Origin of the sequence: Vibrio sp. S234-5, assembly GCF_000960595.1 — a bacterium.
Classification (GTDB): Bacteria; Pseudomonadota; Gammaproteobacteria; order Enterobacterales; family Vibrionaceae; genus Vibrio.
In genome coordinates, this window is the sequence record NZ_JZAM01000209.1 from 1 (window position 1) to 57,671 (window position 57,671).

At 48.7% G+C, this 57,671-nt stretch carries 49 protein-coding genes and 18 tRNA genes (1 of these 67 running past the window's edge); 50 read left to right on the forward strand and 17 right to left on the reverse strand.

The features are described 5' to 3' along the window. Positions 1 to 24: 24 nt before the first annotated feature. Entirely contained in the window at positions 25 to 1,281 is a 1,257-nt protein-coding gene (locus UF06_RS11680; protein ID WP_045570618.1) for an integrase arm-type DNA-binding domain-containing protein, read from the reverse strand. A 735-nt stretch (positions 1,282 to 2,016) separates the two neighbouring features. Between UF06_RS11680 and UF06_RS11685 the strand changes: the two genes are divergently transcribed. Beyond that, positions 2,017 to 2,523, forward strand: coding sequence for a hypothetical protein (locus UF06_RS11685; RefSeq protein ID WP_045570619.1), 507 nt, complete (start codon positions 2,017 to 2,019; stop codon positions 2,521 to 2,523). A 124-nt stretch (positions 2,524 to 2,647) separates the two neighbouring features. On the opposite strand, the gene gltX is transcribed toward UF06_RS11685, so the two are convergent. Then, the gene (gene gltX / locus UF06_RS11690) at positions 2,648 to 4,075 is read right to left on the reverse strand and encodes a glutamate--tRNA ligase (RefSeq protein ID WP_045570620.1); all 1,428 of its coding nucleotides are present in this window, start codon (positions 4,073 to 4,075) and stop codon (positions 2,648 to 2,650) included. A gap of 241 nt (positions 4,076 to 4,316) precedes the next feature. Between gltX and UF06_RS11695 the strand changes: the two genes are divergently transcribed. Both UF06_RS11695 and UF06_RS11700 read left to right on the forward strand, forming a co-directional pair. Continuing rightward, complete coding sequence (locus UF06_RS11695; RefSeq protein ID WP_045570621.1) at positions 4,317 to 7,028, forward strand: copper-translocating P-type ATPase; 2,712 nt, start codon at positions 4,317 to 4,319, stop codon at positions 7,026 to 7,028. Beyond that, on the forward strand, positions 7,028 to 7,471 hold the full coding sequence (locus UF06_RS11700) for a DUF411 domain-containing protein (RefSeq protein ID WP_045570709.1): 444 nt from the start codon (positions 7,028 to 7,030) through the stop codon (positions 7,469 to 7,471). Before UF06_RS11695 ends, UF06_RS11700 begins: the two co-directional genes overlap by 1 nt. A 77-nt stretch (positions 7,472 to 7,548) precedes the next feature. On the opposite strand, the gene UF06_RS11705 is transcribed toward UF06_RS11700, so the two are convergent. Next, positions 7,549 to 10,200, reverse strand: coding sequence for a beta-N-acetylhexosaminidase (locus UF06_RS11705; protein ID WP_045570622.1), 2,652 nt, complete (start codon positions 10,198 to 10,200; stop codon positions 7,549 to 7,551). A gap of 408 nt (positions 10,201 to 10,608) precedes the next feature. Here UF06_RS11705 and UF06_RS11710 point away from each other — a divergent pair, with 408 nt between their 5' ends. After that, a complete protein-coding gene (locus UF06_RS11710; RefSeq protein ID WP_226972351.1) occupies positions 10,609 to 11,478 on the forward strand; it encodes a TraB/GumN family protein in 870 nt (289 codons plus the stop codon). Positions 11,479 to 11,792: 314 nt separating this feature from the next. Here the strand turns inward: UF06_RS11710 and UF06_RS11715 are convergent. After that, positions 11,793 to 11,869: transfer RNA gene (locus UF06_RS11715), tRNA-Pro, on the reverse strand. A gap of 257 nt (positions 11,870 to 12,126) precedes the next feature. Between UF06_RS11715 and UF06_RS24415 the strand changes: the two genes are divergently transcribed. The 3 genes from UF06_RS24415 (at position 12,127) to rluF (ending at position 14,149) form a co-directional block, all read left to right on the forward strand. Then, entirely contained in the window at positions 12,127 to 12,267 is a 141-nt protein-coding gene (locus tag UF06_RS24415) for a DUF3149 domain-containing protein (RefSeq protein WP_045570623.1), read from the forward strand. A gap of 145 nt (positions 12,268 to 12,412) precedes the next feature. Further along, entirely contained in the window at positions 12,413 to 12,997 is a 585-nt protein-coding gene (gene smrA / locus UF06_RS11725; protein ID WP_045570624.1) for a DNA endonuclease SmrA, read from the forward strand. A 105-nt stretch (positions 12,998 to 13,102) separates the two neighbouring features. Beyond that, positions 13,103 to 14,149 (forward strand): 23S rRNA pseudouridine(2604) synthase RluF, encoded by a 1,047-nt coding sequence (gene rluF, locus UF06_RS11730; RefSeq protein ID WP_045570625.1) that lies wholly within the window; start codon positions 13,103 to 13,105, stop codon positions 14,147 to 14,149. A 60-nt stretch (positions 14,150 to 14,209) separates the two neighbouring features. Here the strand turns inward: rluF and ybaK are convergent, their stop codons facing one another. From ybaK to hemA, 8 genes are all read right to left on the reverse strand, one after another. Continuing rightward, a complete protein-coding gene (gene ybaK / locus UF06_RS11735) occupies positions 14,210 to 14,683 on the reverse strand; it encodes a Cys-tRNA(Pro) deacylase (protein ID WP_045570626.1) in 474 nt (157 codons plus the stop codon). A gap of 103 nt (positions 14,684 to 14,786) precedes the next feature. Beyond that, positions 14,787 to 16,448, reverse strand: a complete 1,662-nt coding sequence (ushA, locus tag UF06_RS11740) for a bifunctional UDP-sugar hydrolase/5'-nucleotidase UshA (protein WP_045570627.1) — start codon at positions 16,446 to 16,448, stop codon at positions 14,787 to 14,789. Between the two features lie 325 nt (positions 16,449 to 16,773). Further along, positions 16,774 to 17,625, reverse strand: a complete 852-nt coding sequence (gene kdsA, locus UF06_RS11745) for a 3-deoxy-8-phosphooctulonate synthase (RefSeq protein WP_045570628.1) — start codon at positions 17,623 to 17,625, stop codon at positions 16,774 to 16,776. 18 nt (positions 17,626 to 17,643) lie between these two features. Next, positions 17,644 to 18,453 carry a SirB1 family protein gene (locus tag UF06_RS11750; RefSeq protein WP_045570629.1) on the reverse strand — a complete coding sequence of 270 codons (810 nt, stop codon included), beginning with the start codon at positions 18,451 to 18,453 and terminating at the stop codon, positions 17,644 to 17,646. Positions 18,454 to 18,459: 6 nt separating this feature from the next. Further along, positions 18,460 to 18,843: a SirB2 family protein gene (locus UF06_RS11755; RefSeq protein WP_045570630.1), complete on the reverse strand. Its 384-nt coding sequence runs from the start codon at positions 18,841 to 18,843 to the stop codon at positions 18,460 to 18,462. Positions 18,844 to 18,861: 18 nt separating this feature from the next. Next, positions 18,862 to 19,728, reverse strand: coding sequence for a peptide chain release factor N(5)-glutamine methyltransferase (prmC, locus tag UF06_RS11760; RefSeq protein ID WP_045570631.1), 867 nt, complete (start codon positions 19,726 to 19,728; stop codon positions 18,862 to 18,864). Between the two features lie 4 nt (positions 19,729 to 19,732). Continuing rightward, the gene (gene prfA, locus UF06_RS11765) at positions 19,733 to 20,821 is read right to left on the reverse strand and encodes a peptide chain release factor 1 (protein WP_045570711.1); all 1,089 of its coding nucleotides are present in this window, start codon (positions 20,819 to 20,821) and stop codon (positions 19,733 to 19,735) included. Positions 20,822 to 20,849: 28 nt separating this feature from the next. Next, positions 20,850 to 22,109, reverse strand: coding sequence for a glutamyl-tRNA reductase (hemA, locus tag UF06_RS11770; protein ID WP_045570632.1), 1,260 nt, complete (start codon positions 22,107 to 22,109; stop codon positions 20,850 to 20,852). Between the two features lie 158 nt (positions 22,110 to 22,267). Between hemA and lolB the strand changes: the two genes are divergently transcribed. The 22 genes from lolB (at position 22,268) to UF06_RS11880 (ending at position 28,727) form a co-directional block, all read left to right on the forward strand. Beyond that, positions 22,268 to 22,879: a lipoprotein insertase outer membrane protein LolB gene (lolB, locus tag UF06_RS11775; RefSeq protein ID WP_045570633.1), complete on the forward strand. Its 612-nt coding sequence runs from the start codon at positions 22,268 to 22,270 to the stop codon at positions 22,877 to 22,879. Then, on the forward strand, positions 22,876 to 23,748 hold the full coding sequence (ispE, locus tag UF06_RS11780; protein WP_045570634.1) for a 4-(cytidine 5'-diphospho)-2-C-methyl-D-erythritol kinase: 873 nt from the start codon (positions 22,876 to 22,878) through the stop codon (positions 23,746 to 23,748). Before lolB ends, ispE begins: the two co-directional genes overlap by 4 nt. 29 nt (positions 23,749 to 23,777) lie before the next feature. Beyond that, a complete protein-coding gene (locus UF06_RS11785; RefSeq protein ID WP_045570635.1) occupies positions 23,778 to 24,725 on the forward strand; it encodes a ribose-phosphate pyrophosphokinase in 948 nt (315 codons plus the stop codon). 131 nt (positions 24,726 to 24,856) lie between these two features. Next, complete coding sequence (gene pth / locus UF06_RS11790; RefSeq protein WP_045570636.1) at positions 24,857 to 25,447, forward strand: aminoacyl-tRNA hydrolase; 591 nt, start codon at positions 24,857 to 24,859, stop codon at positions 25,445 to 25,447. Positions 25,448 to 25,457: 10 nt separating this feature from the next. Next, the gene (gene ychF / locus UF06_RS11795) at positions 25,458 to 26,549 is read left to right on the forward strand and encodes a redox-regulated ATPase YchF (protein ID WP_045570637.1); all 1,092 of its coding nucleotides are present in this window, start codon (positions 25,458 to 25,460) and stop codon (positions 26,547 to 26,549) included. 279 nt (positions 26,550 to 26,828) lie between these two features. Next, a tRNA-Met gene (locus UF06_RS11800) sits at positions 26,829 to 26,905 on the forward strand. 37 nt (positions 26,906 to 26,942) lie between these two features. Next, positions 26,943 to 27,027, forward strand: a tRNA-Leu gene (locus tag UF06_RS11805). 26 nt (positions 27,028 to 27,053) lie between these two features. Continuing rightward, positions 27,054 to 27,128 (forward strand) — tRNA-Gln (locus UF06_RS11810). Positions 27,129 to 27,204: 76 nt separating this feature from the next. Further along, a tRNA-Met gene (locus tag UF06_RS11815) sits at positions 27,205 to 27,281 on the forward strand. A 22-nt stretch (positions 27,282 to 27,303) separates the two neighbouring features. Next, positions 27,304 to 27,390 (forward strand) — tRNA-Leu (locus tag UF06_RS11820). Positions 27,391 to 27,408: 18 nt separating this feature from the next. After that, positions 27,409 to 27,493 (forward strand) — tRNA-Leu (locus UF06_RS11825). Positions 27,494 to 27,519: 26 nt separating this feature from the next. Next, positions 27,520 to 27,594, forward strand: a tRNA-Gln gene (locus UF06_RS11830). A gap of 45 nt (positions 27,595 to 27,639) precedes the next feature. Next, positions 27,640 to 27,724: transfer RNA gene (locus UF06_RS11835), tRNA-Leu, on the forward strand. A 22-nt stretch (positions 27,725 to 27,746) separates the two neighbouring features. Beyond that, positions 27,747 to 27,823 (forward strand) — tRNA-Met (locus UF06_RS11840). Between the two features lie 21 nt (positions 27,824 to 27,844). Continuing rightward, positions 27,845 to 27,931, forward strand: a tRNA-Leu gene (locus UF06_RS11845). 18 nt (positions 27,932 to 27,949) lie between these two features. Then, a tRNA-Leu gene (locus tag UF06_RS11850) sits at positions 27,950 to 28,034 on the forward strand. 26 nt (positions 28,035 to 28,060) lie between these two features. Beyond that, a tRNA-Gln gene (locus tag UF06_RS11855) sits at positions 28,061 to 28,135 on the forward strand. 44 nt (positions 28,136 to 28,179) lie between these two features. Continuing rightward, a tRNA-Leu gene (locus UF06_RS11860) sits at positions 28,180 to 28,264 on the forward strand. Between the two features lie 28 nt (positions 28,265 to 28,292). After that, a tRNA-Gln gene (locus UF06_RS11865) sits at positions 28,293 to 28,367 on the forward strand. A gap of 44 nt (positions 28,368 to 28,411) precedes the next feature. After that, positions 28,412 to 28,496: transfer RNA gene (locus tag UF06_RS11870), tRNA-Leu, on the forward strand. A 26-nt stretch (positions 28,497 to 28,522) separates the two neighbouring features. After that, positions 28,523 to 28,597 (forward strand) — tRNA-Gln (locus UF06_RS11875). A gap of 45 nt (positions 28,598 to 28,642) precedes the next feature. After that, positions 28,643 to 28,727: transfer RNA gene (locus tag UF06_RS11880), tRNA-Leu, on the forward strand. 122 nt (positions 28,728 to 28,849) lie between these two features. Here the strand turns inward: UF06_RS11880 and UF06_RS11885 are convergent. Next, positions 28,850 to 29,998: a 2-octaprenyl-3-methyl-6-methoxy-1,4-benzoquinol hydroxylase gene (locus UF06_RS11885; protein WP_045570712.1), complete on the reverse strand. Its 1,149-nt coding sequence runs from the start codon at positions 29,996 to 29,998 to the stop codon at positions 28,850 to 28,852. 305 nt (positions 29,999 to 30,303) lie between these two features. On the opposite strand from UF06_RS11885, the gene miaB reads away from it, so the two are divergent. From miaB to lnt, 5 genes are all read left to right on the forward strand, one after another. Beyond that, positions 30,304 to 31,728, forward strand: coding sequence for a tRNA (N6-isopentenyl adenosine(37)-C2)-methylthiotransferase MiaB (gene miaB, locus UF06_RS11890; protein WP_045570638.1), 1,425 nt, complete (start codon positions 30,304 to 30,306; stop codon positions 31,726 to 31,728). Between the two features lie 71 nt (positions 31,729 to 31,799). Further along, on the forward strand, positions 31,800 to 32,912 hold the full coding sequence (locus UF06_RS11895) for a PhoH family protein (protein ID WP_045570639.1): 1,113 nt from the start codon (positions 31,800 to 31,802) through the stop codon (positions 32,910 to 32,912). Then, complete coding sequence (gene ybeY / locus UF06_RS11900; protein WP_045570640.1) at positions 32,902 to 33,366, forward strand: rRNA maturation RNase YbeY; 465 nt, start codon at positions 32,902 to 32,904, stop codon at positions 33,364 to 33,366. Before UF06_RS11895 ends, ybeY begins: the two co-directional genes overlap by 11 nt. A gap of 78 nt (positions 33,367 to 33,444) precedes the next feature. Beyond that, positions 33,445 to 34,344: a CNNM family magnesium/cobalt transport protein CorC gene (gene corC, locus UF06_RS11905; RefSeq protein ID WP_045570641.1), complete on the forward strand. Its 900-nt coding sequence runs from the start codon at positions 33,445 to 33,447 to the stop codon at positions 34,342 to 34,344. Between the two features lie 39 nt (positions 34,345 to 34,383). Next, positions 34,384 to 35,901, forward strand: coding sequence for an apolipoprotein N-acyltransferase (gene lnt, locus UF06_RS11910; RefSeq protein WP_045570713.1), 1,518 nt, complete (start codon positions 34,384 to 34,386; stop codon positions 35,899 to 35,901). Positions 35,902 to 35,981: 80 nt separating this feature from the next. On the opposite strand, the gene UF06_RS11915 is transcribed toward lnt, so the two are convergent. Then, the gene (locus tag UF06_RS11915) at positions 35,982 to 36,452 is read right to left on the reverse strand and encodes a zinc ribbon-containing protein (RefSeq protein WP_045570642.1); all 471 of its coding nucleotides are present in this window, start codon (positions 36,450 to 36,452) and stop codon (positions 35,982 to 35,984) included. 122 nt (positions 36,453 to 36,574) lie between these two features. On the opposite strand from UF06_RS11915, the gene leuS reads away from it, so the two are divergent. From leuS to UF06_RS11980, 13 genes are all read left to right on the forward strand, one after another. Then, positions 36,575 to 39,151, forward strand: a complete 2,577-nt coding sequence (leuS, locus tag UF06_RS11920; protein WP_045570643.1) for a leucine--tRNA ligase — start codon at positions 36,575 to 36,577, stop codon at positions 39,149 to 39,151. Positions 39,152 to 39,326: 175 nt separating this feature from the next. Next, on the forward strand, positions 39,327 to 39,845 hold the full coding sequence (gene lptE, locus UF06_RS11925; protein WP_045570644.1) for an LPS assembly lipoprotein LptE: 519 nt from the start codon (positions 39,327 to 39,329) through the stop codon (positions 39,843 to 39,845). Between the two features lie 5 nt (positions 39,846 to 39,850). Further along, on the forward strand, positions 39,851 to 40,876 hold the full coding sequence (holA, locus tag UF06_RS11930; RefSeq protein WP_045570645.1) for a DNA polymerase III subunit delta: 1,026 nt from the start codon (positions 39,851 to 39,853) through the stop codon (positions 40,874 to 40,876). Between the two features lie 69 nt (positions 40,877 to 40,945). After that, positions 40,946 to 41,263 carry a ribosome silencing factor gene (gene rsfS / locus UF06_RS11935; RefSeq protein ID WP_039424530.1) on the forward strand — a complete coding sequence of 106 codons (318 nt, stop codon included), beginning with the start codon at positions 40,946 to 40,948 and terminating at the stop codon, positions 41,261 to 41,263. 4 nt (positions 41,264 to 41,267) lie between these two features. Beyond that, on the forward strand, positions 41,268 to 41,738 hold the full coding sequence (rlmH, locus tag UF06_RS11940; protein WP_039424527.1) for a 23S rRNA (pseudouridine(1915)-N(3))-methyltransferase RlmH: 471 nt from the start codon (positions 41,268 to 41,270) through the stop codon (positions 41,736 to 41,738). 30 nt (positions 41,739 to 41,768) lie between these two features. Beyond that, a complete protein-coding gene (gene mrdA / locus UF06_RS11945) occupies positions 41,769 to 43,661 on the forward strand; it encodes a penicillin-binding protein 2 (RefSeq protein ID WP_045570646.1) in 1,893 nt (630 codons plus the stop codon). Next, positions 43,661 to 44,782 carry a rod shape-determining protein RodA gene (gene rodA, locus UF06_RS11950; protein WP_045570647.1) on the forward strand — a complete coding sequence of 374 codons (1,122 nt, stop codon included), beginning with the start codon at positions 43,661 to 43,663 and terminating at the stop codon, positions 44,780 to 44,782. Before mrdA ends, rodA begins: the two co-directional genes overlap by 1 nt. Further along, positions 44,782 to 45,576: a septal ring lytic transglycosylase RlpA family protein gene (locus UF06_RS11955; protein WP_045570648.1), complete on the forward strand. Its 795-nt coding sequence runs from the start codon at positions 44,782 to 44,784 to the stop codon at positions 45,574 to 45,576. Before rodA ends, UF06_RS11955 begins: the two co-directional genes overlap by 1 nt. A gap of 91 nt (positions 45,577 to 45,667) precedes the next feature. Beyond that, positions 45,668 to 46,849, forward strand: coding sequence for a serine hydrolase (locus UF06_RS11960; protein ID WP_045570649.1), 1,182 nt, complete (start codon positions 45,668 to 45,670; stop codon positions 46,847 to 46,849). 120 nt (positions 46,850 to 46,969) lie between these two features. Next, on the forward strand, positions 46,970 to 47,248 hold the full coding sequence (gene ybeD, locus UF06_RS11965; protein WP_039424513.1) for a DUF493 family protein YbeD: 279 nt from the start codon (positions 46,970 to 46,972) through the stop codon (positions 47,246 to 47,248). Between the two features lie 178 nt (positions 47,249 to 47,426). Then, positions 47,427 to 48,083 carry a lipoyl(octanoyl) transferase LipB gene (gene lipB, locus UF06_RS11970; protein WP_045570650.1) on the forward strand — a complete coding sequence of 219 codons (657 nt, stop codon included), beginning with the start codon at positions 47,427 to 47,429 and terminating at the stop codon, positions 48,081 to 48,083. After that, positions 48,080 to 49,045, forward strand: coding sequence for a lipoyl synthase (lipA, locus tag UF06_RS11975; RefSeq protein ID WP_045570651.1), 966 nt, complete (start codon positions 48,080 to 48,082; stop codon positions 49,043 to 49,045). Before lipB ends, lipA begins: the two co-directional genes overlap by 4 nt. A 193-nt stretch (positions 49,046 to 49,238) precedes the next feature. Continuing rightward, positions 49,239 to 49,574, forward strand: coding sequence for a hypothetical protein (locus UF06_RS11980; RefSeq protein ID WP_039434173.1), 336 nt, complete (start codon positions 49,239 to 49,241; stop codon positions 49,572 to 49,574). A 75-nt stretch (positions 49,575 to 49,649) separates the two neighbouring features. Here UF06_RS11980 and glyA read toward each other — a convergent pair whose 3' ends face one another. Further along, complete coding sequence (gene glyA / locus UF06_RS11985; RefSeq protein WP_045570652.1) at positions 49,650 to 50,900, reverse strand: serine hydroxymethyltransferase; 1,251 nt, start codon at positions 50,898 to 50,900, stop codon at positions 49,650 to 49,652. Between the two features lie 346 nt (positions 50,901 to 51,246). Between glyA and UF06_RS11990 the strand changes: the two genes are divergently transcribed. The 3 genes from UF06_RS11990 (at position 51,247) to UF06_RS12000 (ending at position 54,582) form a co-directional block, all read left to right on the forward strand. Beyond that, positions 51,247 to 51,846 carry a YitT family protein gene (locus tag UF06_RS11990; protein WP_039442517.1) on the forward strand — a complete coding sequence of 200 codons (600 nt, stop codon included), beginning with the start codon at positions 51,247 to 51,249 and terminating at the stop codon, positions 51,844 to 51,846. An 84-nt stretch (positions 51,847 to 51,930) separates the two neighbouring features. Further along, positions 51,931 to 53,478 (forward strand): winged helix-turn-helix domain-containing protein, encoded by a 1,548-nt coding sequence (locus UF06_RS11995; protein WP_045570653.1) that lies wholly within the window; start codon positions 51,931 to 51,933, stop codon positions 53,476 to 53,478. Positions 53,479 to 53,670: 192 nt separating this feature from the next. After that, positions 53,671 to 54,582 carry a hypothetical protein gene (locus UF06_RS12000; RefSeq protein ID WP_045570654.1) on the forward strand — a complete coding sequence of 304 codons (912 nt, stop codon included), beginning with the start codon at positions 53,671 to 53,673 and terminating at the stop codon, positions 54,580 to 54,582. A 50-nt stretch (positions 54,583 to 54,632) separates the two neighbouring features. On the opposite strand, the gene treC is transcribed toward UF06_RS12000, so the two are convergent. Beyond that, complete coding sequence (gene treC, locus UF06_RS12005; protein WP_045570655.1) at positions 54,633 to 56,318, reverse strand: alpha,alpha-phosphotrehalase; 1,686 nt, start codon at positions 56,316 to 56,318, stop codon at positions 54,633 to 54,635. 69 nt (positions 56,319 to 56,387) lie between these two features. After that, positions 56,388 to 57,671, reverse strand: partial view of a PTS trehalose transporter subunit IIBC gene (gene treB, locus UF06_RS12010; RefSeq protein ID WP_045570656.1) — the 3' portion only. 141 nt of this gene lie beyond the right edge of the window; 1,284 of the gene's 1,425 nt are visible here — the last part of the coding sequence; its start codon lies beyond the right edge, outside the window; it ends in the stop codon at positions 56,388 to 56,390.

Consider the following 57,671-nt stretch of genomic DNA (forward strand, 5'->3'; position numbering starts at 1 on the left):
GAGTCGGCAAACGAGAGACTGGAGTTATATCGATGAGGTGTACTTGAACCCTGAAAAGTGTGCAGCGTAATCATTCACGTTACTAAATTGTAAAAAAGACGACAACTTGCTTGAAAAACAGCGGAAACGAGCGATCGCAATCACCGAAATACGCACTAGCATGATGTTTTTTACCGAACGTCTGAGATCTCGCGGCTGAAAAGCCTGAAAACCAGTCAAATTACAAAATTTGCGAACCTGTTTTGAAACATCGTTTGGATCAATATACCCAAGCTTGTTATTTGCAGAGAATAACTTGTCGCTCTCCATCGTACTGGTAAACCGCAACTCTTCAACTTCTTCAATTATTTCTAAAGCAGTACCACCTTTAACAAGTAAGTTTGGACGCTCAGTTTTTACATCTTCAGCATCGAGGAAGAACTTTTTCTTGTGCGCCAAATAAGTACTTCGCTTTGATAGCAATAATTCCAAAGGTCGCTGTCCTCCCATGAAAACAGCTAGCTTTAACAGTAAAAATATCCTGCGGTCAAAGTATTTAGCACTCTCATCGCTAAAAAGTAGGCCCAGCTCTTCAAGGGTCAAGCTTCTTCTACGAGGTTTACTTTGATTCTGCTTTTTTATCCGTGCTGCTGGGTTTTTATCTAACCTAAACTTTATCGGGTTATCACTCGTCATCGGGTCATCATCATAATCCAGCGCAATTTCAAACATACGTCTGATGATAGATAGAACTTTATCCCCTTGAACAGGAGCTGTTTTGACGATTTGACCAATGAGCTTGATCAGTTCGGGCTTAGTGATCTCGTTGACTTTCTTGTCGTCTGGAATTTTCCCTCGAATGTAAGCTTCAATGTGTTTTTGATGAGCTTGTAAACTGCGTTCTAGACGAGCACCGCTTCGAGTACGTTTTAAATATGCGTAAAACTCGTCGATCAGTTGGCCGAAGGTGCCTGTCTCTTCTTCAATCTGAGCTTGCTCTCGCTTTTGACGCTCCTGCTCTTCTAGGTGCGCTTTCGGACAAATGCCCTTATCTAATAGCGCCTTGTATTTATCTCGAACATCTCGTGCTTCTGCCAGAGTCATCGACTCAAAGCACCCTACTTTTAAGAAACGAACTTTTCCATTGAAGAAATATTTGAAGTAGAAGATCTTCGAACCTGACCTTAAGATTTTGCAGCCAAGCCGCCCTGTTCCCCTTGTTCGGGTAGAGTCCCAGATGTAGTAGTCATAATCGCGTGTTTTTTGTTTCTGTATCTCTTGTACTGTTAGTAGTGTAGACATAATCATTATTCCTAATTCTGTTTATGATTATGTATTCTGCTTTTGCAACACCGAAGCTTGTAGAGTGAACAAAACCCATAAAAGGGTTGACAATCGCGGTCACGTAACAGGTCATGTTACAAGTTAATTTAGCGAAACCTAACGTAACTATAATTTTGGTGATAATTTGATAAAGTCACTAAAATACAGACAGTTAAGATAGAAATGATATCAAGTGGAACTCTGTGAAATCATCTACTGCGCCCGCTCCTAAGGGGCAGGTCACAGGTTCAAATCCTGTTGGGAGCGCCATATTGAATGAAGACTGGTTAGCCTAGGGTCTGTTGACCTTTTGAGATGATTTTTGCAGCAGTTTGTGGGTTCTTTGTGCAAGGCAGAGGCTTTGAATTGTAGTGGCCTACATGATAAGCCGATAACGCAGCAAAAAGGAGCTACAAACGCTGCCCGAAGGGTTCGGCTAAAAGCGTTTTACTCTTTGTTGAGAGGTGTTTTGCTTAGAATGACTAGGCTACAAACCTCTTGTCGCGATTAAAACGCTTTTATCTCGAACAAAATTTAACCGCAAAAGGTCAACAGACCCTAGCTACCTGTCTTTTATTTTGCGGTTTGAAAATATCCCACCTCAATTTTCTGATGCCCATACAAAATTTTGCGTTAGTTAGGCTTTTACTACTTTAATTATTTCTAATATTTTCTTACTCTAAACATATATTAATAAAAGTATTAGTTAGAGTTATGACTAAGAGCAATCTGATAACGAACACTGGTCACCGTTTTATCTCCAAAGGTAGAACCGCGTTTAAGATCCATATCCATACTCCGGACGATAGCGTGCTGCATCGCTCGATCGGCTTTATTAAAATGGGTGAAAAGAAAGCGCTGCAAAAAGCGATCAAAATGCGCAATGAACTTGGCAAAGAGATGTGGGGTAAATTTTGGCGCCGTCTCCTTAAAGACCCCTATCTGATGACGCGCCTGCCTCACAGTTTAGAGCCCAAGATTGTTCATAAGCCGAGCCCTACACAAAACGATCCAAACAACCGAGACACGTGTTACATCGCTAAGTGGCGAGAGCTGAACGACCAAGGTGAGTATCGCTACAAAACTGTTGTTCGCTCTATCAATAAGTACGGCAAACTCGCCGCTTACTCGCAAACCAAAAAAGCGCTGCTTGATGCTCATAAAGAGAATCTTGAGATCCTGACGTTTATGGGCCGGCTGAGCAGTATTGATTTGAAATAACCTACCTTAAGATTGCTCGTTCGTCAGTGCGCAGTGGCTGATTCTGTGCTTTTAAAAGTCGCCAAATTCCGCACAATAAAAAACCGCAGCAACTGGGCTGCGGTTTGCTTTGGGAGCGCTGTTCTTATTGAGCGTTGGCTTCGCGCTCAGCGATAAACGCCAGCGCCATCTTAATACGCGCAACCACGCGCTCTTTACCAATCAGTTGCATTACCGCATCCACCGATGGCGACTGACCACCGCCAGTCACTGCAACGCGCAGCGGCATACCAATTTTACCCATACCGATCTCAAGCTCTGCACATACATCCGCAATCACTCGATGCAGGTTTTCAGTGGTCCACTCTGTCAGTGCTTTCACTTTCGCCAAGGCAAGCTCCAGCGGCTCTTTTGCCACACCGCGTAGGTGCTTCTTCGCGGCATCTGCATCAAACGCATCGAAATCTTGGTAGAAGTAAGCGATTTGCTCGGCCAGTTCAACCAGTGTATTACAACGCTCACCGACCAGTTTAATTACCTCGGTAATCGCAGGGCCGTTGTCTTTGTTGATGCCTTTTTGATCTAAGTGCCATTGAAGGTGCTCAGCGACGTACTCGGGCTCAGAGGTTTTGATGTAGTGGTTGTTCAACCAAAGCAGTTTGTCGGTGTTAAACGCGGAAGCCGATTTTGAAATCGCATTCAGGCTAAACAGATTGATCATCTCTTCTTGCGAGAAAATCTCTTGGTCACCGTGAGACCACCCTAAACGCACTAAGTAGTTATTCAGCGCAACTGGCAAGTAACCCATGTCGCGGTACTGCATAACCGAGACCGCACCGTGGCGTTTTGACAGCTTGGCACCATCGTCGCCGAGAATCATGGCACAGTGAGCGAAAGTCGGTACTGGCGCGCCCAAAGCTTCATAGATGTTAATTTGACGCGGCGTGTTGTTGATGTGGTCTTCGCCACGAATTACGTGCGTAATGCCCATATCCCAGTCGTCAACGACCACACAGAAGTTGTAGGTTGGTGAGCCATCGGTACGACGGATGATCAGGTCATCCATTTGACTGTTGCTGATCTCAATACGACCACGAATTTGATCGTCGAACACCACGCTGCCTGATTTCGGGTTGCGGAAACGAATCACACAAGGGTCGCCCTCTTTTGCCGCGTCGTTAACCGCTTTGATTTTCGGGTGATCCGCATCGTAACGAGGCATCTCTTTGTTTGCTTCTTGCTCTGCACGCACTTCGTCCAGCAGCTCTTTAGAAGCGTAACATTTGTAGGCTTTATCTTCCGCCAGCAGCTTATCAACCATTTCGTTGTAACGGTCAAAACGTTGTGTCTGGAAGTAAGGACCTTCGTTCCATTCCAGTCCAAGCCATTGCATACCTTCAAGGATGGCGTCTACCGCCTCCTGAGAGTTACGTTCTAAATCAGTATCTTCAATACGCAGAACGAATTCACCACCTTGGCTTTTTGCGAACAACCAAGAGTAAAGTGCGGTGCGCGCACCACCAACGTGAAGGTAGCCTGTTGGGCTAGGAGCAAAACGAGTTTTAACCGTCATCAGAATTCCTTAGGGATAAAAGGCAGCATTCAAGGTGATTGCTGCGCGTTCAAGGATAAAAGTGGCGACATTTTACCACCGCAGAGCGAATCTACAACATGGATATCGCATTCTGCACCCGCCTAATCCGTACTTCTCGCGCGGCAAATCAAGCGTTAATTTCTCACCAAAAGAATGCTTGACCTTCCCCCGAAGGAAAGGTTTATCGTGTTCAACACACTCTTTCGTTGGGAACCAAAAGATGACCTATTACACCCTGCCTTTATCTGGGCTCAACTGCATGGGCTGTGCGCGTAAAGTGGAGAAGGCGCTGCAGCAGGCGCACTCCGTGAACATTACTGTCCTTTCTCCTACTGAAATGACTTTAGAAAGCGAGACGCCACTGCGCGACCTCGTGGCCACCATTGAAACTTTGGGTTACCAAGCCGGACATCAGTATCACTTTGCTCTGCAAGGACTAAGCTGTGGCGGCTGCGTGAAAAAACTCACCACGCTATTAAATGCGCAACCTAACGTAGTGCGTTTTGATGCGAGCAAAAACGAGCTCACTCTCACCACCAGCTTAAGTGAAGCCGAGGTGGTGAGTTTGATTGCCACGCTGGGCTATCAGGCGCAGCCGTTTGCAAACCGGGGGTTGGAGATCACCGAGCCCACACAACCCTCTTCTGCGCCAGACCATCAGACTGAAGTAAAGAGCACGTCCTCCGCTCATACCCTACATTTACTGATCCAAGGTATGACCTGCGCAAGCTGCGTCTCTTCTGTGGAAAAAGCCTTAAGCTCGGTGGCTGAGGTCGACAAGGCTCAGGTCAACCTTGCCGAACAAAGCGCGCTGGTTTTTACCCAGTCAGATACTGACGCATTGCACAACGCCTTGGTCGCCGCCGTCAAGCAAGCCGGTTATCAAGCCGAAGTGGTGCTGGACGCCGAACTCACTCAGCAAAAACAGAACGAGCAAATGCAACAAACTCAGCGCAAACACCAAAACAGCGCATTGGCAGGCATTGTGTTGGGTGCACCTTTAATGCTGTGGGGCGTGCTGGGTGGCAGCATGACGATTACCAGCACACAAGACCAAGTGGCTTGGGGAGCGGTCGGTCTCGCCTGTTTGCTCTTGCTTGCCACCGCGGGCAAAAGTTTTTTCATCAATGCGTGGCAAGCACTGATGCACAAACGCGCGACCATGGATACTCTAGTGGCGCTTGGCACAGGCACCGCTTGGCTCTACTCGATGCTGGTCGTTATGGTGCCCGATTGGTTTCCGCTCGCGTCACGTCATGTTTACTTTGAAGCCAGTGCCATGATTGTTGGTCTTATCTCTTTGGGGCACTATATTGAAGCCAAAGCGAAGGCCAGAACCACACAGTCGCTGCAAGCCTTGGTCAATCTGCAGCCGCAGGTGGCGACCTTAGTCACCGAGCAAGGCGATCAAAGTATTGAAGCCAAAGCGATTCAATTGGGTATGCATCTGCGAATCAAACCGGGGGAAAAGATTCCCGTTGATGGTGTGGTGCTCTCTGGTGAGTCTTTCCTTGATGAATCGATGCTGACCGGCGAGCCCGTACCGGTGCTGAAAAAAGCGCAGGACAAGGTCTCCGCGGGTACCATCAATAACGATGGTAGCCTTATTATTCAAGCCACAGGCATTGGTGCCGACACCATGCTGGCGCGCATCATTCGTCTGGTTCGCCAAGCACAAAGCAGCAAACCAGCGATGGCCAAATTGGCCGACGAAATTTCGGCGGTTTTTGTTCCCGTGGTGGTTGCCATCGCACTCTTTGCCGCCGCGATCTGGTTTGTGTTAGGCCCAGATCCGAAAGCGAGTTACATGTTAGTGGTCACGACGACGGTGCTGATAATCGCTTGCCCGTGTGCCCTTGGTTTAGCCACGCCGCTCTCTGTCACTGTCGGCGTTGGTAAAGCCGCCGAGATGGGCATTTTGATCCGCGATGCCGACGTACTGCAATCGGCCAGTCGCATCAATACTGTGGTGTTTGATAAAACAGGCACTTTGACCCAAGGTGCGCCGAGCGTACAACAACTGTTTGCCTTCAATCACGACTCATCCTCTTTGCTTTCGCAGCTACTCAGTGCAGAGCAGCACTCAGAACATCCGCTGGCCAAAGCGATCGTCAACTACGCCAAAACGCAACAAGCCACGGCGCAAACGCTAGAACAATTTGAAAACTTGCGCGGCAAAGGGGTACGCGCCGTGGTAGCAGGGCAGACTCTACACATTGCCTCTGTGACGCATTTGCAATCGCTCAAGGTTGATTTTAGCCAAGCGCAAGATGCGCTGAACACTTGCCAGCACAACGCTTGGACCACAGTCGCTGTCGCACTAGACGGCCAATTAATCGGCCTAGTGGCTATTGCCGATCCGGTCAAACCCGATGCCGCCAACGCGATTGCCGCATTAAAAGCGCAGCGCATTCATACCGTGATGCTGACCGGAGATAACTTGCATGTTGCCAGCGCACTCGCGAAGGAGCTCGGCATTGATGAAGTGATCGCTGGGGTGCTGCCCGATGAGAAAGCAGACCATGTCGCACGCTTGCAACAGCAAGGACGCCACGTCGCTATGGTGGGCGATGGCATTAACGATGCCCCCGCCCTAGCACAAGCCGACATCGGGATTGCCATGGGCAGCGGCAGTGATGTAGCGATTGAGAGTGCACAAATGACGCTGCTCAACCCATCGCCAATCGCCGTCATCAACGCCATTGAGCTGTCCAAAGCAACGGTGCGCAACATGAAACAAAATCTATTTGGCGCATTTGTCTACAACTCATTGGGCATTCCTCTTGCCGCAGGCGTACTTTACCCTGTGTCGGGCTTTTTGCTCAGCCCAGTGATTGCGGGCGCTGCGATGGCTCTTTCTTCCATCACGGTGGTGAGCAACGCCAATCGATTACGTCTTTTTAAACCCACAACCAACACTGAGAGGTCATGATGAAACTCAAATCTCTAACCCTGCTGATGCTGACTGCGCTCTCTGCCAATGTGCTGGCAACGGAGGTCATCAACCATAAATCGCCCTATTGCGGCTGCTGTAGTGATTGGAGCAAACACATGCAAGATAACGGCTTTGAGGTGAAAGACATGCTGCATGACGACATGAACAGGGTGAAAAAACAACTGGGTCTCAAAGACAGCAAACTTTACTCCTGCCATACGGCAGAAATTAACGGCTACGTTTTCGAAGGCCATGTGCCGGCCAAGGATGTCAAGGCATTCTTAGCCAACCCGCCGCGCAATGCAAAAGGCTTGACGGTACCCGGAATGCCGATGGGATCACCCGGTATGGAATATGGCGAGAAGCAAGAGAGTTACTCGGTTTATGCCTTTAATGAGGACGGACAAGTGTTTGAGTACAGCCACTACAAGGGAAACTAATCGCAAACATTGGGCAGAAAAAGGCAAAAACAAAACCCAGCGACGGCTGGGTTTTGTACTCACGAGACATTTGCGAGTTATTTTACGCTAGTTACGCGGCTGCTTTTCTCTCCGGTGGCCGATACCGAACGGATGAACACTTCGCCAGTGACCGCAGGACGAACATCATCCGCGTAGGTCAGCCAGTTTTTACCATCTAGCGAGTATTGAAGCGTGACGCCAGGGAACTGAACGTTCATTGTAAGCGTTCCCTGTTCGACTTTCGCACCCGGTACAGGTAGGCGGTAATCAATGCCTGCTTTTTCCAGTTTTGCCAATTCTCGCTGGCCAAGCAGGTTAGCAAAGCGGTTGTAATCTTGATTCAGCGCCGATTTGTTCACTAGGTTGGTATTTTGCGAGTATTCCACTCCGACTTTATAGTCGTTTTCCCACTCTGCACGGTGCCATGCACGCTCAGCAGCGGCCAGTACGCGAGGGAATACCATGTACTCATATTGCTCATCGTTACGCACGGTCTCAGACCAAAGCTGTGCAGACAACCCATAGAACGGCTTACCTTGGACATCGCCTTTACCAGAGAAGCCGTTGCCATCACGATCGAGTGACGTTTCCGCATTTTGCGGCATGTTTTCTGGTGCAAAGCCAAACATCTTACGCGTATCGGTAGCTCGGGTGGCCCAGTAGTAGCCGCGCTCTTTCGGGTCCACTTCGTATGGCATATCCATGTAAACGTAATCTGGGTTAGAGACAATCACGTCGTAACCTTTATTCGCCCACTCATACACGGATGAGGTACCGCCCCAGTACAAGACATCCCAGAAGTTAACGCGGGTCGTCTCGGTGGCGAACGCCGCTGGCCCTTCACTGTATTTCAAGCCATCTTGCCAAGCTTGGAAGTTAGCAATGCCCTTCTCGGCCACAATCTTCGACACTTGTTCAGCAAAATGGCTTGGCAGGTGACCGAAGTCACTGACTGTACCATCGGTAATGAGCGTCTGACATTGTGGAGACTGTGCGAATGGCTTGTCTTGCTTAGAGAGGTCAATCGTGCCTTTCCAGCTTACTTTGTCTTGCGCGTTTACGTCTTGGAAACCAGCACCTAGCTTGATGTTCTTCGCTTCGTCACCACCAAAGTGCCATGTCGTTAGCGGTGCGCCTGCCTCAGCATGCATGGCTGCCACTTCTGAAATCACCTTGTCAACAAATCGCGTTGACGATTCCATACATGGGTTGATAAAGCTTTGCTTATCGTAGAACTGAACGGTCGTCACGTTCGATGTATCTTGAGGATCCATCAGACGGTATTCGTTCGCTTGTGCTTCTTTCCCTTCTGCCATGAGACGGTCGTAACGCGCTTCCATCGACACCACGGCAGCACGTGCGTGTGCTGGCATGTCGATTTCTGGAATCACTTCGATGTTACGTGCTTTCGCATACTTAAGGATTTCCACGTAGTCCGCTTTGCTGAAATAACCCGAGCCAAAGTTGTCTGAGGTTGAACCCGAGCCAAGCTGAGGCAGTAGACAGCTTTTCTCTTCAACGTCGAAACAACGGTTAGCACCCACTTCTGTCAGCTCAGGCAAACCTGGGATTTCTAAACGCCAGCCTTCATCATCGGTTAGGTGAAGGTGTAGTTTGTTCATCTTGTACGCTGCCATTTGATCAAGCGTTGCAAGGATTGCGTCTTTAGAGTGGAAGTTACGAGCCACATCCACCATCACACCGCGGTAATCAAAACGAGGCGCATCTTTGATGGTCAGTTGAGGTAGAGAATGAGCACTCTGGCTATCTATCAGGCCAAAGATAGATTGCACTGCGTAGAAAGCACCTGCTTGGTCAAACGCTTTAATCACAATACCGTCGCCTTTGATGCTCATCTCGTAAGCACCCGATTTTGCTAATTCACCTGTGAAGTCCGCTGGAACAAGCGTGATGCTAACCGGAACATCACCGCGAACATTCACACCAACCACTTCTGCGCGATCTTGAATTGCTGCAAATTGCGCCGCATCGAATACGTCTTTAGGCAGCGCAATACCCGACACGATATCAACGGTGCTCTTGCCTGCTTCCACAAACAGTGGCGTTGGTAGCAAGGTAGTGGATACGTCTTGTTTTGCTAGGTCTTGGTTCTTCTCGAAGCGAGACACAGCACTAGCGAATACGTTGTTGTCATCTGGCGTACGTTTTAGGTTGTTACCTTCAAGACCGGCCACGAAGGACGCTACATCTTCCGTGTTTAGAGAGGCAATCATCTTTGGCTCTGCGTTTGGCGCAGTGACAAACGCACCTGGCATGAAGTCGGTTTCGAACAACGTCCAGTATTCGCCAATTAGAGGCAGTACCACTTCTTCACCCGCGGCAAAACCATCAAATTTATCCGTCGGTTCTAATTTGTGTAGGTCACCCGTGACGCGAGAGATTTTAAACTGGTCATTCTCAACATCCAGAATCAAACGAATGCTATGGAAGTAAATCGCCCAATCTTTCGAGTTGACCGCTTTGCCTTGATTCACTAGCGTCATATTCACTCGGTTACAAGAAGCCCATTCGGCCTCCATATCACCACAGGCCAGCCCCTCGTTCGCACCATGATTTGTCATAACTTGGTATTGAATATCCAAATTATCCGCTAATGAATTGACAACACGTTGCTCATCACTTTGTAATGTAGAGCAGCCCGCTAAAGAAGCGATAACCGACGCAGCAATAAAAGTTTGTTTCAACATCTTACTTACCCTAAAACTCAGAAAACCAATACAGCCAAAACGGCTGTTACTTACCAATGCATTCAACATACAGTGAGTTATTTCTAAGCGTAAAATTAATCAGCAGAATCGGTGATCCAGTTCAAAACAGACCTCAACTAAGAAAATATAAAAACTTTAATATCAATAAGTTAAACAATACGTTAAATTCGTAACTTATTTTTTGACGTGTATTTACTCTGTCTCGATCACAAAAAATCGCCAATAAAGAGCGGATCCAGCCTGAGTGTGTGCCATCATTTGCGTGTCATAGAAGAAAGGCTTAAAAAAATTGAAGGTAAATTTGCCAACTGGATCGCAGTTTACGACTCGTCAAAAGCCGTCAAAAAACTCAATATCAACGATTTTGCCGCAAGCAAAGGAAAAGAGATGAAGATGATAAATAAGCTGTGGGTGAACATGCTCGCCCTGACATTAAGCCTGCCCGCTTTCAGCGAACCTTTAGTGTGGCAAGTCTCCAGCGGCGTGACCGAGTTTCGCATCACAGGTTCAATTCATGTCGGCAGCCAAGCACTCTACCCCTTACCCAAAGAAATTGAACATTTTTTGCCAACGAGCAAAGGATTGATAATTGAAGCCGACCTCACAGAAAGCAGCGAGGTGCAATATCCGATACCGCGCTACACCAGCGAGCAAGTACTCGATAAAGAGCAGAAAGCAATGCTTGAGCAGATTGCCCATACGCTGAACCTGCAGCTTGATCAAGTGCGCCTCTCCCCTCCTTGGGTAAGCGCACTGACGATTCAAATCGCGCAAATCGCACAACTCGGCTATCACGCTGAACTTGGCGTCGACAACTATCTGATTGAACTGGCGAAACAACATCAATTACCCCTGATCCCGCTTGAAAGTGTCCAATTTCAAATCAACCTGTTGGCGAGCATGCCACAAGATGGCAAAGAGCTTCTGATTAGCGCTCTTGAACAGTACACCCAAGGTGAGCAGTTGCTCTCTTGTCTCATCGAAAGTTGGTCTAAAGGCGATGAGTCAAACCTTGGCAAATTTGCCGATGTGTCAGAGCTATCCCCTCAATTGGAAAAAGTAATGATGACCGATCGCAATCACGCGTGGGCAGAGCAACTTGAGCAACGCGCTCAGCAGCAGCCGGGGAAATACACTGTGGTGGTCGGCACCTTGCATTTGGTCGGCAAAGAGAACTTGCTTGAGCTGATGGAAGCAAAAGGTTTTCGTGTGGTTCAACTCACCCAAAATCAGCAAGCGAAGTGTGCATTTGACTAAGGCACTATGATCGCCTTGATGAAGACTAGAAAAGCGTAAAATGACGAAAGCCCTACAAAGCAGGCCTTCTAAAAGTGGTCGCTGGAGAGGGATTCGACGCGGCTGGTCTTCCATCGGACTGGCGCACCAGACCCCGACTCTCTGGCCCCAAACACATATCACCAAATACGAAAAAGGCTCTACATTTCTGCAGAGCCTTTTCCTGAAAATGGTCGGTGAAGAGGGATTCGATCGGACTGGCGTTCCAGCCCCCGTGCTCTACACCCAAAATATTGCAAAAAGGCCCTGCATTTCTGCAGGGCCTTTTCTTAATATGGTCGGTGAAGAGGGATTCGAACCCCCGACCCTCTGGTCCCAAACCAGATGCGCTACCAAGCTGCGCTATTCACCGATATGTTTAACAGGGACTTTGCCGTGCCAACGGATGGCTATATTACGGATAATCGGCCTAGACGCAAGAGCAAAAGCGCATTTTTTTACACTTCGACTGCTGATTGCTCAATCTGACAGCAGCGAATGATAAAATGTGAGCAAAAACACACCTACCAGAACATGTCGTTAACTTATGCAACACAATTGATCCAGATCAGTGTGCAAATCGCCACCAACTTTTAACTTAGCTCCTGTCTTCAACCCTTGGAGGAAACTATGGACTTCTGGCTCGATCTGCTATTTGGTAATGCGGTGGGACTTTCATCTATGATTGTCATCTTTGGTGCACTAGGTCTAATGCTGTTTTACGGCGGTTTCTTCGTTTACAAGGTCATGGATGACAAATCTCCTCACTAGATATCGCCAAGCTCTATTATCGGTATAAAGCTTTGCACCGGAATGGGTTGTCTGCCTGTTCCGGTTTTTTATTTACAGTTTGATCGTTTTACCTCTTCCGTTGGTATACTTCTGCAATCTTTCCGTTAGCTATTGAGATGCCGTTATGTCTCACGAAGATGATCTTGATCTGTTCCAACAGATGATGGGCGACGTAAAACCCATTTTCCACGACACCACCGAACATAAAAGAGCCCATCGCGCTTCAGAAGCCCAACTCGCCAGAAGAGAAGCCGCTATTTGGCTTGCGCAAGATAATCCTGAACATTTAAGTATTGACCATGCTGAGATGCTAAAACCCGACGACATCCTTGAATACAAACAAGATGGTGTACAAGATGGGGTTTACCGCAAGTTACGTTTAGGCAAATATCCCTTGCAAGCCCGACTTGATCTACACAAAAAGTCCATCAAGGAAGCTCGTGATGAACTGGCATCCTTCCTGAAGCAATGCATGCAGATGGACATTCGCACTGTGGTCATCGCTCACGGCCGTGGCGAGCTTTCCAATCCACCAGCAAAAATGAAGAGCTTTGTCTGCGCTTGGTTAAAGCAGATCAAAGAGGTCCAATGCTTTCACAGTGCGCAGCGTTTTCATGGTGGAACAGGCGCGCTTTACGTGCTGCTACAAAAAAGTGCGGAGAAAAAGCTGGAAAATCGCGAGCGCCACATGAAGCGACTCGGCAGTTGAAAGTGGAATTGTGCTTTGTATCAACGCCAAACCTGCTACACTGTCGCCCCCCTGCTACTAAGCAGATCATACTGGATTTCCGTTGGGAAACGTTGAGAGAGTCATATGTCCGAAGAGAACGCAAAACGCTTAAACAAGTTCATTAGTGAAACGGGGTATTGCTCGCGCCGCGAGGCCGATAAGCTAATTGAGCAAGGCCGTGTCACGATTAATGGCCAGCAGCCAGAAATGGGTACCAAAGTCCTCCCTGGTGACGATGTTTGTGTCGATGGCACACCACTGCAAGCCAAAGAACGCCCGGTGTATATAGCGCTGAACAAACCAACCGGTATCACCTGTACGACCGAACGGGATATTCCGGGCAACATTGTGGATTTCATCGGCCATAAGAAACGCATCTTTCCAATCGGTCGCTTAGATAAGCCGTCTGACGGATTAATCTTCCTCACCAACGACGGCGATATCGTTAATAAAATCCTCCGTGCTGGGAATAACCACGAGAAAGAGTATGTGGTGCGTGTCGATAAACCTCTCAGCGACGAGTTCATTAAAGCGATGTCCAGCGGTGTGAACATTCTCGATACCGTAACCCTGCCGTGTAAAGTGACACGAGAAACCAAGTTTTCATTTCGTATTGTGCTGACTCAAGGGCTGAATCGGCAAATTCGCCGCATGTGTGAGGCACTGGGCTATGAGGTGTTTAAGCTGCGCCGTGTACGCATTATGAACATCACGTTAGATGGCATTCCCAACGGTAAATGGCGTTACTTAACCGACCAAGAGGTTGCCGAGATCTTGGCGATGTGTGAAGACTCGGTAGGGACCGAAGAAGCTTCTCGCCTCGCTAAAGGCAAACGCATCCGTAAAGCAACCGACGCCAAGTTGTTTGACAGTCGCGAAGAAAATCAAGCTTCAACGGCAAGACGCAATCAAAAAGCGAAAACCTTCCGCGGGCACAATGCCGATGAGTTTCGACATGCGCCAAACTCGAAAAAAGGTCAGCAAAAACGCGGCCAACAAGAAGGCAAAGCGGCTCACGCTCAAGAGCGCGACAAGAAACCGAGCTCAACAGCCAACAAAACCCGCTATGATAATCCGAACGCAGCGAAACCAGCCAAACCTTCAAACGGCACCTTGAGTTTGAAAAAATAACTGAATCAAATCATGTCGATAGATCGAAAAGGACGCAAACGCGTCCTTTTTCATTGAGAGTCACAGACAAAGCTCGGCAAACTGCCCGCGAGTTAGCGCCAGTAAATCCCGTGGCGCCAGTTCAATTTCTAGGCCACGTTTACCGGCGCTGACGCAAATAGTGTTTTGTGGCTCAGCGCTAGAGTGCAAAAAAGTCGGCAACGCTTTCTTTTGTCCGAGCGGGCTAATCCCACCAACCACGTAACCAGTGATTTTTTGTGCGACCTCAGGATCGGCCATGTCGGCCTTTTTGGCGTTGGCCGCTTTGGCAGCAAGCTTAAGGTTAAGTTTCTGATCGACAGGAATAATCGCGACAGCGAGATTTTTCGCTTCTCCATTCAGGCAAAACAGCAAAGTTTTAAATACTTTCTTCGGATCTTGGCCAAGCACTTGCGCGGCTTCTAATCCATAACTGGTCGCACGCGGGTCATGTTGATATTCGTGAATGGTGTGGGCAATTTTCTTCTTTTTCGCCAAATTGATCGCCGGTGTCATGGTTTTCTCCACTACAAACAAAAAGCGCTGCTCCCGATTTGGGAAACAGCGCTTTTAGTTAAAAAGATCAGTGCGTTTGAGTCAAACGCTTTCTGAGGGAGAATTACTTGTAAACAATCTCACCCGCTGAGGCAAACTTGTTGACATCGATTGGACTGTTCTTCTCCATGAAATCTTTCAGTACTTCCGCATCCACAAAGCCAGTATTGACGTAACCTGGGTGATCGCTCACTTTTGGATAGCCATCACCACCTGCCGCGTTGTAGCTTGGGATAGTGAAACGATAAGTTTGGTCAAGACGCAGCTGCTGACCGCGGATGAATACGTCAGCGACTTTGTCTTTGTATACTGTCATTGAAATGCCAGCAAACTGAGCATAAGCACCTGAATCAACGGGTTTTGTCGCAACAACGTTCAGGTAATCAAGCACTTCTTTGCCGCTCATGTCAACGTAAGTCACGATGTTGCCAAATGGCTGTACGGTCAGTACATCTTTGTAAGTGACTTCGCCCGCTTCAATCGAGTCACGCACACCACCGGAGTTCATCACAGCAAAATCGGCTTTCGCGCGATCCATGTGCGCGGCAGCAATCAGACGGCCTAGGTTAGTTTGCTTGAAACGAACGACGTTACGGTCACCTTCCAACTTACCGTTAGTTTCAGCAATTTTCACGTTCAGTTGTGCTTGACCTTGCTCTTGGTAAGGACGCAGGAACTCAAGCATCGCGTCGTCTTCTTTGATTTCGGATTCAATGAAGACACGCTGGCTCTTGCCATTCACATCCACTTTCTTTTTCAGGTTCACAGGAATCAGATCGTAGCTCACCATTCTCAGTTCACCGTTACGGAACTCATAGTCGGCACGACCAACGTATTTACCCCACTCGTGCGCTTGAACAATGTAAGTGCCGTTTTGTTGATCAGGCTTACACTCATCGGATGGTTTGTAGTTTTTCGTCACCACATTCGGTGCTTCCATACACACTGGCTCTTGAGAGTGACCGCCCACGATCATATCCAAATCACCTTCATTGAGGTAACGTGCAAGAGCAACATCGCCCGGCGCGTTGATGCCGCGTTTGCCATCTTCATAGTGACCCATGTGCGTCACGGCAAAGATCAGATCCGGTTTTTCCGTCTCTTGTAGCTCCGCAATCAGCTTTTTCGCTTCTTCTTTCGGATCACGGAAATCGATGCCACCGATAAACTCAGGGTTGCCCAGTTTTGCCGTATCTTCGGTCGTCAGACCGATAACCGCAATTTTGATGCCTTGTTTGTTGAACATTTGGTAAGCCTGGAACATCCGCTCACCCGTTTTCTTGTCGTAGATGTTGGCAGAAAGCATGGGGAAGTTCGCCCACTCTTTCTGTTTCATCAGTACGTCGATTGGGTTGTCGAACTCGTGGTTACCCAGTGCCATCGCGTCGTAACCAATTTTGCTCATGCCTTTGAAATCTGGCTCTGCATCTTGGAGATCCGATTCTGGTACACCAGTGTTAATGTCACCGCCTGACAGCAGCAGCACACTGCCGCCTTCCGCCTGAATTTCAGTACGTAGCTCATCAATCAGAGTCTTACGGGCTGCCATGCCATACTCACCGTATTTGTTTTGCCAAAAACGACCGTGATGGTCATTGGTGTGCAAAACCGTCAGTTTGTAGCTCTTGTCCGTTTGCCACTCCTGAGTAGGCTGAGTAGCACAACCCGCCAGAGTAGCCAGAATTGCTGCGCTTAGCGCGGTTTTTAAAATCAGGCGTTGTTTCATTGTCATACCTTTTGAACGAATAGGATTCCACTGCCAATATCTATCGATTGAAAAAACACACTCGCCGCAGGTTAAGCGCATTCAACCGATAAAATTTGATACAGTTTAAATTAACTGGACCAACCATTCAGAGCGTTTTCAAATTTATGTTGCATTGATCACCATAAAATCCATTCCTCGGTGCAATAACCTCGAGTAGTTACACTTTGAAAACGAATAGGATCACAGGCAAACGTTTCACTTTTTCACCGCTATTTCACGGCTAATATGTAATTTATCAGCCAAGCGATAAGAAAAAGGCCAGTCGATGACTGGCCTAGTATAATTATTTGATGTCTATCGATGGGAAGCTTTTCACCAAGTCATCCAACGCTTTCATTTGGGCGAGGAAAGGCTCAAGCTTATCCAGCGGCAATGCCGATGGACCATCACATCTTGCTTTGTCTGGATTTGGATGCGCTTCGATAAATAGGCCAGCAATACCAGTCGCCAAGCCCGCTTTGGCCAGTTCAACGGTCTGTTCACGACGACCACCAGAAGCGGCGCCCGATGGGTCGCGCATTTGCAGTGAGTGCGTCACGTCAAAAATGATTGGACTGCCTTTTGAGGCGTTTTTCATCACGCCAAAGCCGAGCATATCCACCACAAGATTGTCGTAGCCATGGCAAGAGCCGCGTTCACAGAGAATGATTTTGTCGTTGCCACACTCGGCAAACTTCTCAACGATGTTACCCACTTGACCCGGACTCATAAATTGCGGCTTCTTGACGTTGATCACCGCGCCCGTTTTGGCCATCGCTTCAACCAGGTCAGTTTGACGAGCAAGAAATGCGGGCAACTGGATAACGTCCACCACGTCGGCGACTGGCTGAGCTTGTGCTTCGGTGTGAACGTCAGTAATGATCTTCACGCCAAACGTGTCTTTGAGCTCTTGGAAGATTTTCATCCCTTCTTCGAGGCCTGGGCCACGGTAAGAGTGAACCGAGCTGCGGTTTGCCTTATCAAAAGAGGCTTTGAACACGTAAGGAATACCCAGCTTGTCTGTCACTTTGACGTAGTGTTCACAGATCTGCATGGCAAGATCACGGGATTCAAGCACGTTCATACCAGCAAACAGGGTAAACGGCTTGTCGTTCGCAACTTGAATGTCGCCAACGTGAACGATTTTTTGTTCCATTTCTTTATCTCATATTCATTAATGTAGAGTGACCTGTTTGCCACTCATGACGTTAACTTGTTTTTTTAACAGTTCGGCCGCCGGATCATCTGGGCACTGGTCGATAAAATATTGAAAATCCGACAGAGCAACCTGATGACAATCCAGTTGCTGGTAGATAAACCCACGGTCACGGATTTCATAAGGATCATCCGGCACGAACGTCAAAGCTAAGTTAGTGCAACGCAATGCCAAGGTGTAACGCTCTTCGCGCAGCAATGCGCTTTTCAACAACGCTAACCAGCGGCCAATCACCGTTGGATTATCGGAAACCGCGAGATGTTCCGGTTTCAGTTTCGCCAAAGGGCCATCATGGCCGATAAGCCAGGCGTGTAAAATGTGCTCGCCTACATACTCACCGTTAAACGGGTTGAGATAGCTGGTACTACCGTCGTACCAATCGGCGCGCAGTAAAAATTGCGTAGGGAAAGTGACACCTTGCAGGGCAAATCCGAGACGACGTCCTAAGTAGAGCAAGATAGCCCCTAAACTGACCGGGATGCCTTTGCGACGCTGCAACACTTTGTCAATAAAGCTGTTATCTGAGTCAAAATAGGCATCACGATCGCCGTGAAATCCCCACTCAGTGTAGAACAGGCGCAGAAACGCAACAAAACGGGCTTTTTCATCCCGTTCACAAACCAACGCCATTTCTGCTTCTTCAAACAAGCGCTGCAACTCGGCACGCGCCCAAAGTTCGTCTGTTTCAGGGTTAACCGCCTTGTTCAATTCCAAAGCGCCTTCCACCAACTCCATGTTGTCAAAGTCTTCGTCAAAGAATTCCAGCATCGGTTATTACCCAAAAAACAGAGGCGTTTTTGCTACCGCCAATTTACCTGCCATCGCCAGCCAACCTAGCGCGCCGAAAAATGAAAACGTGCGCAGCAGTTTGTTTTTGCCAAGTTTAAGCGCAAACAGACCCAGTGCGATGTACGCCAGCACACAGGTGATCTTTTCCGTCAGCCACATGTTGGCGGGAGTGAACGGAATAAAACCGGTGATCACAATCAAACCAATACCGGAGAGCAACAATAGGGAATCATTGATGTGGGGGAATCGCTTGAGAAACGGATGCTGCAACTTAGGCGAATCCATCATCATTAATGCATAACGGACAGAAAGCAGCAACGCACTGATGGCGATAGTGAGGAGATGAAAGTGTTTAAGAGTTTCGTACATAAAAATTCTCTTTTGTTTTTATTCGTCTGGCAGCCCTAAAAAGCGGCCCAGTGTGACGCGATCGTTGCCACCGTAATCCTTTTCAGTGACTACCTCATGGTATCCAAGAGATGACAATATGTGTTGCACCGCCGTCGCCTGATCGTAACCGTGTTCAAACATCAGCCAACCGTGTGGCAACAGATAGTGCCGAGCACACTGCGCGATGTGACGAATGTCGGCTAAACCCGCCTCATCCGCCACCAGCGCAGATTTCGGCTCAAAGCGCACATCCCCTTGAGAGAGATGTGGATCGTTAGCGTCAATATACGGTGGATTGGAGACAATAAGAGCAAACTTTGTGCCACTCTCCAAAGGATCAAACCAACTTCCCTGCAAAAATGAGACATTGCGAATGTTTAAAGCCTCGGCATTGCTTTGTGCAAGGTTTTTGGCTTCCTCTTGCAGATCAATGCCAACCACTTGGCGATGGGGGAGCTCTGAAGCTAAGGCCAAGGCAATTGCGCCAGTACCTGTGCCGAGATCGAGGATTTTACCTGTCTGTTGAGCGGTTTTTTCCAATGCCAACTCAACCAATCGCTCCGTATCAGGCCTTGGGATCAAGGTGGCACTAGACACTTTCAGCGGCAAGGACCAAAACTCACGCTCACCGACAATATAGGCAATCGGCTCGCCGGCTAAACGGCGCTCAATCAGTTGAGAAAATTGCTGCTGCTGCACCGTAGTGAGCGCCTTCTCAGGCCAAGTCAGCAAATAACTGCGCGGCTTTTGTAATACATGACAAAGTAGCACCGAGGCATCTAGCGACGGCGATTCTTTGCCAGCGGCTGAAAACTGCGATGCCGCCTGTTTTAAAGCGGCATCAAGGGTTAACACATCAGGCATCGGTTTATTGGTTCTCAGCCAGTGCGGCAAGTTGGTCGGCTTGGTGTTCTTGAATCACAGGATCAATCAAGGATTGCAGATCGCCTTCCATCACTTCTGACAAGCGGTAAACCGTCAGGTTGATGCGATGATCAGACACACGGCCTTGCGGGTAGTTATAGGTACGAATGCGGTCACTGCGATCACCAGAGCCAAGCAGGTTACGGCGCGTGTCAGAGATTTCCGCTGCACGTTTGGCTTCTTCGGCCTGAACAATACGCGCCGCCAGAACCGCCATCGCTTTGGCTTTGTTCTTATGCTGTGAGCGCTCGTCCTGACATTCCACCACAATTCCGGTGGGTAAGTGAGTAATACGGATCGCCGAATCGGTGGTGTTGACGTGCTGACCACCCGCGCCCGACGAACGGAAGGTGTCAATTTTCAGATCCGCGGTACGGATTTCAGGAATTTCCGCTTCTGGAATTTCCGCCATCACCGCAACGGTACACGCCGAGGTGTGCACTCGACCTTGAGACTCGGTCGCAGGCACGCGCTGCACACGGTGACCGCCAGACTCAAATTTCAGAATACCGTAGGCGCCATCGCCGTTCACTTTCGCAATCATCTCTTTGTAACCGCCGTGTTCGGCTTCGTTGGATGACATCACTTCGATGCGCCAGCCACGTTTTTCTGCAAACTTGCTGTACATACGGAACAGATCGCCAGCGAAAATGCCCGCTTCATCGCCACCCGCGCCTGCGCGGATTTCAAGGAAACAGTTGCGGTCATCATTAGGGTTTTTGGGCAGCAACAAGATTTGCAGCTCATCGGCCAAACGTTCAATCGCCGCTTTCGCAACTTTGATCTCGTCTTGAGCCATTTCACGCATTTCAGCGTCGTCTTCTTTGGCCATTTCCTCCGCGGCGATCAAATCTTCCTGCGCTTGCTGATAAGCCTGAAAGCACTTAGTTACCTCTTCCAACTGAGAATACTCTTTGGACAGAGCACGGAATTTATCCTGGTCGCCAATGACACCAGGATCACCAAGAAGGTGCTGAACTTCTTCATAACGTTCAACCAGCATTTCCAGCTTGGTCAGAATTGAGGCTTTCATCATTTATTTATCTTACTGATCGATAGGATTACTTCAGATCATCCAAACCAAGACTTTGGCGGATAACCGTTAATTTCGCGGGTTCACCCTGCTCTGCTGCCAATTGTAGCGCACGAGTGGGGGCGTGAATGAGTTTATTTGTCAGTCTATTACTCAGCTCTCTGAGTACTTTTTCGGCATCGGCGCCACCAGCAAGAGCCTGTAAGCTTTTGCTAAGCAGCTCTTCGCGAATTGCCTCGGCCGACTGCCGGTATTCGCGGATGCTATCGACCGCTTGCAGCGAACGCAGCCAACTCATAAACGCGGCGCTCTCTTCTGAAACAATCGCCTCGGCTTGAATCGCTTCGACTTTGCGCTGCTCAATATTGCTGTCGATGATGGATTGCAAATCGTCCACCGAATACAAATAGGCATCACTTAAGTCACCCACTTGGGCTTCTACATCACGCGGCACCGCGATATCCACCAATAACATCGGCTGGTAGCGGCGCTGTTTCAGTGCGGTTTCCACCATACCTTTGCCGATGATCGGCAGTGGACTTGCCGTGGAGCTGATCACGATGTCGGCTTTGGGTAAATGGTGGGGGATTTCTGGCAAACCAATCACCTCTGCGCCAAACTGCTCAGCGAGATTCATTGCTCTTTCGCGGGTTCGGTTGGCCACAATCATTTTAGTGCAGCCGTTGGCTTGTAAATGTTTGGCCACCAGTTCAATTGTCTCGCCAGCACCGACCAACAATACTGTCGAATCGGCCAAGGATTCAAAAATGTGCTTTGCCAAGGTGCACGCCGCATACGCCACCGACACCGCATTACCACCGATATCCGTTTCTGTGCGCACTCGCTTTGCCACGGAAAAGGTTTTCTGGAACAATTTTTCCAGTGAGGCATCAACCGCCAATTGTTCACGAGAGTCAGAGTAGGCCTGCTTCACTTGACCAAGAATTTGTGGCTCACCAAGCACCAGAGAATCAAGGCCACAAGAGACACGCATCAGATGTTTGATCGCAGCTTGCTCTTCATACACATACAGGCTGGGTTTAAGCTCTTCCAAACTGACATGATGGAACTGACTGATCCATTCAACGACCTTATTCCTTGCGCCGGATCGAACATCACAGTACACCTCGGTCCGATTGCAGGTGGATAGGATCACACTGCCATTGACCGCTTCGTGCTGACTGAGTTGTTGCAGCGCATTGGCCAGTTTGTCTGGGCCAAACGCCACTTTTTCACGTAAGTCAACCGACGCTGTATTGTGATTTATGCCGATAACAAGCAAGGACATCGATAGTGCTTTCTCTGAACAGGACGGGAAATAGGAGGCGAATTTTACTTGATGACCGCGTTTATTAAAAGGGCAAGAGGGATTTGTTTTCCCTGCTTCGTGAGTTCAGTGCTATAGTTGTGCGCTCAATGACTTAAATCGAGCAGCAAGCCTACATTATGCGTTACCGAACTTACTTCTGGTTGATTCTTCTTCCGTTTCTTCTCACCGGTTGTATAACCCTTTCAGAACAACACACCAGCGTAGAGTGGCAAAGTCATCAAGCAAAATTAGCGCAGATCCACGCTTTCCAAGCTACCGGCAAGCTCGGTTACATCGCGCCTGACCAGCGACAAAATCTCAGTTTCTTGTGGAAACACAGCGACACCCACAGCAATTTACGCTTCACCACCTTTCTCGGCCAAACTGCATTAAACCTCACCATCACGCCAGACGGCGCGCAAGTCGAAACATATGACGACCAGATTTTAAGTGCCGAGAATGCCACCGCTTTGGTCTATCAACTGACAGGGTTAGTGATCCCAATTGAACAACTCCCTGGTTGGATGCTCGGTATGCCCGACGGTGCGGATGCGTATACACTCACTGAGCAAAATACCCTGCAAACGCTCGACAAAACCCTCGCTTCCCAACCGTGGCACATTGCCTACAGCCAGTATCGTGACACGCCATTTGGCTCCAACGTCATTCCACTGCCTGCCAAACTGAGCCTCACTCAGAATAAGATCAAACTGAATATTGTTGTGACTAAGTGGACTCTGCAACCATGATTAATCGCACTACTTGTTGGCCCTCACCCGCCAAACTCAATCTGTTTCTTTACATTAACGGCCGCACTGCCAATGGTTACCACGAACTGCAAACGCTGTTTCAGTTTCTAGACCACGGCGATGAGTTGAAAATCACCGCCAATGAAACGGGCAAAGTCACCATCAGCCCGGATATCGAAGGGCTTGCGCTGGAAGAGAACTTGATATGGAAATCAGCCACCGCGCTGCAAAAATATGCCCACTGCTCGCTGGGCGCACACATTGAACTGAATAAAATTTTACCGATGGGCGGTGGCATTGGCGGTGGCTCTTCCAACGCGGCTACCGCTTTGGTTGCGCTCAATTATCTTTGGCAACTTCATCTTTCTGACGATGAGCTTGCCGATATTGGCCTTAAATTGGGGGCTGACGTGCCGGTTTTTGTGCGCGGATTTGCCGCATTCGCTGAAGGTGTGGGCGAAAAACTTTCGCCAGCACATCCGAAAGAAAAGTGGTATCTCGTCGTCAGACCCAACGTGCATATTGCGACCGTAGATATTTTCACCCATCCTCAATTGACGAGAAATACACCGAAACGAGCACTGGCAACGCTTCTTGACAGTGACTACGGAAACGATTGCGAAAAAATTGTCCGAATGCTTTACCCAGAGGTTGATAAGCAACTTTCTTGGCTGCTACAATACGCGCCGTCAAGATTGACCGGCACGGGATCTTGCGTTTTTGCTGAATTTAACAGCAGGCCAGAAGCGGAATCTATCCTTGCCCAACTCTCTGACAATGTCTCGGCATTTGTCGCTCAAGGGCGCAATATTTCGCCATTAAAAGAGACGCTGGCTGAATATCTTTCAGCCTCACACCAATCTATTTAAAAACTGGACGCAACCCTGAGGTTTCCACCGTGCCTGATATGAAGCTATTTGCTGGTAACGCAACACCTGAACTAGCCCAACGTATTGCTGATCGTCTCTACATCTCTCTTGGTGACGCTACTGTTTCTCGCTTTTCTGATGGCGAAGTCGCTGTACAGATTAACGAAAATGTTCGTGGTAGTGATGTATTTATCATTCAATCTACTTGTGCGCCTACCAATGACAACCTGATGGAACTGGTCGTGATGATTGATGCAATGCGCCGCGCTTCAGCGGGCCGTATTACAGCAGTTATTCCTTACTTCGGCTACGCACGCCAAGACCGTCGCGTACGTTCTGCTCGTGTACCTATTACTGCAAAAGTGGTTGCAGATTTCCTGTCTAACGTTGGTGTTGACCGCGTTCTGACCATCGACCTGCACGCCGAACAAATTCAAGGCTTCTTCGATGTGCCAGTAGACAACATCTTCGGTACGCCTGTACTACTGGAAGACATGAAAGCGCGCGGACTTGAAGATCCTGTTGTGGTTTCACCGGATCTGGGTGGTGTTGTCCGAGCTCGTGCAACAGCAAAAGCACTCGGTGATATTGATATCGCTATCGTTGACAAGCGTCGTCCACGTGCCAACGTTTCTGAAGTGATGAACCTGATTGGTGATGTTGAAGGTCGTGATTGCGTGATCGTCGATGACATGATCGACACAGGCGGTACGCTGTGTAAAGCCGCAGAAGCGCTCAAAGAGCGTGGCGCAAAACGCGTTTTCGCTTACGCCACTCACGCGGTATTCTCTGGCAACGCGCCAAAGAACATCAAGAATTCTGTGTTGGATCAAGTCATTGTTACTGACTCCATCACGCTCAGCAAAGAGATGGCAGCAACAGGTAAAGTCACCCAACTGACTCTATCTGGCATGCTGGCAGAAGCGATTCGTCGTATCAGCAACGAAGAGTCTATCTCTGCGATGTTCAACCAGTAATTCTGGCTGCGCCTTATCCACAAAAACACCCCGCTCAGGGGTGTTTTTATTTGCAGCGACTCAACCTCGCCCACAGCAACTTTTCTGTGCTATCATACCGCGCTTTTGCAGATTCCAGAGAGATCCGAGCCTTGAGTCAACAGATCAAACTACTTGTCGGTCTTGCCAATCCAGGACCAGACTACGCCAAACCCCGCCATAATGCCGGGGCTTGGGTAGTAGAAGAGCTGGCACGCGTTCACAATGTGGTGCTGAAGAATGAAGCAAAATTCTTTGGCTTGACCGGACGCATCACGATGAACGGCCAAGATTTGCGTTTGCTGATCCCAACCACCTTTATGAATCTATCTGGCAAATCGATAGCTGCCGTTGCCAACTTCTATCAAGTCAGCGCGGAAGAGATCATGGTGGCGCACGATGAACTCGACCTACCGCCCGGTATTGCCAAGTTCAAAAAGGGTGGCGGTCACGGAGGACACAATGGCCTGCGCGACACCATCAGCAAGCTGGCTAACAACAAAGAATTTTACCGTCTGCGGATCGGCATCGGCCATCCCGGACACAAAGATAAAGTGGCAGGTTTTGTGCTGGGCAAGGCCCCAGCCAATGAGCAACAGCTCCTTGACGCGGCAGTGGATGAATCCGTTCGCTGCCTAGACATCCTTCTGAAAGAAGGTTTGTCTAAAGCACAAAATCGCCTCCACACGTTCAAAGCTGAATAAGGTTACAATCATGGGTTTTAAATGTGGCATCGTTGGTTTGCCAAACGTTGGTAAATCAACTCTGTTTAACGCACTCACCAAAGCAGGCATTGAAGCCGCTAACTTCCCGTTCTGTACTATCGAACCAAATACTGGCGTAGTACCGGTGCCGGACCTGCGCTTAGACGCATTGGCAGCCATTGTGAACCCACAGCGTGTTCTGCCTACCACGATGGAATTCGTTGATATTGCAGGTCTGGTTGCGGGCGCTTCACGCGGCGAAGGCCTTGGGAACAAATTCCTTGCCAACATCCGCGAAACGGACGCGATTGGTCACGTAGTACGTTGTTTTGAAAACGAAAATATCGTTCACGTTGCAGGTAAAGTCTCTCCTATCGAAGATATTGAAGTGATCAACCTTGAACTGGCAATGGCAGACCTTGACTCCTGTGAACGTGCCATTCAGCGCCAAGCGAAAAAAGCCAAAGGCGGCGATAAAGACGCCAAGTTTGAACTGACTGTGCTTGAAAAGCTGCTGCCTGTTCTGACTGAAGGCGGCTCTGCCCGTACGGTTGAACTGTCAAAAGAAGAGCAAGAGGCAGTGGGCTACCTTAACTTCCTAACGCTCAAACCAACCATGTACATTGCTAACGTCAATGAAGATGGCTTTGAAAACAATCCATACCTAGATGCAGTACGTGAGTTTGCAGCTAAAGAGAACAACGTAGTGGTTCCAGTTTGTGCAGCGATCGAATCCGAAATGGCGGAGCTGGAAGATGACGAACGCGCCGAGTTCTTGGCTGATATGGGCATTGAAGAACCGGGATTAAACCGCGTTATCCGTGCCGGTTACGAACTGCTCAACCTGCACACCTACTTCACCGCTGGTGTAAAAGAAGTGCGCGCTTGGACCATTCCTGTCGGTGCAACCGCACCAAAAGCTGCAGGCAAAATCCACACTGACTTCGAAAAAGGCTTTATTCGCGCGGAAGTGATCGGTTACGGCGATTTTATCGAATTCAAAGGTGAAAACGGTGCAAAAGATGCGGGTAAATGGCGTTTGGAAGGCAAAGAGTACATCGTCAAAGATGGTGATGTGGTTCACTTCCGTTTCAACGTGTAAACCTTAGCATAAAACGCATTCTTAGAACGCATTTCAGAGCCGACAAAAATGTCGGCTTTTTTCATTTAAACCCAGTAAGATCAAGTTAAGTCATTCAAAGCCAGCCACTTTGCTAGCAGTTTTCGATCACAAACACGCCTCTTTGTCTAAAAAGAAAGCGAACGATTGATTTGCCCGGATTTATTGCAAAAAACTATTGACGGTTGTCACTCAACTCCGCATAATGCGCCCCGTTCCCGACGCAACAGCAATGAAACGAAAGGGACAAAATATGGTAATGGCTACGTAGCTCAGTTGGTTAGAGCACATCACTCATAATGATGGGGTCACAGGTTCGAATCCCGTCGTAGCCACCATTCCTAAGTGTTTTTGCATAAAGCATTCAGGAATTGCGCGGAAGTGGCGAAATTGGTAGACGCACCAGATTTAGGTTCTGGCGCCGCAAGGTGTGAGAGTTCGAGTCTCTCCTTCCGCACCATAATTTGATAGTCAAACTATCACTGCAGGTCTATCGCCAAGCGGTAAGGCAACGGGTTTTGATCCCGTCATCCCCTGGTTCGAATCCAGGTAGACCTGCCACTATTTACAAGTGAAAACCACCGACAAGGGGTTGTCACTGAGCAAGAGAATCGTTATATTGTCTCGCTCGCAAGATGGCTACGTAGCTCAGTTGGTTAGAGCACATCACTCATAATGATGGGGTCACAGGTTCGAATCCCGTCGTAGCCACCATAATTTATAACTGTCTGATTTCGCGGTGGTGGCGGAATTGGTAGACGCGCTAGCTTCAGGTGCTAGTGTCCGTTAGGACGTGAGGGTTCAAGTCCCTCCCTCCGCACCAAATCAGATAAGTTAATATGCGGAAGTGGCGAAATTGGTAGACGCACCAGATTTAGGTTCTGGCGCCGCAAGGTGTGAGAGTTCGAGTCTCTCCTTCCGCACCATAATTTGATAGTCAAACTATCACTGCAGGTCTATCGCCAAGCGGTAAGGCAACGGGTTTTGATCCCGTCATTCCCTGGTTCGAATCCAGGTAGACCTGCCACTATATCGCTATTGAGATGATTATCTTGATTAGCAGACAATTTATGCGGAAGTGGCGAAATTGGTAGACGCACCAGATTTAGGTTCTGGCGCCGCAAGGTGTGAGAGTTCGAGTCTCTCCTTCCGCACCATAAATTGTTTCAGTTTTAGAGTGGCTACGTAGCTCAGTTGGTTAGAGCACATCACTCATAATGATGGGGTCACAGGTTCGAATCCCGTCGTAGCCACCATTTTTATAACTGTCTGATTTCGCGGTGGTGGCGGAATTGGTAGACGCGCTAGCTTCAGGTGCTAGTGTCCGTTAGGACGTGAGGGTTCAAGTCCCTCCCTCCGCACCAAGTCAGATAAGTTAATATGCGGAAGTGGCGAAATTGGTAGACGCACCAGATTTAGGTTCTGGCGCCGCAAGGTGTGAGAGTTCGAGTCTCTCCTTCCGCACCATAATTTGATAGTCAAACTATCACTGCAGGTCTATCGCCAAGCGGTAAGGCAACGGGTTTTGATCCCGTCATTCCCTGGTTCGAATCCAGGTAGACCTGCCACTATATCGCTGTTGAGATTCAATTCTTAATAGTAAAAAATTTGTGCGGAAGTGGCGAAATTGGTAGACGCACCAGATTTAGGTTCTGGCGCCGCAAGGTGTGAGAGTTCGAGTCTCTCCTTCCGCACCATAGTTTTGATAGCACTGGCTGTCTCTGCAGGTCTATCGCCAAGCGGTAAGGCAACGGGTTTTGATCCCGTCATTCCCTGGTTCGAATCCAGGTAGACCTGCCACTATATCGCTGTTGAGATTCAATTCTTAATAGTAAAAAATTTGTGCGGAAGTGGCGAAATTGGTAGACGCACCAGATTTAGGTTCTGGCGCCGCAAGGTGTGAGAGTTCGAGTCTCTCCTTCCGCACCATCATTTGATAGTCATGCTGTCTCTGCAGGTCTATCGCCAAGCGGTAAGGCAACGGGTTTTGATCCCGTCATTCCCTGGTTCGAATCCAGGTAGACCTGCCACTATATCGCTGTTGAGATTCAATTCTTAATAGTAAAAAAATTTGTGCGGAAGTGGCGAAATTGGTAGACGCACCAGATTTAGGTTCTGGCGCCGCAAGGTGTGAGAGTTCGAGTCTCTCCTTCCGCACCATAAACATTAAACCCAGCTTTGGCTGGGTTTTGTTTTATCTAAGCATCCCAAATATCTTTCGATTCCTCATAAGAAAGCGAGCCCAAACAAGCTCGCTTCCTGAATAAAAAATAACGTGTTCTTTATAGCCCTAATGCGTATTTCAGCACTTGCTGCTTGATTGGCCCAGAATGTTCAGCCAGCTTCAACGCGGCATTACGGGCAAATTTCAATGGCGTAAGATCGTTGCTAAACCCTTTATAGAACAGATCCATCCCCGTTTGCATCAGTAGATTATCGGCACGACGCGCGGATTGATATTGCTTTTGCGCTTGCAAGGTCAATGGTTTGCCATCACAGACCTTAAGCAGTTGTTCGACATCTTTAAAACCTAAATTAACCCCTTGTCCGGCAAGCGGATTAATGGTGTGAGCCGCATCGCCAACAAGCAGACAGTTGTTCTTGGCATAGCTTTGCGCGTGTCGACGAGTCAGCGGGAACGTCCCCCAACGTAATACGTTGATCTCGCCCAACTCGCCAGGAAAATGAGCGAGAATTTCTTGCTTAAGCAGCTCCGCCGAGAGAGAAGAGAGCTTGCGAATCCGCTGCGGTGAGTCATACCACACCAGAGAAGCTTGGTTCCCACACAACGGTAAGAAAGAGCGAGGACCACTTGGGGCAAATTGCTGCCACGTGATGTCTTGCTGCGGCAGTGCAGTCTCCACGCTTATCAACATGCAATGCTGGCGATAATCCCAAGCCGTCACACCAATGCCCGCCAAGCCACGAACTTTGGAGTGAGCCCCATCGGCACCAATGACCCAATCAGCCTCAACCTGCAGGCCACTTTCCAGTGTTAACAGGTTAGTTTGCATAAACTGGATGCTTTGCAGACGTTCTGGGCACAGCAGCGTCAAATTGTCATAATGAGCAAACTCTTGCCATAAACCCAATTGAATCAAACGGTTTTCAACAATAAAACCCAACTGTTCTAGCTGCAGCGCATCACTGTGAAAACGTGTGCGACACTCAGGGTGCTCCCATGTTTCAAGGCGCTTGTAAGGACAAACACGCATCGCCTTAATGTGCTGCCAAGCGCCGAGAGTCTCGAGCAGGCGCACCGAATTATGCGAGATGGCGGAAACACGGATATCCATAGCCTGCTGCGGGAAAAACGCCTCAGGCACAGCGCTGTCTATCACCAGTACACTGCGGCCTTGCTTGGCAAAACCAATCGCAACCGCGGCACCTACCATGCCTCCACCGATAACAGCGATGTCATATTTGTTCATTTGCTTCTCTTGATCATCTTGATTCACAGACGGTTTTTCATTGTACGTTTTGCCGCGGCATATACGAAATACTTTGTCAAAAATGACCAAATGGAATGGATCGCCATCGCCTTTTTGTTGGTAAAAAACCTCACCATTTAAGAGGTGAAACCCTAGATTCCATCAGGCTTTGCAGAGAATTAGCCAGATGACTAGTCAGTCGGTTTTTAAAGCAGTACAATACGCCGCTTACCGCCGCGAGGGCGGCTATAATTTGAACATCCATAGTTCAACGTTTTTTCAGTATTAATACGAGCGAAAGTGAGATGAGTAAGAAACTGCTAATTAAGACCTGGGGTTGCCAGATGAACGAATACGATTCATCAAAAATGGCGGATCTGCTGAACGCAGCGAATGGCTACGAATTAACAGAAGAACCAGAAGAAGCTGATGTCTTACTCCTGAATACCTGTTCTATCCGTGAAAAAGCACAAGAGAAAGTATTCCACCAGCTTGGTCGTTGGAAAACGCTGAAAGACAAAAAACCAGGCGTAGTGATTGGCGTTGGTGGTTGTGTGGCGACTCAGGAAGGGGATCACATTCGCGATCGCGCCCCGTTTGTTGACGTCATTTTTGGCCCGCAAACCCTGCACCGTCTGCCTGAAATGATCAAACAATCACAAACCGAACATGCGCCAGTGATGGACATTTCTTTCCCTGAGATTGAGAAATTCGACCGCCTACCAGAGCCTCGTGCGGAAGGCGCTAGCGCCTTCGTTTCCATCATGGAAGGCTGTTCTAAATACTGTACTTACTGCGTGGTGCCCTACACCCGTGGTGAGGAAGTAAGCCGTCCGATGGACGACGTACTTTATGAAATCGCCCAACTCGCTGAGCAAGGTGTACGCGAAGTGAACCTGCTTGGGCAGAACGTGAACGCCTACCGTGGACCAATGCACGATGGCGAAATCTGCTCGTTTGCTCAGTTACTGCGTTTAGTCGCCTCGATTGACGGCATTGACCGCATTCGCTTTACCACCAGCCACCCGCTGGAATTTACTGACGACATCATCGCAGTTTACGAAGACACCCCTGAACTGGTGAGCTTCCTGCATTTGCCAGTACAAAGCGGCAGCGACCGTATTCTGACCATGATGAAACGCCCACACACGGCCATTGAATACAAGTCGATCATCCGTAAACTGCGTAAAGCACGCCCTGACATTCAAATCAGTTCGGACTTCATTGTCGGATTCCCTGGTGAAAGCGACAAAGATTTCCAAGACACAATGAAACTGATCCGCGAGGTCGATTTTGATATGAGCTTTAGCTTTATCTTCTCACCTCGCCCAGGGACGCCAGCGGCCGACTACCCTTGTGAACTGTCGGAAGAGACCAAAAAAGAGCGTTTGTACGAACTGCAGCAACAGATCAATACACAAGCAATGCGCTATTCTCGCCTGATGATGGGAACAGAACAGCGTATTCTAGTCGAAGGCCCGTCGAAGAAAAATTTGATGGAACTGCGTGGTCGTACCGAAAACAACCGCGTGGTCAATTTCGAAGGCAGCGCTGACCTGATTGGCCAATTTGTCGATGTGAAGATCGTCGACGTTTTCCCGAACTCTCTGCGTGGTGAGTTGATTCGTACCGAAAAAGAGATGAATCTGCGCAGTGTTATTTCTCCAACCCAAATGATGGCGAAAACCCGCCGTGAAGATGAGCTGGGTGTAACAACTTTTACGCCTTAAGCTTATAGAAACCGCCATAGGGGATCTGGTCGTTATCAGGTCCCCGAAAGTGGCCGTAATGAGAGGCAAATTTGAGCAATAAAATAGTTACTCTGGAAATCAATCTAGAACCTTCAGACAATCGTCGTCTTGCCAGTTTATGTGGTCCGTTTGACGACAATATCAAGCATTTAGAACGTCGCCTTGGCGTTGAAATCAGTAACCGTGGCCACTTTTTTACCATCGTTGGTAAAGCGCACACCTCGGCCGCAGCACTGGACATACTCAAAACCCTGTACGTGGAAACCTCACCAGTACGCGATCAAATCAAAGACATCGAGCCAGAAGATATTCACCTCGCAATCAAAGAGTCTGGTGTTCTTGAGCAGCACAGTGAATCTGCGATTGCTCACGGAAAAGAAGTTTTTGTTAAGACCAAAAAAGGCGTCATCAAACCAAGAACGCCCAATCAGGCGCAGTATCTGGTCAACATGGTCACGCACGACATCACCTTCGGTATTGGCCCTGCCGGAACAGGTAAAACCTATCTAGCGGTCGCCGCTGCGGTCGATGCTTTGGAGCGCCAAGAGATCCGCCGCATTCTGCTCACCCGCCCTGCCGTTGAAGCGGGCGAGAAACTCGGCTTTCTTCCCGGTGATTTGAGCCAAAAAGTGGACCCATACCTACGCCCATTGTACGACGCCCTATTCGAAATGCTCGGCTTTGAGCGCGTAGAGAAACTGATTGAGCGTAACGTCATCGAAGTAGCGCCGCTCGCTTACATGCGCGGACGCACGCTTAACGACGCCTTCATTATTCTTGATGAGAGTCAAAACACTACGGTTGAACAGATGAAAATGTTCTTAACTCGCATCGGTTTTAACTCTCGCGCCGTGATTACCGGTGACGTGACTCAGATTGACTTGCCTCGCGGTGCAAAATCTGGCCTGCGCCATGCGATTGAAGTGCTCAATGAGGTCGACGAAATTAGCTTTAACTTCTTCCAATCAGACGACGTGGTACGCCACCCGGTGGTCGCTCGTATCGTCAATGCCTACGAAAAGTGGGAAGCGCAAGACCAAAAAGAGCGTAAAGCATTTGAGCAGCGTCGCCGTGAAGAACGTGATGCCAAATTACTTGAAGCCGCCAAAGCCGAACTTAGCGCGACACTCCATACCGACAAGGAAACCACCAATGGCCATTGAACTGGATCTGCAATTCGCAGTCGAAGATCACAGTGGATTGCCCTCTGCAGAGATGTTGCAAAGCTGGCTGGATAAAACCATCGCGCCGTTCCAGCCACAAGCTGAAGTCACCATTCGTATCGTCGATGAGACAGAGAGTCACCAGTTAAATTTCGATTATCGCGGTAAAGATAAGCCAACCAATGTGCTCTCCTTCCCATTCGAAGCGCCGCCCGGAATGGAGCTCGATCTGCTCGGTGATTTGGTGATTTGCCGTCAGGTGGTAGAGCAAGAAGCCATCGAGCAAAATAAGCCCTTGATGGCGCACTGGGCGCATATGGTTGTACATGGTAGCCTGCATCTGCTAGGTTATGACCATATCGAGGACGACGAAGCAGAAGAGATGGAGTCCCTCGAGAGTGAAATCATGCAGGAAATGGGCTTTGAAGACCCCTATCTTGCGGAGAAAATGTAAGTATCTCGCGCGCTATCTTGCGCAGATACTGAGATGTGAGCTATCACACATCTGGTAGCGTTACTAATTAGAGAAACAATGAACGAAGATAATTCTCCCTCTTCTAGCGAAGGTAAAAAAGAAAAGGCGGAAGGTCCGAGTAGAAAGTCCTTCTTTGAACGCCTTGGTCAATTATTTCAAGGAGAGCCGAAAGACCGCCAAGAACTGGTTGATGTCATTCGCGACTCTGAAATCAATGACCTGATTGACCATGACACCCGAGATATGCTCGAAGGCGTGATGGAAATCGCAGAGATGCGAGTGAGAGATATCATGCTCCCTCGCTCGCAAATGGTCACTATCGAGAGAAAAGACGATCTCGATACCCTTATCGCTCTCATCACCGACGCACAGCACTCACGCTATCCGGTGATCAGCGAAGACAAAGACCATGTCGAAGGCATTCTGCTTGCGAAGGACTTACTCAAATACTTAGGCTCAGACAGTGCTCCATTTGATATCGAAGAGGTTATCCGCCCTGCGGTAGTGGTTCCTGAAAGCAAGCGAGTAGATCGCCTGCTCAAAGAGTTCCGCCAAGAACGTTATCACATGGCTATTGTTGTTGATGAATTTGGTGGAGTATCCGGCCTTGTCACCATTGAAGACATTCTCGAAGAGATTGTCGGTGATATCGAAGATGAGTTCGATGAAGAAGAAGATGCCGATATTCGTAAACTCAGTAAACACACGTTTTCGGTCAAAGCACTCACTACCATTGAAGAGTTTAACGAGCTCTTTGGTACTCGCTTTAGTGATGAAGAGATCGATACCGTGGGCGGTTTGGTGACGACAGCCTTTGGCCATCTACCATCGCGCGGCGAAGTGATTGAAATTGAAGGTTACAACTTCAAAGTCACCGCCTGCGATAACCGACGTGTGATCCAACTTCAGGTAACCGTTCCAGAAGCGATGTCTGTAGCAGAAACTCCTGAAGAGTAACGCTCACTTCCTCACATGAGGAAAATCTGGCGAATAATGATGAATAACAACTTATTTCATCGCCTCAAGCGGCCCATTGCGGCCGCTTTTGTTGGCGCTTTAACCACTCTTGCTTTTGCCCCCTATCAAATTTGGCCGCTGGCGTTGCTCAGCCCGACTTTACTGCTACTGCTCCTGCAACGACAAACACCACGCCAAGCGTTGGGGATTGGTTATGCGTGGGGATTGGGACAATTTGCCTCAGGAGTGAGCTGGGTTTATGTCAGTATCTCTGGGTTTGGCGGCATGCCGTTAGCGGCTAACCTGTTTCTCATGGGGGCCTTAATCGCTTATTTAGCCCTGTATAGCGGCCTATTTGCTTGGTGCTATCAACGCTTTTTTGCCGAGGCCACCTTGGTTAATTTGCTGCTTGCCTCACCGGCCTTATGGTTAATCACGGACTGGTTACGCGGTTGGGTGATGACGGGCTTTCCTTGGCTATGGCTGGGTTACAGCCAAATTGATTCCCCTTTGGCAAGCTTCGCACCGATGGGGGGCGTTGAGCTACTGACGCTGCTGCTGCTTGTCTCTTCGGGCGCTTTCGCTTACATGCTAATCCATAAACGTTGGTCGATGGCTTTGCTCCCTCTGGTGATTTTTAGCACTGGCTTTGGTCTTCCCTCATTCGATTGGGTTACGCCTCAGACAGACAAAACGACCAAAGTGGCGCTAATTCAAGGCAATGTTGATCAAAATCTCAAATGGCTCCCCAGTCAGCGCTGGCCAACCATTATGAAGTACACCGACCTGAGCCGGGAAAACTGGGATGCGGATATCATCGTCTGGCCGGAAGCCGCCATACCAGCGCTAGAAGTCGATCTGCCTTCCTACCTACGCAATCTCGATAGTGCGGCAAAAATGAACGACAGCGCCATTATCACTGGCGTGGTCAACCAATCTGAGGATGGCCAGTTCTACAACAGCATTCTCTCGGTGGGGGTCACCGCTTATGGCGATTACCAGTTTGATCTTTCAAAACGCTACCACAAACACCACTTGTTACCTTTTGGTGAGTTTGTGCCGTTTGAACAGCTTCTTCGCCCGCTGGCGCCCTTTTTTAACTTGCCGATGTCCTCATTCAGCCGCGGCACCTTTGTCCAGCCAAACATTCGGGCGAACGGCTTTCATCTTGCGCCCGCACTCTGCTACGAGATTATTTTCAACGAGCAGGTACGGCAAAATGTCACCGATGAGACCGATTTCCTGCTCACTCTGTCGAATGATGCTTGGTTTGGTCACTCAATTGGTCCACTGCAACACATGGAAATCGCTCGCATGCGGGCACTGGAACTGGGGAAACCGCTTATTCGCTCAACCAATAACGGCCTAACGGCTGTCACGGATCACAAAGGCAAGATTGTCGCTTCTATTGCTCAATTTGAGACCGCTGTTCTGCGCGCCGAGTTAACGCCAACGCTTGGACAGACGCCGTACCAACGCTTTGGTACCTGGCCAATCTACTTTTGGGTTGCTGCCGCGCTGAGTTTGGCCCTGCTGGCCAATCGTCGCAACGTATAACTCAGGTGCAAAAACACAAAAGGTACGCAACTGCGTACCTTTTTCCTGATTTGCAAACACAACGATGCTTAACGGCTGGCTTAAGGCTTGAGTGCCTGACGACTAAACCCCGTGTGACCGCATTTAATGCAGGGAATAATCACCGTCGGATGGTTATAACTGGTTTTGTGCCCGCACTCATCGCACACCAAATTCCCCAGACCAATCACCTCACCCGCTTCGTACAGCCCTTGATGTTCGAGATCTTCAAACAGCTCAACCCACTCCACTTTGGTTCTATCGGTGATTTCAAGTAGCCCCTGCCAGATAGAATCGGCAATCGTCAGATAAAAAGGACCGCTTTTACTCTCTTCATAACTGTCGGCGAACTCTTTCAAATCCGCCTTCACATAAGCGGAAATCAGCGCCAGCTCATCTTTGGTCATGTCATTGGCGGCGGAGATCACCTTGCCCGAGGTTTGCAGTACTTGATTCACTTCGTCCGGACTATGTTTGAGTGTCTCAATGACATCTTCCAATATTTCTTCATAACCGGTTTTACGTTTCGGCATAACTGACCTCCATCGGTAAAGATTGGCTATTGTTGTGCACCCTGCCTTTAGGTATTCTATGACGATCTATTTCAATCTGTTCTAACCGAACTCACAAATTCCAAGATAACCGGATACCATCGATGCAAGAACAATATAATCCACAAGATATTGAACAGAAAGTTCAACAGCACTGGGACAACAATAAAACCTTCGTTGTGACTGAAGATCCAACTAAAGAGAAATTCTACTGCCTCTCTATGTTCCCATACCCAAGTGGTCGACTACACATGGGTCACGTGCGTAACTACACCATCGGTGACGTCGTATCTCGTTTTCAACGCCTACAAGGTAAAAACGTCATGCAGCCCATCGGCTGGGACGCTTTCGGCCTACCCGCAGAAAACGCAGCGGTAAAAAACAACACCGCTCCTGCGCCTTGGACTTACGAAAACATCGAATACATGAAAAACCAGCTGAAATTGCTGGGTTTTGGTTATGACTGGAATCGTGAATTTGCTACTTGCCGCCCTGAGTATTACCGCTGGGAGCAAGAATTTTTTACCAAACTGTATGAAAAAGGCTTGGTTTACAAGAAAACCTCTTCAGTTAACTGGTGTCCGAACGACCAAACTGTTCTGGCTAACGAGCAAGTGGAAGATGGCTGCTGCTGGCGTTGTGATACGCCTGTAGAGCAAAAAGAGATCCCGCAGTGGTTCATTAAGATCACCGCATATGCGCAAGAGCTGCTTGACGATCTGGACAACCTAGAAGGCTGGCCAGAAATGGTCAAAACCATGCAGCGCAACTGGATCGGCCGCTCTGAAGGCGTTGAGCTCAAGTTTGCGGTGAAAGACCAAGCGCAAGATCTGGAAGTGTATACCACACGTCCTGATACGCTGATGGGCGTGACTTACGTGGGTATCGCCGCAGGTCACCCTTTGGCTAAGCTGGCGGCAGAAACCAATCCTGAGCTCGCCGCGTTCATCGACGAATGTAAAAACACCAAAGTGGCCGAAGCAGAACTGGCGACTATGGAGAAAAAAGGCATGGCCACTGGCCTGACCGCAATTCATCCATTGAACGGTCGCGAAGTGCCTATCTTTGTGGCGAACTTCGTGCTGATGGATTACGGCACAGGCGCGGTGATGGCCGTTCCTGCGCACGACCAACGCGACTACGAGTTCGCCACCAAATACGGTTTAGACATCATTCCAGTGATCAAACCCGCTGACGGCAGCGAACTCGACATTTCAGAAGCGGCCTACACCGAAAAAGGCGTGCTGTTTGATTCCGGTGAGTTCGATGGCCTAGAATTCCAAGCGGCATTTGATGCAATCGCAGCGAAACTGGAAGCCGAAGGCAAAGGCACTAAGACTGTTAACTTCCGTCTGCGTGACTGGGGTGTCTCTCGTCAGCGTTACTGGGGCGCACCGATTCCAATGGTGACCACTGAAGATGGCGTTGTTCATCCGGTTCCGGCCGACCAACTACCAGTGATTCTTCCAGAAGACGTGGTGATGGACGGCGTTACTAGCCCTATCAAAGCCGACAAAGAGTGGGCGAAAACCACCTTTAACGGCGAACCTGCGCTACGTGAAACCGATACCTTCGATACCTTCATGGAATCGTCTTGGTACTACGCACGTTACTGCAGCCCACAAGCGGACGACATTCTCGATCCAGAGAAAGCCAACTACTGGCTACCAGTCGATCAGTACATCGGCGGTATTGAGCATGCGTGTATGCACCTGTTGTACTCTCGCTTCTTCCACAAATTATTGCGTGATGCGGGTTATGTCACCTCTGACGAGCCGTTCAAGCAGCTGCTGTGTCAAGGTATGGTACTGGCTGATGCCTTCTACTACACCAACGACAAAGGCGGTAAAGAGTGGGTTTCTCCGACTGAAGTGAAAGTGGAACGTGACGGTAAAGGCCGCATCACTTCCGCTGTGGATTCCGAAGGCCGTAGTGTGGAACACTCAGGCATGATCAAGATGTCTAAGTCGAAAAACAATGGCATCGACCCACAAGAGATGGTCGACAAATACGGTGCCGACACCGTGCGTCTGTTTATGATGTTTGCTTCACCCGCTGACATGACGCTGGAGTGGCAGGAATCTGGCGTTGAAGGAGCGAACCGCTTCCTAAAACGTGTGTGGAAGCTGGTCAAAGAGCACACTGATAAAGGCTCAGCACAAGCGGTAGATGCGGCTGCACTGTCTGGCGATCAAAAAGCACTGCGCCGCGACGTTCACAAAACCATCGCTAAAGTGACTGATGACGTAGCTCGTCGTCAGACCTTCAACACTGCCATTGCTGCGATCATGGAGCTGATGAACAAGCTGGCCAAAGCGCCTCAAGAGTCTGAGCAAGATCGCGCGATTCTAGACGAAGCACTAAAAGCCGTTGTTGCCATGCTTTACCCAATCACTCCGCACATCTGTTTTGAAATGTGGAGCGCTCTGGGCGAGAGCAACATCGACAACGCAGTATGGCCAACCCACGACGAGCAAGCCTTGGTTGAAGAGGAAAAACTCATCGTAGTGCAGGTAAACGGCAAAGTGCGCGGCAAGATCACCGTTGCCGCAGATGCCAGCAAGGAGCAAGTTGAATCGCTAGGTCTGAGCGAAGAGAACGTGGCAAAACACCTAGAAGGTGTCACAATTCGCAAGGTGATTTACGTACCGGGTAAACTGCTGAGCATTGTGGCGAACTGAGCATCGCTTGGTTTCGAACCTTTTCATGGCTTGATAGTCCAATCAGGGGCGGCGACCACCGCCCCTACTTATCTCAGTCTCTTATCTAAACCCATTGAACGATCAGTGCGTTTAGATAAGAACCATGAAATACAGGCAAGCGCTTGTATTTGCTAACATCAGGAAGAGTCTCTCCATGCGTTTTAAGTCTCTGTTCAACCTCGTCACTGTCCTGACACTCTCTAGCGTGATCTCGGCTTGTGGATTTCATCTACGTGGGGAGTTTTCTGTACCCGATGAACTGAGTACCCTTTCTTTTACCAGTTACGATCAGTACAGCCCCCTAACCCGCTATGTAAACAGCCAGTTGACACTCAACAAAGTCAAGCTTGTTTCACCTGCGGAAAAGGTGCCCAACTTGTATTTGCTGGAAGAAAAACTCACCGAGCGTACTCTCTCACTGTATCAAAACAGCCGTGCGGCGGAAAAAGAGTTAACTTATGTGGTGAAGTACAAAGTCACGCTGCCAGATGTTGGCAGCAAAGATTTCACCACCACAGTCAACCGCAACTTCCTGGACAACCCGCTCACAGCACTGGCTAAGTCGGTTGAGCGCGACGTGATTGAAGATGAAATGCGTGCTCAGGCTGCCAGCCAAATGATGCGTCAATTAGGCCGTCTGCGGGCTGATTTTGATGAGCAAGACAGCCAATAAGCAGCATGAGAATTTTTGCAGAACGGCTGGCGGAACAGCTCAATAAAACCCTTAAATCCGTTTACCTGATCTTTGGCAACGAACCTTTGCTTATCCAAGAAAGCCGCTTAGCGATTCAACAAGCGGCTTTGCGCCAGGGCTTTGAGGAGCGACATCGTTTTGCCGTCGATGCCAGCCTAAATTGGAACGAAGTGTACCACTGTTTTCAAGCCTTGAGCCTGTTTTCCAGTCGCCAAATTGTCGAACTGGAGTTGCCGGAAGCCGGTGTGAATGCCGCGATTGCCAGCGAGTTACTCACGCTCTCCTCAATGCTGCATCCCGACACTTTGTTGGTGGTGATTGGTAGTAAGTTAAACAAAGCGCAAGAAAACGCCAAATGGTTTAAAACGCTCACGCAACATGGCCATTGGGTCAGTTGCCAAACTCCTGATATGGCACGTTTGCCACAATTCGTCCAAGGCCGCTGCCGCCAACTCAGACTCAAACCCGATCAGCAAGCGGTGCAAATGCTGGCACAATGGCACGAAGGGAACTTATTTGCGTTAGTGCAAAGCTTAGAAAAGCTGGCACTGCTCTACCCTGACGGCGTGCTGAACCTGGTTCGTCTGGAAGAGTCTCTCAGTCGTCACAACCATTTCACCCCCTTCCACTGGATAGACGCACTACTCGAAGGCAAAGCCAATCGCTGCCAGAAAATCCTGCGTCAACTCGCTGCGGAAGGAGTAGAAAGCGTCATCTTGTTGCGCTCACTACAAAAAGAACTGATGCTACTACTCAAAATGCAGGCTTTGTCGGCTCAGTTGCCGCTCAACGCTATTTTTGAGCAACATAAAGTGTGGTCAAACAAAAGGCCACTCTACCATGCAGCGCTAACTCGATTGACTTGCCAACGCCTTCAGTGCCTGTTGCAGCTACTTACTCAGGCAGAGCTGCTAGCCAAAACCCAATATGAACAATCGGAGTGGCCACTTCTTCATCAATTAAGCTTGGAGATGTGCCTGCCTGACGCAGAGTTGGCTTGTAAAGCGTAAAAGCGTGCTATATTGCGCGCCTTACTGAATGAATAGTTGAATCAACAGATACACACCGAGGAAATTTGAGTGCTTCGCGAACAACTGAAAGACTTTTTGGCCGATAAAGCAGACGACATGAAAGCGGAGAACATCGTTGTTCTCAACGTTGAGGGCAAATCGAGTGTGACCGATTTTATGATCATCTGCAGTGGAAACTCGAAGCGTCATGTTTCTTCTATCGCTGATCACGTTGCAGAAGAAGTGAAGAAAGTGGGGCTGACACCACTTGGCATGGAAGGTGAGAAAGAAGGCGAATGGGTCGTTCTCGATCTGGGCGACGCCATGTTACACGTAATGCAAGAAGAGCAGCGCCAACTTTATCAACTAGAAAAGCTTTGGGGTTAATGGTTTGAAGATTCAACTCATCGCCGTTGGCACCAAAATGCCGAAATGGGTCGAAGAAGGATTCCAAGAATACCGTCGCCGTTTCCCGCACGATATGCCACTGGAACTGATTGAGATCCCAGCGGGAAAACGAGGGAAAAATGCCGACATCGCACGAATTTTACAAAAAGAGGGCGAAGCGATGCTGGCCGCGGTGCCCAAAGGCAACCGCATCGTGACGTTGGATATTCCCGGCAAAAGATGGGACACGCCACAATTAGCCGAGCAGCTAGAAGCCTGGAAACTCGACAGTCGCGATGTTTCCATCCTGATCGGCGGCCCTGAAGGTCTGGCTCCGGCTTGCAAAGCGGCAGCAGAGCAGAGCTGGTCACTCTCGCCCCTGACATTGCCTCACCCACTGGTTCGCGTGGTGATGGCGGAAAGCTTGTACCGAGCATGGAGTATCACGGCGAATCACCCTTATCACCGTGAATAATTGTCTGTCTAACCCTGAGAACCTGCGTTAATGATACGGAAACGCCGAAGTCAGATACGAGATTACCAAGCCGAAGCACGATTGTTTGCCCGTCGTGCCGTTGTCTCTTTTATTGGCATCATCGCTTTGATGGGCGTATTGGTCGCTAACTTGTACAACATTCAAGTCAACCAATATCAAGATTACCAAACCCGCTCAAACGACAACCGCATCAAAGTTGTTCCGATCGCCCCCAATCGTGGCCTGATTTATGACCGCAATGGCGTGCTGCTGGCGGAAAACCGTCCGGTTTTTGACTTAGAGATCACCCCTGAAAAAGTCAAAAACATGGAGGAAACCATTGCGCAACTGCAGACGATTGTCGATATTTCCCCAGAGCAAATTGAACGCTTTGAGCGCGAGCGTAAACGCACCCGACGTTTTAAATCGGTGCCGATCCTCACCCAACTGACGGAAGAACAAGTGGCGATGTTTGCCGTCAATCAATACCGTTTTCCCGGCGTCGAAGTGAGCGGCACGCTCAAACGCTACTACCCTTACGGCGAAGTGTTAACTCACGTTATTGGTTACGTTTCTCGCATCAATGACCGAGATATGCAGCGCCTGATTGACGAAGAGAAAGACGCCAACTATCAGGCAACACGAGACATCGGTAAACTCGGCATCGAGAAGTACTACGAAGATTTATTACACGGTACGGCGGGCTACCAAGAGGTCGAAGTCAACAGCCGTGGACGCGTGATCCGCACCCTCAGGTTTGTCCCGCCAGTTCCCGGCAAAGATATCGTGCTGAATATTGATATTGAGTTGCAGCTGTATGTCCATCAACTACTTGATGGCCGCCGCGGCAGCGCCATTGTGCTCGATCCGAAAGACAACGGCATTCTGGCCATGGTATCGAGCCCAAGCTATGACCCGAATGCGTTCGTCCATGGCATCTCAGGCAAAGGCTACGCCGATTTGCTCAACGACAAAAATCGCCCGCTAGTCAACCGTACTACCTTAGGGATCTACCCGCCCGCGTCAACGGTGAAACCCTTTATCGCGGTTGCGGCGCTGCAAGAAGGCATTGTCACGCCGACTACTACACGTAACGATCCAGGCTATTGGCGCATCCCCAACTCCGACACCCGTGCGTTTCGCGACTGGTTACGTTGGGGGCATGGCCGAGTCAACCTAGTGCAATCGATTGAAGAGTCAGTCGATACCTTCTTTTATCAAATCGCTTACGATATGGGGATCGACACACTGTCGCATTGGATGAGCATGTTTGGTTTTGGTGACTACACCGGCATCGATATTTTTGAGGAAAGTAAGGCCAACATGCCCACTCGTGATTGGAAAATGTCACGTCATAAAACGCCGTGGTACAAAGGCGACACCATTCCGGTCGGTATCGGTCAGGGCTATTGGACTGCGACACCAATGCAATTGGCTAAAGCGACTTCCGTGCTAGTGAAAGAAGGCAACGTCACCGCACCTCACCTGCTGCGCGCGACGATTGAAAATGGCGAAGCATTCGACACTCGTCAGCTCTCAGACTACGAAACTTCTCCACCGATTCAAAACGTGGCGGATAAGTATTGGAGCCTAGCCAAAGAAGGGATGCGGTTGGCCAACCATGGTAAAAAAGGCACCGCGCGACGCCATTTCGCCAATATGCCTTACATGACGGCGGGGAAATCTGGCACCGCGCAGGTTTTTGGCCTAGCGGAAGATGAAGTGTACAAAGCCGATGAGATTGCTGAGCATTTACGTGATCACGCTCTGTTTACTGGTTTCGCTCCGTTCAATGATCCTAAGGTCATCGTTACCGTGGTACTGGAAAATGCGGGCGGTGGCTCCTCCAATGGCGCTCCGGTCGTGCGACGGATTTTCGATAAAGCACTGCTTGATAAAGAAAGCAACGAGGTCAAACGATAATGAAGCTTGATCCATCCACAGGTAAAAACCGGGCGATGTTTGAACGCCTGCATATCGATTTACCATTGCTGTTGGGTATTTTTGTTCTTATGGGCTTTGGCCTGGTGGTGATGTACAGCGCCAGTGGACAAAATTTGGCAATGATGGACCGACAAGCCATGCGTATGGTGTTAGCCACCGTGGTGATGTTGGTGTTGGCGCAGCTGTCGCCGCGTACCTACGAAACTCTAGCACCATTGATGTTTGTCACTGGCGTCATTTTACTGCTAGGTGTGCTGTTCTTTGGTGAAGCGTCTAAAGGCGCACAGCGCTGGCTCAACCTCGGCTTTGTCCGTTTCCAGCCCTCAGAACTGCTCAAGCTTGCCGTCCCGTTAATGGTGGCGCGTTACATAGGACGTCGCCCTCTCCCTCCGACGTTCAAAACACTGTGCATCGCCATGGCGATGGTGTTTGTGCCGACTATTTTGATCGCTAAACAACCCGACCTAGGTACATCCATCCTCATTGCTGCATCAGGCATTTTTGTTATCTTTCTTGCTGGCATCAGTTGGCGCATTATCGCAGCAGCAGCGGTCGCACTGGGCGGATTCATACCTGTGTTATGGTTTTTCTTGATGCACGAATACCAGAAAACCCGCGTACGAACACTGTTTAACCCAGAATCAGATCCGCTCGGCGCGGGTTATCACATCATTCAAAGTAAGATAGCGATTGGCTCAGGCGGCATCTCGGGCAAAGGTTGGTTGCAAGGCACCCAATCGCAGCTTGAGTTCTTGCCAGAACGCCATACCGACTTTATTTTTGCGGTGATTGCCGAAGAGTGGGGCATGGTCGGTTTCTTGTTATTACTCGCACTTTATCTGTTTATCATCGGCCGCGGCTTATACTTGGCTTCGCAAGCGCAAACCGCATTTGGCCGCATGATGGCAGGCAGTGTGGTGCTCAGTTTCTTCGTCTATATTTTTGTCAACATCGGCATGGTGAGTGGGATATTGCCTGTGGTGGGTGTACCGCTCCCCCTTATCAGCTACGGTGGTACTTCCATGGTGACCTTGATGGCCGGTTTTGGCATTTTGATGTCAATCCATACCCATCGTAAAGCATTCTCAAAGGCGACCTAATGCACTATTCGACCCATTTATCGCTGCTCAGCTTTGCTATGATCTTATTGGTAGGATGCAGCTCTGCACCGACCGGACGTTACGCGTTAGAATCGGACGTCGCGCCGGAACAACCCATTTCAGTCGCGCACATCGAAGATGCGCATCCTCGCTACGAACCTTACAGTTTGGGCGGAAATCGCGACTACACGCTGCGAGGTCAGGAGTATAAGATCGTTCGCGATGCCAAAGGCTTTCGCGAATCTGGCATTGCGTCGTGGTACGGCTCCAAATTTCAAGGGCATTTAACCTCAAACGGCGAGATCTACGACATGTATTCGATGACCGCCGCACACAAAACCCTGCCACTGCCTAGTTACGTCAAAGCCACCAATAAAGATAACGGCAGAAGCACCATAGTGCGAGTCAATGATCGCGGCCCGTTCCACGAAGGCAGGATCATCGATCTGAGCTACGCCGCTGCCTATAAGTTGGACGTGCTCAAAACGGGCACAGCGAATGTTGAGATTGAAGTGCTGACGTTTGCCCCACCAACCGATGCGAAATCGCTACAAAATCACCCACGCTACACAGTGCAAGTGCTGAGTTCAAAATCCGCGGAAAGAGCGCGAACTTTAGCGCAAGATTTGAGTCAAAGCCTCAAGGTCGAGGCGTTTCTCGACAGTAACGACGAGACACATAGGCTGATGTTAGGGCCATTTACTGACTATTCTCTGACGCAACAACTGCTCGATCAGGTTAAGTTAGCGGGTTACCAAAGCGCCTTCATCAAAAAGTACACCGTGGCACGTTGACATACGGCACAACACTTTCTAGTGTTAGACGCTCTGACTTACAGTACGAATCTGTTAAGATATGGACAATTAACCAAAAAATAGAATTACCATGAACAAAACGACAAAACTTGTGAAATCTATTCTCGTTTCTTCCCTTGCATTTTCTGCAACGCTAGCTCACTCAGTTTCTGCTGCTCCCGTCGTGGTTCCAGACGCACCACAGATCGCCGCGAAAGGTTTTGTTCTAATGGATTACCATTCAGGCAAGGTTCTAGCTGAAAAAGAGATGGACACTAAACTCTCGCCAGCCAGCCTGACCAAAATGATGACCAGCTATGTCATTGGCCAAGAGTTAGGCCGAGGAAACATCAACCTTGAAGACGATGTGGTGATCAGCAAGAACGCCTGGGCAAAAAACTTCCCTGATTCGTCAAAAATGTTCATTGAGGTCGGTACCACGGTCAAAGTGAAAGATCTCAACCGCGGCATCATTATTCAATCCGGTAACGATGCGTGTGTCGCCATGGCAGAGCACATTGCCGGTTCAGAAGATGCTTTCGTTGATTTGATGAATGCCTGGGCAAGCTCAATCGGCATGAGCAATACCCACTTCGCCAACGTGCATGGCCTAGACAACCCAAACCTCTATTCAACCCCTTATGATATGGCCCTTTTAGGTCAAGCGCTGATCCGTGACGTGCCCGAAGAGTACCGTATTTACGCTGAGAAAAAATTCACTTACAACGGCATTACTCAGTACAACCGCAACGGCCTGCTGTGGGATAAAAGCATGAACGTGGACGGTATCAAAACTGGCCATACTGATAACGCAGGTTACAGCCTGGTCAGCTCAGCGACCGAAGGCAAAATGCGTTTGATCGCGGTTGTAATGGGCACCAAAGATATGAACGCCCGTAAATCTGAGAGCAAGAAACTGCTCAGTTACGGCTTCCGCTTTTTCGAAACAGTGGCACCGCACAAAGCGGGAGAAACATTTGTCGAAGAAAAAATCTGGATGGGCAACAAAGACACCTTAGCGCTCGGTGTTAATGAAGATACTTATGTCACCCTACCACGCGGACAAGCAAAAAATCTCACCGCTAGCTTTGTACTGGAGAAAGAGCTACAAGCCCCAATCAAAAAAGGTGACATCGTCGGTAAGCTTTACTATCAAGCCGACGGCGAAGATGTCGCGCAATATCCATTGATGGCATTGGAAACAGTCGAGGAAGGCAGCCTGTTCAGCCGACTATGGGATTACATTGTGCTGCTGCTCAAGAGCCTGTTCTAAAATAAAACAATGAGTTATTTTAAGCCGCCTTTGGGGCGGCTTTATTACTCTTGAGATCAAAACCGATAGACAGTACTATTTCGCCCCGCACAACCGAATATCAACCTGGAGTTATTCTCAATGCTAACCATCAACTCTGACGCCAAACTAAAAGATCTTCTTGAGTTTCCTTGTTCGTTTACCTACAAGGTCATGGGTTACGCTAAGCCTGAACTACCAGAAAAAGTACTGGCTGTGATCCAGCGTCACGCGCCGGGTGACTACAGCCCAGCGGTCAAACCGAGTGCGAAGGGCAATTACCACTCCGTTTCCATCAATATTACCGCCACCTCTATCGAACAGGTCGAAACCCTGTATAAAGAGCTGGGTGAGATTGATATCGTGCGCATGGTTCTGTAATTTTTTGATAGATTAAATTTTTTTTGAAAGCAGCATTTCGCTGCTTTCTTTATATTTATCAGATAGATAGATATAAAAATTTCCACTAATGAGTTAAAAACCTGTTACAGACATATAGTTCAAACTGTTGAACAGGTTTATAATGCAAAAACTTTATTAAGCGACGACAGGATAAAGTATGCACAATCAACTGGTAGTAAAGCGCCTCGGTAGACAAGACTACTCCCCAGTCTGGCAGGCGATGCACCAATTCACCGACCAACGCAGCGAAGAGACCCGCGACGAAGTGTGGTTGGTGGAACACAACCCAGTGTTTACTCAGGGTCAAGCTGGGAAAATCGAGCACTTGCTCAACACGGGAGATATTCCTGTGGTGCAAAGTGATCGAGGCGGACAGGTCACGTATCACGGACCGGGGCAATTGGTGGTCTACTTCTTGATTAACCTTCGTCGCAAAAAATTAGGGGTGCGCGATCTCGTCACTACGATAGAGAATCTCGTAATTAATACCCTAAAAGCCTACAATATCGATTCTGCAGCACGGCCGGATGCTCCGGGCGTCTACGTGGATGGAAAAAAGATCTGCTCATTGGGCCTGCGTATCCGTAAAGGGTGCTCATTTCACGGTTTGGCTCTCAACGTCAATATGGATCTCTCACCTTTCCTGCGTATCAACCCTTGCGGTTATCAAGGAATGGAAATGGTCCAAGTGAGTGAGCTTGGAGGCCCCAACGAACTTGCAACGATAGAGCAGCAACTAATCAAAGAACTGGTCAATTTGCTTGGTTACGAGCAAGTGACATTCAGCACAGAAGCAGAAGTAAGAGAAGCATGAGTAAACCAATTCAGATGGAAAAAGGCGTTAAATATCGTGACGCTGACAAAATGGCCCTGATTCCAGTCAAGAACATGCCGACTGAGCAGAAAGAGATGTTGCGCAAGCCCGCTTGGATGAAGATTAAACTGCCTTCTGACAGTCAACGTATTCAAGACATCAAAGCGGCCATGCGTAAAAACAATCTCCATTCCGTTTGTGAAGAGGCTTCTTGTCCTAACCTTGCTGAATGTTTTAACCACGGCACCGCCACCTTTATGATCTTGGGCGCAATCTGCACCCGTCGCTGCCCATTCTGTGATGTAGCTCATGGCCGACCATTACCACCAGAAGCGGAAGAACCGACCAAGTTAGCCAAGACCATCGCCGACATGAAGCTCAAGTACGTGGTGGTGACATCGGTTGACCGTGACGATCTACGCGATGGCGGCGCGAAGCACTTTGCCGACTGTAATCGAGAAATCCGCGCACTCAATCCACACATTCGCATCGAAACACTGGTACCGGACTTTCGTGGCCGCATGGACGTTGCGTTAGAGGCATTGAAAGACAATCCGCCAGATGTGTTTAACCACAATTTGGAAACCGCGCCGCGTCTTTACCGTAAAGCGCGACCAGGTGCCAATTATCAGTGGTCACTGGATTTGCTGAAGAAATTCAAAGAGCAGCATCCTAGTGTGCCGACTAAATCAGGCCTGATGATGGGCTTAGGTGAAACCAAAGAAGAGATCATCGAAGTACTGAAAGATCTACGTGCGCACGGTGTCACCATGCTGACACTCGGCCAATACTTGGCACCAAGCCGCCATCACCTCCCTGTTGAACGTTACGTTCCACCAGAAGAGTTTGATGAACTCAAAGAGATCGCGTTAGAACTGGGCTTTACCCATGCCGCTTGTGGACCGTTTGTACGCTCTTCTTACCATGCGGATATGCAAGCACAAGGGCTGGAAGTCAAATAACCGTCCGTAGTGTTGCAAAGGCTGAATGTATATCACGTTCAGCCTTTTTATTTGTCTCATCTTATCTGCGCCACTGAGGTTTAACCTTGCTATGGGTTGCCATCCCAGCGCCATTTATATAGGCTTGATGCAAGTGCATATCATCTCGGTTGACTATGCTCATTGGCATTCCCAACACAAAGGATTTTATTGAATGAATAAGTTTGGATTTATCGCTCTGCTCTCTACTGCCCTACTGGCGGGTTGTGCGCAGCAAAATACCGCGCAAGATAATTATCGCGAAGCGTCTTTTGAATTGTGCAACACGGAAGTCAAAATCTATTCAGTGAGCAAAGATGGTCGTGTACGTATTGTCTGCGCCGATGGCGCAAAATTTGCGCTGAACAGCGAAGAAACGCTTAACACCATGCGTGACATCAATATCGATTATTGTGATGGTGAAGGGTTGGGGAAATTTAGCGAGACGTCAAGCTACTACTCATTTCAGTGTAAATCAGGCTCTTTGTTGAGTATCTCGAAAGAGAAGTAATCTCTATTCGATTGATCTTTCTGAGTAAACAAAAAGGCTTCCGCATGGGAAGCCTTTGTCTTATTACTTTAATACTTATGCGTAAACTGGCAGACGCTGACAGATTTCTAAAACTTTCGCTTTAGTCGCTGCAATCACATCATCATTACCGATGTTATCTAGCACATCGCACATCCAATCAGCCAGATTAGTAGCATCGGCTTCAGTAAAGCCACGGCGAGTGATCGCTGGCGTACCAACGCGAATACCAGAAGTCACAAACGGGCTACGTGGATCGTTTGGCACTGAGTTTTTGTTTACCGTAATGTTTGCTGCACCCAAAGCGGCATCTGCATCTTTACCCGTGATCTCTTTGTCGATCAGATCAACAAGGAACAGATGGTTTTCAGTGCCGTTTGATACGATTTTGTAACCACGCGCTTGGAATTGTGCCACCATCGCTTTGGCATTTTTCACCACGCGCTCTTGGTAGGCTTTGAACTCAGGTTCCATCGCTTCTTTAAATGCGACCGCTTTACCCGCGATCACGTGCATCAAAGGACCACCTTGACCACCAGGGAATACCGCTGAGTTCAGTTTTTTGTACATCTCTTCGCCTGCGTTTGACAAAATCAAACCACCGCGAGGGCCAGCGAGCGTTTTGTGTGTTGTGGTGGTCACAACGTGCGCGTGTGGAACGGGTGTTGGGTAAACGCCTGCCGCAATTAGGCCGGCAACGTGCGCCATATCGACAAACAGGTAAGCACCGACTTTATCCGCGATTTCACGCATGCGCTTCCAATCAACAATTTGAGAGTAAGCCGAGAAACCACCGATGATCATCTTCGGTTTGTGCTCAAAAGCAAGGGCTTCCATTTCGTCGTAATTGATTTGGCCTGCTTCATCAATGCCGTAAGGGATGACGTTGTAGTGTTTACCAGAGAAGTTAACTGGTGAACCGTGAGTCAAGTGACCGCCGTGCGCTAGGCTCATGCCCAACACGGTATCGCCTGGGTTAAGCAGTGCCATGTATACCGCGCTGTTCGCTTGAGATCCCGAGTGCGGCTGGACGTTTGCGTATTCACAGCCGAACAGTTGGCACGCACGCTCAATCGCCAGAGCTTCTGCTTTATCAACGTACTCACAACCGCCGTAGTAACGCTTACCTGGGTAACCTTCTGCGTATTTGTTGGTTAGCTGAGAACCTTGCGCTTCCATTACACGTGGGCTGGTGTAGTTTTCAGAAGCAATCAGTTCGATGTGCTCTTCCTGACGAAGGGTTTCTTCCTGGATAGCTGCGAATAGCTCCGGATCGTAATCAGCGATGTTCATATCACGCTTAAGCATCTGTATCTCCTGACTCAGATTAGACTGAAAGTTGCAAAAAAACTGTCAAATGACCCAACGCAAACGTTTTCGTCACCGTAATGGCGCGCATTCTACATAATTTGATCCAGGTCATAAAGAGAAAAGTTCACTTTTCTTATGCAGTTTTTTCATGATGACATTTGAGAAGATTCATCTTCACCGATGATGATGACAAGGATGCGACTTCAACTGTCAATATTTTCGTTTTACACCCTGTAAAACAACAATTACATAGGTTTACCCTAATTTTAGTCGTCTAGCTACCGAAAAGATCAGCTTTTGACTACTATGCTCGCCCCTTATTGCGCATTAAATTTAGGAACTGATGGAAAAACACTCACACAAAGAGGACTGGATTGCTATCTTGACCGGCACCTTTCTGGTCGCCCAAGGCGTCTTCTTTCTGCAATCGGCACATCTTCTCACTGGTGGCACTACGGGGCTCGCATTGCTGGTGTCCCAGTTTACTCCATTCACGTTTGGATTGTTGTACTTTTTGAGCAACTGCCCTTTCTATTTACTTGCATGGCGACGTTATGGCAGACGATTTGCTTTTAATAGTGCGATTTCTGGCGCTTTAGTCTCTATTTTTGCCGATAACCTGTATTTAGTCATTTCTGTCGATAACATCCATCCGGTCTACTGCGCGATTGCTGGCGGCCTTTTCATGGGATTGGGAATGCTCATCTTGTTTCGTCACCGTTCCAGTCTTGGTGGTTTTAATGTCTTGTGTCTCTATGTTCAGGACAAATTCGGCATTTCGGTAGGAAAATCTCAGATGGCGATTGATGCGGCAATTCTGACGGCCTCGTTTTTCTTTGTCACGCCAAACACGATTTTACTCTCGATTCTCGGTGCTTTTGCTTTAAACCTAGTGCTTGCCATGAATCATAAGCCCCACCGTTACAAAGTGAATTATTCTTGACGTCATGCTTATGACGCGTTGTCCTGTTTTGGCTTATGAAAGTGCTATACACTATCAGCAGTGTTCATGAAGTAACCCAGTGCGATGCAAGACTTTTTAACCACAGCAAAAGAGCAACAATGTCATATTCTAATCAGCCAGTTAGAATATGACCCTATCACCAGAACGCTTGCTCTCGACGACGAAATCATCGATCTCGAACCTAGAACAGCCGAGTTAGTTGAACTGCTTCTTACCCATGTCGGTGAGCCTCTCTCTGCCGACGCCATCATTCAGACAATTTGGCAAAGCGATTTCATCTCGCGCAATGTTCTTACTAACCGCATTTCAACGTTAAGAGCCCTGCTACAGAAACACTTACCCGCGGAAGACGCCACCAAGATCCTCGTCACTTATCCGCGTAAAGGTTACTTCTTCAGTTTGGGTCATATCGCCCTGAAAACGCCATCTCCTGATCCCGCTGCCGAACCATCGTCTAGCGCCTCCCCGCAACCAGAGACTAAAATTTTCTCACGCTATCCCCAGACAATACGTCTTCTCTCTTTGCTGTGCGCCGTATTCGCACTAGTCGCATGCACCTTGAGTTACCTTTATTGGCATGAGAAGCAGACAGCCATCGAAAAAGCGCGTGAGCATCAAGCGATTCAACTGCGAGAGTTGTTGCTCAATCGAGTCGATGCCATTGGGCCTATAGCGAGCTCACATCGCAAAGCGATCAAAGCACTGATCTTAGAGCAACAGATTGAGTATCCATACACCGATATCGTCAATCAGGACTCGCCAGATTATTTCGTTTCTCCACTCGAACACGGCCCTTATTTCCCTGGTGCCAAAAATGTTCGTCGTAGTGACTACGTATTAAACATTCGCTTAAAAGACACGCAAGACCAACAGCATCTCCAAGCTGAAGCACGGATTCAGTCTTCCAGATCAGAGAAGGTGGTGTTTAAAGCCATTTATTTGCTGGATGTTGAAGATCTCAGCAGCAGTTTACTGGCGCTACAACAAGACATTGCGCGCTTTTTTAACCTTCCCGTACCAACGGGCTATGACTGGGCACTGAGGAATAAAGGAGAACTCGAGCAGTTAGATAAAGCCATGGCTGAGGGTGAAATCAGACCCACCGATGAATTTACCGCATTGTATATTGCAAGGTATTTCGCTCTGGTTGAAACAGACACGGATACCCGTAAAAGAGCGCTGGAAGTACTGCAAACCTATTTCGCTCAATTGCCTGAGGAGTTGACCGTTTGGCTGGGCATTCTCCATTTCAAAGTCAGCAGTTTTGATTCTGCCTACGATTTTTTGCGTACTCCCGTTGGCAGCTCGAGAATCGACAACGCCTTTATCTATCTCTTGCTGTCGGATATTTCCCATCGACAAGGAAAAACAGAGCCATTTCGTCTCAACTACATGCTCTCGATTGTCGCGCTCTCACGCATTTTATCGACAGAGCAGTTGTTTGAACGCTTGGCGCAGCCAGAATCGTCTGACACTTGCTATCAACCTTGGCAAAAATTGGGCAACAACTTAGATGATCCGAGCGTGATTGAAACTTGGCGTCCGGTGGTTAAAGCGTATTGTGAGAAGATCGGTACTGAGTTGCAAAGATCACCATCTAAAACTCCCTAAGCACACCAAAACAGCAATATCGGTCAGGTTATTTAAAGGATAAATATCATTTTAAAAACAAAAACTTAAATATAAATTAAGCATTCATAACTATCTGTGTCAGTTTATTTTTTGCTAACTGATAGCGACGGCCCATACAATCCCTCTATCTTATACAGCCTATCACTTAAACTTATTCCGGATATTATTTGTATGCTAAAAAACTTCGCTCTTATGACTCTCGCCGCTATTGCTCTTACTGGATGTAACGGCAGTTCTTCTGAATCATCCGGCAAACCAGACATCAAACCACCAGAAGTTCGATTTGATTATCCAATTATCGACTCTCAATTTTCTCCAAATAGCGCCGCGGAATTTCATTATAGTCAGATGGTCAATGGCGTAACGCAAGATGACTTATCAGTGCGCTTTGAAAAACACAGTGGCGATTCCCTTTTACAACTGATTTTAGATCAGGAAGAAGATAATTCTCCGCTGATCAATTTGCTTAACTCGCTGATTAATTCTGGTAATAATACCTTCTTCCGAACAACAAACTCTGATGGCCCAAAAGATGGTCAATCTATTTTCTATGTTGGCAACGATGGTTATTTACGTGAGATAATCGATTTTTATATTGATTTGTCTGCCGATTCTTCTAATCCTTCTAACGACAGATTAGCTCGGGCACTCATGCTTCAATATTCGAAAACGATCCAAACGGACGGCAATAAAATCAGTGGGTGGAGTGACACTACAAACAGCAGTACTTTGTCATTTTCAGTCCCCCTATTAAAGACATTACTCGCTGATTTTGCCGATGTCCCTGAGTTGAGTAATTTAGACGATGAGTCCTCTTGCAAGCTGATTTTGCAACAAAAAAGAGTTGAAACTAGTGAACGGAAAACCATTACTATTGCAAATAAGCGTATCGAAGCAGCACCGATTACTAATACAGACACTTATACTCTTAACTGTGCAGAGAAAGAGTTACCGAAATTTGTACGCAGCACAGCTCTCTGGTACAACCCAACATTTGGTATCTTAGAACAAACTGAAAGGTTAGCTGTGGATGGCAAGCCATTGTCTACGAACACTGTATGGTTGGACTCGCTACCGCTGTAAAAACAAAAGGCTTGGGTGAACCAAGCCTTTTTTGAGTCGCCTTTTGGGGGTTAGCACTCAATCAGAAGAATCCGTGTCTCGTAAGGTCTGAGAATTTGATGATGAGACGCCATCGCAGAGGCTACATTCTGATAATTAGACAGCAAACATTTCGCCTGCTGCATGGCGAGATCCGCAGGGAGCACGCACTCGGTATCCACACCGTAATAGTTGTTGATACAGATCAACTGCTGCTTAGCGTTGCGTCTTGCGTAAGCAAAAACCTGCTTGTGCTCTGGCAGTAAATCCAAGTAATCCCCATCGGTAATCACCGCCACTTGCTTACGTAGCTCAATCAAACGCTTGTAGAAATAAAACACGGAGCCGAGATCCGCGACCGCCGCTTGAGCATTGATTTCAGGATAATTGCTGGCGACATCCAGCCACGGCTTACCACGTGTGAAGCCTGCATTCTCACTTCCATCCCACTGCATTGGAGTACGCGAGTTATCACGAGATTTCTGCGCTAAAATCGCCATCATCTCCTCATGACTCACGCCTTGCTGCTGCACCATGATTTGGTACATGTTGGTGCTTTCCACGTCACGATACTGCTTAATATGACGGTAGCCCGGGTTGGTCATACCAATCTCTTCACCTTGATAGACGTAAGGAGTCCCTTGCAACATGTGCACAGACGCAGCGAGCATTTTCGCCGACTCGACTCGATACCTCTGGTCATCACCGAGGCGGCTGACAATTCTTGGCTGATCGTGGTTACACCAAAATATCGCGCCCCAGCCTTTTCCGTTAAGCCCGGTTTGCCAATGGTTAAAGATCTGTTTGAGCTGAAGAAAATCAAACGGTGCTTTGGTCCATTTTTCCCCGTTGGGGTAATCCACTTTCAAGTGGTGGAAGTTAAACACCATCGACAATTCTTTGCCATCGAGCGAGGAGTAGCGCTGGCAATGCTCCAATGTGGTCGACGACATTTCGCCCACCGTAACACTGCCATGCTGTTGAAACACTTCCGCACTGATCTCTTGCAGATACTCGTGAACCCGAGGGCCATCGGTGTAAAAACGGCGCCCATCACCGACGTCATCGCTGCAAAAATCCTGCTGCTTTGAAATCAGGTTGATCACATCAAGGCGGAAGCCATCGACGCCTTTTTCTGCCCAAAAGCGAATCACCTGCTTAACCTCTTCCCGCACCGCTGGGTTTTCCCAGTTCAAGTCGGCTTGCTCTTTGGCAAACAGATGCAGGTAATATTGCCCGGTTTTCTCGTCCAACGCCCAAGCGCTGCCGCCAAACTTGGATTGCCAGTTATTCGGCACACCGCCATCCTGCGGATCTTTCCAGATGTAGTAATCGCGGTATGGGCTGTTTTTGTCCCCTAACGCAGATTGGAACCAATGATGCTCAGTCGAGGTATGGTTCACGACGATATCCATAATGATTCGGATGCCGCGATCATGAGCCTGTGTGAGCAGGGCATCAAAGTCTGCCATGGTGCCAAATTCAGGGTTGATGGCGTAGTAGTCGGAAATATCATAACCGTTGTCGACCATCGGTGATTGGTACACGGGTGTGAGCCAAATAGCATCGACACCCAAGTGTTGCAGATAATCCAGTTTGCTGATGATCCCTTGCAGATCACCGGTGCCTTTATCGCCACTGTCGCAGAAACTTTTTGGATAGATCTGATAGATGGTGGCGGTTTTCCACCAGCTCATCTCTTGATTCGTTGTCGTCATGGAGTTGTTCTCACTTACCACAAAAATAAAGAAAGGAGTGGCAAGCCGCCACTCCAAAAGGCGTTGCGCTTAAGCGCTTACAAGGTCCAGTTCTCCTTTCGCCTGTGCGCGCTTATAGAAGGCAAGCGTCAACACTGCTGGCAATGCGATAGCCACCAACATCGCCAGAGCATAAATTCCCCAGAACTGTGGCTGAATGGAAAGGATACCCGGCAGACCGCCGACTCCAATGCCGTTCGCCATCACCCCTGCGCTACCACAGATGGCCGCCGCGACAGCACTACCAATCATGGCACTGAGCATCGGGAACTTGTATTTCAGGTTGATGCCGTACATCGCCGGCTCCGTAACCCCGAGGTAAGCCGAAATCGCGGCTGGAATTGAGATGTCACGCTCACCATGTTTTTTGCTGATGATAATGATACCGACCACCGCAGACGCTTGAGCGATATTCGAAAGCGCAATCAGCGGCCAAATCGGCGTGCCACCGAGCTCTTGCATCAGTTGCAGGTCAACCGCGTTGGTGGTGTGATGGATACCCGTAATCACCAGCGGCGCGTAGAGGAAACCAAACACCATTGAGCCCAGCACAGCGAAATCACCGGTCATCGCTGCTTTCGCTGCAATAGCGACCCAGTTACCTAACTCACGACCAAATGGGCCGATAATTGAGTGGGCCAAAACAACCGACAGAATAATTGAGACGAACGGCACCACCACCAAATAGAGGTAAGAAGGGACCATGCGTTTGAGATTGGTTTCAATAAGGGCCAACACCACACCCGCCAGCATGGCCGGAATCACTTGAGCTTGGTAACCCACTTTCTCAATCACAAATAGGCCAAAATCCCACACTTCCGGCGCTTGTTTACCGATGAGATAAGCATTCATCAATTGCGGCGACACCAGCGTGACACCCAAAGTGATACCAAGAATCGGTGTACCACCGAGTTTTTTCACCGTCGACCAACATACTCCGACCGGTAGGAAGAAGAAGATTGCTTCACCAATCAACCACAAGAAGGAATGCACTGTCGCCCAGAATTGGCTGATTTCCGTCAACGTTTGGCCATCAAACATCTTGATGTCGCCAATCACGTTTCTAAAACCGAGGATCAAACCGCCAGTGATAATGGCAGGCAACAGCGGGACAAAAATCTCTGCCAAATGAGAGATCCCGCGCTCGAGAAAGTTCATGTTTTGTCTAGCGGCTAACTTAGCATCTTCTTTGCTGGCTTCACTTTTGCCCGAGAGCTCAAGCAAAATTTTGTATACCGCATCCACTTCAGTACCAATCACGACTTGGAATTGGCCCGCATTGGTAAAGCAGCCTTTAACTATAGGCAATGCTTC

What these genes read in the sequence shown, in the direction of transcription:
- UF06_RS11710 (WP_226972351.1), top strand. Translation starts at nt 10,609, where the DNA reads ATGAAGATGATAAATAAGCTGTGGGTGAACATGCTCGCCCTGACATTA.
- UF06_RS11750 (WP_045570629.1), bottom strand. Translation starts at nt 18,453, where the DNA reads ATGCTGGAATTCTTTGACGAAGACTTTGACAACATGGAGTTGGTGGAA.
- lipA (WP_045570651.1), top strand. Translation starts at nt 48,080, where the DNA reads ATGAGTAAACCAATTCAGATGGAAAAAGGCGTTAAATATCGTGACGCT.
- UF06_RS11685 (WP_045570619.1), top strand. Translation starts at nt 2,017, where the DNA reads ATGACTAAGAGCAATCTGATAACGAACACTGGTCACCGTTTTATCTCC.
- UF06_RS11755 (WP_045570630.1), bottom strand. Translation starts at nt 18,843, where the DNA reads ATGTACGAAACTCTTAAACACTTTCATCTCCTCACTATCGCCATCAGT.
- lipB (WP_045570650.1), top strand. Translation starts at nt 47,427, where the DNA reads ATGCACAATCAACTGGTAGTAAAGCGCCTCGGTAGACAAGACTACTCC.
- smrA (WP_045570624.1), top strand. Translation starts at nt 12,413, where the DNA reads ATGTCTCACGAAGATGATCTTGATCTGTTCCAACAGATGATGGGCGAC.
- ushA (WP_045570627.1), bottom strand. Translation starts at nt 16,448, where the DNA reads ATGAAACAACGCCTGATTTTAAAAACCGCGCTAAGCGCAGCAATTCTG.
- treC (WP_045570655.1), bottom strand. Translation starts at nt 56,318, where the DNA reads ATGACGACAACGAATCAAGAGATGAGCTGGTGGAAAACCGCCACCATC.
- ybeY (WP_045570640.1), top strand. Translation starts at nt 32,902, where the DNA reads ATGGCCATTGAACTGGATCTGCAATTCGCAGTCGAAGATCACAGTGGA.
- ybeD (WP_039424513.1), top strand. Translation starts at nt 46,970, where the DNA reads ATGCTAACCATCAACTCTGACGCCAAACTAAAAGATCTTCTTGAGTTT.
- UF06_RS11960 (WP_045570649.1), top strand. Translation starts at nt 45,668, where the DNA reads ATGAACAAAACGACAAAACTTGTGAAATCTATTCTCGTTTCTTCCCTT.
- holA (WP_045570645.1), top strand. Translation starts at nt 39,851, where the DNA reads ATGAGAATTTTTGCAGAACGGCTGGCGGAACAGCTCAATAAAACCCTT.
- mrdA (WP_045570646.1), top strand. Translation starts at nt 41,769, where the DNA reads ATGATACGGAAACGCCGAAGTCAGATACGAGATTACCAAGCCGAAGCA.
- leuS (WP_045570643.1), top strand. Translation starts at nt 36,575, where the DNA reads ATGCAAGAACAATATAATCCACAAGATATTGAACAGAAAGTTCAACAG.
- UF06_RS12000 (WP_045570654.1), top strand. Translation starts at nt 53,671, where the DNA reads ATGCTAAAAAACTTCGCTCTTATGACTCTCGCCGCTATTGCTCTTACT.
- rodA (WP_045570647.1), top strand. Translation starts at nt 43,661, where the DNA reads ATGAAGCTTGATCCATCCACAGGTAAAAACCGGGCGATGTTTGAACGC.
- UF06_RS11980 (WP_039434173.1), top strand. Translation starts at nt 49,239, where the DNA reads ATGAATAAGTTTGGATTTATCGCTCTGCTCTCTACTGCCCTACTGGCG.
- UF06_RS11885 (WP_045570712.1), bottom strand. Translation starts at nt 29,998, where the DNA reads ATGAACAAATATGACATCGCTGTTATCGGTGGAGGCATGGTAGGTGCC.
- UF06_RS11990 (WP_039442517.1), top strand. Translation starts at nt 51,247, where the DNA reads ATGGAAAAACACTCACACAAAGAGGACTGGATTGCTATCTTGACCGGC.
- UF06_RS11695 (WP_045570621.1), top strand. Translation starts at nt 4,317, where the DNA reads ATGACCTATTACACCCTGCCTTTATCTGGGCTCAACTGCATGGGCTGT.
- glyA (WP_045570652.1), bottom strand. Translation starts at nt 50,900, where the DNA reads ATGCTTAAGCGTGATATGAACATCGCTGATTACGATCCGGAGCTATTC.
- corC (WP_045570641.1), top strand. Translation starts at nt 33,445, where the DNA reads ATGAACGAAGATAATTCTCCCTCTTCTAGCGAAGGTAAAAAAGAAAAG.
- miaB (WP_045570638.1), top strand. Translation starts at nt 30,304, where the DNA reads ATGAGTAAGAAACTGCTAATTAAGACCTGGGGTTGCCAGATGAACGAA.
- hemA (WP_045570632.1), bottom strand. Translation starts at nt 22,109, where the DNA reads ATGTCCTTGCTTGTTATCGGCATAAATCACAATACAGCGTCGGTTGAC.
- UF06_RS11705 (WP_045570622.1), bottom strand. Translation starts at nt 10,200, where the DNA reads ATGTTGAAACAAACTTTTATTGCTGCGTCGGTTATCGCTTCTTTAGCG.
- UF06_RS11915 (WP_045570642.1), bottom strand. Translation starts at nt 36,452, where the DNA reads ATGCCGAAACGTAAAACCGGTTATGAAGAAATATTGGAAGATGTCATT.
- prfA (WP_045570711.1), bottom strand. Translation starts at nt 20,821, where the DNA reads ATGAAAGCCTCAATTCTGACCAAGCTGGAAATGCTGGTTGAACGTTAT.
- UF06_RS24415 (WP_045570623.1), top strand. Translation starts at nt 12,127, where the DNA reads ATGGACTTCTGGCTCGATCTGCTATTTGGTAATGCGGTGGGACTTTCA.
- ybaK (WP_045570626.1), bottom strand. Translation starts at nt 14,683, where the DNA reads ATGACACCGGCGATCAATTTGGCGAAAAAGAAGAAAATTGCCCACACC.
- ispE (WP_045570634.1), top strand. Translation starts at nt 22,876, where the DNA reads ATGATTAATCGCACTACTTGTTGGCCCTCACCCGCCAAACTCAATCTG.
- lnt (WP_045570713.1), top strand. Translation starts at nt 34,384, where the DNA reads ATGAATAACAACTTATTTCATCGCCTCAAGCGGCCCATTGCGGCCGCT.
- prmC (WP_045570631.1), bottom strand. Translation starts at nt 19,728, where the DNA reads ATGCCTGATGTGTTAACCCTTGATGCCGCTTTAAAACAGGCGGCATCG.
- UF06_RS11995 (WP_045570653.1), top strand. Translation starts at nt 51,931, where the DNA reads ATGCAAGACTTTTTAACCACAGCAAAAGAGCAACAATGTCATATTCTA.
- rluF (WP_045570625.1), top strand. Translation starts at nt 13,103, where the DNA reads ATGTCCGAAGAGAACGCAAAACGCTTAAACAAGTTCATTAGTGAAACG.
- kdsA (WP_045570628.1), bottom strand. Translation starts at nt 17,625, where the DNA reads ATGGAACAAAAAATCGTTCACGTTGGCGACATTCAAGTTGCGAACGAC.
- gltX (WP_045570620.1), bottom strand. Translation starts at nt 4,075, where the DNA reads ATGACGGTTAAAACTCGTTTTGCTCCTAGCCCAACAGGCTACCTTCAC.
- UF06_RS11700 (WP_045570709.1), top strand. Translation starts at nt 7,028, where the DNA reads ATGAAACTCAAATCTCTAACCCTGCTGATGCTGACTGCGCTCTCTGCC.
- ychF (WP_045570637.1), top strand. Translation starts at nt 25,458, where the DNA reads ATGGGTTTTAAATGTGGCATCGTTGGTTTGCCAAACGTTGGTAAATCA.
- UF06_RS11680 (WP_045570618.1), bottom strand. Translation starts at nt 1,281, where the DNA reads ATGTCTACACTACTAACAGTACAAGAGATACAGAAACAAAAAACACGC.
- UF06_RS11955 (WP_045570648.1), top strand. Translation starts at nt 44,782, where the DNA reads ATGCACTATTCGACCCATTTATCGCTGCTCAGCTTTGCTATGATCTTA.
- lptE (WP_045570644.1), top strand. Translation starts at nt 39,327, where the DNA reads ATGCGTTTTAAGTCTCTGTTCAACCTCGTCACTGTCCTGACACTCTCT.
- lolB (WP_045570633.1), top strand. Translation starts at nt 22,268, where the DNA reads ATGCGTTACCGAACTTACTTCTGGTTGATTCTTCTTCCGTTTCTTCTC.